Origin of the sequence: Pelagibacterium sediminicola, from assembly GCF_003390885.1 — a bacterium.
In the GTDB taxonomy this organism is placed as follows: domain Bacteria; phylum Pseudomonadota; class Alphaproteobacteria; order Rhizobiales; family Devosiaceae; genus Pelagibacterium; species Pelagibacterium sediminicola.
The window spans coordinates 1-57,671 of the sequence record NZ_QMEL01000002.1; the positions used below are offsets into that span (position 1 = coordinate 1).

The 57,671-nt window shown below is 62.5% G+C and carries 40 protein-coding genes and 1 other annotated feature (1 of these 41 running past the window's edge); of the genes, 15 read left to right on the plus strand and 25 right to left on the minus strand.

What is annotated here, in order from left to right:
- Window positions 1–229 precede the first annotated feature (229 nt).
- The 3 genes from DQG18_RS03190 to DQG18_RS03200 all read left to right on the plus strand — a co-directional run bounded on the left by DQG18_RS03190 (window position 230) and on the right by DQG18_RS03200 (window position 3,113).
- Window positions 230–1,003, plus strand: a complete 774-nt coding sequence (locus DQG18_RS03190; RefSeq protein ID WP_245958355.1) for a CPBP family intramembrane glutamic endopeptidase — start codon at window positions 230–232, stop codon at window positions 1,001–1,003.
- Window positions 1,004–1,414: 411 nt separating this feature from the next.
- On the plus strand, window positions 1,415–2,209 hold the full coding sequence (locus DQG18_RS03195) for a CPBP family intramembrane glutamic endopeptidase (protein WP_116652815.1): 795 nt from the start codon (window positions 1,415–1,417) through the stop codon (window positions 2,207–2,209).
- A 253-nt stretch (window positions 2,210–2,462) separates the two neighbouring features.
- Window positions 2,463–3,113, plus strand: a complete 651-nt coding sequence (locus tag DQG18_RS03200; RefSeq protein ID WP_116653349.1) for a response regulator — start codon at window positions 2,463–2,465, stop codon at window positions 3,111–3,113.
- Window positions 3,114–3,134: 21 nt separating this feature from the next.
- Here the strand turns inward: DQG18_RS03200 and DQG18_RS03205 are convergent, their stop codons facing one another.
- Complete coding sequence (locus DQG18_RS03205) at window positions 3,135–4,559, minus strand: sensor histidine kinase (protein WP_157969979.1); 1,425 nt, start codon at window positions 4,557–4,559, stop codon at window positions 3,135–3,137.
- Window positions 4,560–4,710: 151 nt separating this feature from the next.
- Between DQG18_RS03205 and DQG18_RS16455 the strand changes: the two genes are divergently transcribed.
- From DQG18_RS16455 to DQG18_RS03270, 5 genes are all read left to right on the plus strand, one after another.
- The gene (locus DQG18_RS16455) at window positions 4,711–13,524 is read left to right on the plus strand and encodes a peroxidase family protein (RefSeq protein ID WP_281270379.1); all 8,814 of its coding nucleotides are present in this window, start codon (window positions 4,711–4,713) and stop codon (window positions 13,522–13,524) included.
- Window positions 13,525–13,582: 58 nt separating this feature from the next.
- Window positions 13,583–15,316, plus strand: a complete 1,734-nt coding sequence (locus DQG18_RS03255) for a type I secretion system permease/ATPase (RefSeq protein ID WP_116652817.1) — start codon at window positions 13,583–13,585, stop codon at window positions 15,314–15,316.
- 2 nt (window positions 15,317–15,318) lie between these two features.
- Window positions 15,319–17,322, plus strand: coding sequence for a cadherin-like domain-containing protein (locus tag DQG18_RS16615; protein ID WP_198669642.1), 2,004 nt, complete (start codon window positions 15,319–15,321; stop codon window positions 17,320–17,322).
- 25 nt (window positions 17,323–17,347) lie between these two features.
- A complete protein-coding gene (locus DQG18_RS03265; protein WP_116652819.1) occupies window positions 17,348–18,682 on the plus strand; it encodes an HlyD family type I secretion periplasmic adaptor subunit in 1,335 nt (444 codons plus the stop codon).
- Between the two features lie 97 nt (window positions 18,683–18,779).
- Window positions 18,780–18,835: a sequence feature (sul1 is cis-regulatory element that is thought to sense ions involved in sulfur or methionine metabolism; They are found in Alphaproteobacteria), on the plus strand.
- A 67-nt stretch (window positions 18,836–18,902) separates the two neighbouring features.
- Window positions 18,903–20,387 (plus strand): SulP family inorganic anion transporter, encoded by a 1,485-nt coding sequence (locus DQG18_RS03270; protein WP_116652820.1) that lies wholly within the window; start codon window positions 18,903–18,905, stop codon window positions 20,385–20,387.
- 7 nt (window positions 20,388–20,394) lie between these two features.
- Here the strand turns inward: DQG18_RS03270 and DQG18_RS03275 are convergent, their stop codons facing one another.
- From DQG18_RS03275 to ectA, 5 genes are all read right to left on the minus strand, one after another.
- Window positions 20,395–21,837 (minus strand): aspartate kinase, encoded by a 1,443-nt coding sequence (locus tag DQG18_RS03275; protein WP_116652821.1) that lies wholly within the window; start codon window positions 21,835–21,837, stop codon window positions 20,395–20,397.
- A gap of 44 nt (window positions 21,838–21,881) precedes the next feature.
- Window positions 21,882–22,808, minus strand: coding sequence for an ectoine hydroxylase (gene thpD, locus DQG18_RS03280; protein WP_116652822.1), 927 nt, complete (start codon window positions 22,806–22,808; stop codon window positions 21,882–21,884).
- A gap of 38 nt (window positions 22,809–22,846) precedes the next feature.
- Window positions 22,847–23,248 (minus strand): ectoine synthase, encoded by a 402-nt coding sequence (locus DQG18_RS03285; protein ID WP_116652823.1) that lies wholly within the window; start codon window positions 23,246–23,248, stop codon window positions 22,847–22,849.
- 16 nt (window positions 23,249–23,264) lie between these two features.
- The gene (ectB, locus tag DQG18_RS03290) at window positions 23,265–24,548 is read right to left on the minus strand and encodes a diaminobutyrate--2-oxoglutarate transaminase (RefSeq protein ID WP_116652824.1); all 1,284 of its coding nucleotides are present in this window, start codon (window positions 24,546–24,548) and stop codon (window positions 23,265–23,267) included.
- A gap of 67 nt (window positions 24,549–24,615) precedes the next feature.
- Entirely contained in the window at window positions 24,616–25,176 is a 561-nt protein-coding gene (gene ectA, locus DQG18_RS03295) for a diaminobutyrate acetyltransferase (RefSeq protein ID WP_116652825.1), read from the minus strand.
- A gap of 248 nt (window positions 25,177–25,424) precedes the next feature.
- Between ectA and DQG18_RS03300 the strand changes: the two genes are divergently transcribed.
- Complete coding sequence (locus DQG18_RS03300) at window positions 25,425–25,949, plus strand: MarR family winged helix-turn-helix transcriptional regulator (protein WP_116652826.1); 525 nt, start codon at window positions 25,425–25,427, stop codon at window positions 25,947–25,949.
- Window positions 25,950–26,075: 126 nt separating this feature from the next.
- The gene (locus DQG18_RS03305; protein ID WP_116652827.1) at window positions 26,076–26,309 is read left to right on the plus strand and encodes a hypothetical protein; all 234 of its coding nucleotides are present in this window, start codon (window positions 26,076–26,078) and stop codon (window positions 26,307–26,309) included.
- Window positions 26,310–26,362: 53 nt separating this feature from the next.
- Here DQG18_RS03305 and proX read toward each other — a convergent pair whose 3' ends face one another.
- The 5 genes from proX to DQG18_RS03330 all read right to left on the minus strand — a co-directional run bounded on the left by proX (window position 26,363) and on the right by DQG18_RS03330 (window position 31,671).
- Entirely contained in the window at window positions 26,363–27,385 is a 1,023-nt protein-coding gene (proX, locus tag DQG18_RS03310) for a glycine betaine/L-proline ABC transporter substrate-binding protein ProX (protein WP_116653350.1), read from the minus strand.
- A 128-nt stretch (window positions 27,386–27,513) separates the two neighbouring features.
- Complete coding sequence (locus DQG18_RS03315) at window positions 27,514–28,449, minus strand: ABC transporter permease (protein WP_116652828.1); 936 nt, start codon at window positions 28,447–28,449, stop codon at window positions 27,514–27,516.
- Entirely contained in the window at window positions 28,442–29,713 is a 1,272-nt protein-coding gene (locus DQG18_RS03320; RefSeq protein ID WP_116652829.1) for a quaternary amine ABC transporter ATP-binding protein, read from the minus strand. The genes DQG18_RS03315 and DQG18_RS03320 overlap by 8 nt, the downstream gene beginning before the upstream one ends.
- A 495-nt stretch (window positions 29,714–30,208) precedes the next feature.
- Complete coding sequence (cfa, locus tag DQG18_RS03325) at window positions 30,209–31,324, minus strand: cyclopropane fatty acyl phospholipid synthase (protein ID WP_116652830.1); 1,116 nt, start codon at window positions 31,322–31,324, stop codon at window positions 30,209–30,211.
- A gap of 86 nt (window positions 31,325–31,410) precedes the next feature.
- Window positions 31,411–31,671, minus strand: coding sequence for a hypothetical protein (locus tag DQG18_RS03330; protein WP_116652831.1), 261 nt, complete (start codon window positions 31,669–31,671; stop codon window positions 31,411–31,413).
- Between the two features lie 183 nt (window positions 31,672–31,854).
- On the opposite strand from DQG18_RS03330, the gene DQG18_RS03335 reads away from it, so the two are divergent.
- The 3 genes from DQG18_RS03335 to DQG18_RS03345 are packed head-to-tail and all read left to right on the plus strand — an operon-like array spanning window position 31,855 to window position 34,091.
- A complete protein-coding gene (locus DQG18_RS03335) occupies window positions 31,855–32,229 on the plus strand; it encodes a YciI family protein (protein WP_116652832.1) in 375 nt (124 codons plus the stop codon).
- A 20-nt stretch (window positions 32,230–32,249) separates the two neighbouring features.
- Window positions 32,250–33,488 carry an RNA polymerase sigma factor gene (locus tag DQG18_RS03340; protein ID WP_116653351.1) on the plus strand — a complete coding sequence of 413 codons (1,239 nt, stop codon included), beginning with the start codon at window positions 32,250–32,252 and terminating at the stop codon, window positions 33,486–33,488.
- 18 nt (window positions 33,489–33,506) lie between these two features.
- Complete coding sequence (locus DQG18_RS03345) at window positions 33,507–34,091, plus strand: dihydrofolate reductase family protein (protein ID WP_116652833.1); 585 nt, start codon at window positions 33,507–33,509, stop codon at window positions 34,089–34,091.
- 181 nt (window positions 34,092–34,272) lie between these two features.
- Here DQG18_RS03345 and DQG18_RS03350 read toward each other — a convergent pair whose 3' ends face one another.
- From DQG18_RS03350 to DQG18_RS03370, 5 genes are all read right to left on the minus strand, one after another.
- Window positions 34,273–35,820: a GNAT family N-acetyltransferase gene (locus DQG18_RS03350; protein WP_116652834.1), complete on the minus strand. Its 1,548-nt coding sequence runs from the start codon at window positions 35,818–35,820 to the stop codon at window positions 34,273–34,275.
- A gap of 42 nt (window positions 35,821–35,862) precedes the next feature.
- Window positions 35,863–37,371 (minus strand): sensor histidine kinase, encoded by a 1,509-nt coding sequence (locus DQG18_RS03355; RefSeq protein ID WP_157969980.1) that lies wholly within the window; start codon window positions 37,369–37,371, stop codon window positions 35,863–35,865.
- A gap of 172 nt (window positions 37,372–37,543) precedes the next feature.
- Window positions 37,544–38,569, minus strand: coding sequence for a TRAP transporter substrate-binding protein (locus DQG18_RS03360; RefSeq protein WP_116653352.1), 1,026 nt, complete (start codon window positions 38,567–38,569; stop codon window positions 37,544–37,546).
- Window positions 38,570–38,707: 138 nt separating this feature from the next.
- Window positions 38,708–39,844 carry a PQQ-dependent sugar dehydrogenase gene (locus tag DQG18_RS03365; protein ID WP_116652836.1) on the minus strand — a complete coding sequence of 379 codons (1,137 nt, stop codon included), beginning with the start codon at window positions 39,842–39,844 and terminating at the stop codon, window positions 38,708–38,710.
- A gap of 299 nt (window positions 39,845–40,143) precedes the next feature.
- Complete coding sequence (locus DQG18_RS03370; protein WP_116652837.1) at window positions 40,144–40,854, minus strand: D-lyxose/D-mannose family sugar isomerase; 711 nt, start codon at window positions 40,852–40,854, stop codon at window positions 40,144–40,146.
- Window positions 40,855–41,043: 189 nt separating this feature from the next.
- Between DQG18_RS03370 and DQG18_RS03375 the strand changes: the two genes are divergently transcribed.
- Window positions 41,044–41,412, plus strand: coding sequence for a DoxX family protein (locus tag DQG18_RS03375; RefSeq protein ID WP_116653353.1), 369 nt, complete (start codon window positions 41,044–41,046; stop codon window positions 41,410–41,412).
- A 160-nt stretch (window positions 41,413–41,572) separates the two neighbouring features.
- On the opposite strand, the gene DQG18_RS03380 is transcribed toward DQG18_RS03375, so the two are convergent.
- Together DQG18_RS03380 and DQG18_RS03385 are read right to left on the minus strand one after the other, a co-directional pair.
- Window positions 41,573–43,465, minus strand: a complete 1,893-nt coding sequence (locus DQG18_RS03380; protein ID WP_116652838.1) for an ABC transporter ATP-binding protein — start codon at window positions 43,463–43,465, stop codon at window positions 41,573–41,575.
- Between the two features lie 232 nt (window positions 43,466–43,697).
- The gene (locus tag DQG18_RS03385; RefSeq protein ID WP_116652839.1) at window positions 43,698–45,557 is read right to left on the minus strand and encodes an ABC transporter ATP-binding protein; all 1,860 of its coding nucleotides are present in this window, start codon (window positions 45,555–45,557) and stop codon (window positions 43,698–43,700) included.
- Window positions 45,558–45,938: 381 nt separating this feature from the next.
- Here DQG18_RS03385 and DQG18_RS03390 point away from each other — a divergent pair, with 381 nt between their 5' ends.
- The gene (locus DQG18_RS03390; protein WP_198669645.1) at window positions 45,939–47,594 is read left to right on the plus strand and encodes a sensor histidine kinase; all 1,656 of its coding nucleotides are present in this window, start codon (window positions 45,939–45,941) and stop codon (window positions 47,592–47,594) included.
- Between the two features lie 212 nt (window positions 47,595–47,806).
- Here DQG18_RS03390 and DQG18_RS03395 read toward each other — a convergent pair whose 3' ends face one another.
- The 7 genes from DQG18_RS03395 to DQG18_RS03425 form a co-directional block, all read right to left on the minus strand.
- Window positions 47,807–50,632: a bifunctional [glutamine synthetase] adenylyltransferase/[glutamine synthetase]-adenylyl-L-tyrosine phosphorylase gene (locus DQG18_RS03395; protein ID WP_116652841.1), complete on the minus strand. Its 2,826-nt coding sequence runs from the start codon at window positions 50,630–50,632 to the stop codon at window positions 47,807–47,809.
- 183 nt (window positions 50,633–50,815) lie between these two features.
- Entirely contained in the window at window positions 50,816–52,231 is a 1,416-nt protein-coding gene (locus tag DQG18_RS03400; RefSeq protein WP_198669646.1) for a HAMP domain-containing sensor histidine kinase, read from the minus strand.
- Window positions 52,232–52,366: 135 nt separating this feature from the next.
- A complete protein-coding gene (locus DQG18_RS03405) occupies window positions 52,367–53,065 on the minus strand; it encodes a winged helix-turn-helix domain-containing protein (protein WP_116652843.1) in 699 nt (232 codons plus the stop codon).
- Window positions 53,066–53,116: 51 nt separating this feature from the next.
- Complete coding sequence (locus DQG18_RS03410) at window positions 53,117–54,637, minus strand: Do family serine endopeptidase (protein WP_116652844.1); 1,521 nt, start codon at window positions 54,635–54,637, stop codon at window positions 53,117–53,119.
- Window positions 54,638–54,760: 123 nt separating this feature from the next.
- Window positions 54,761–55,507, minus strand: a complete 747-nt coding sequence (locus tag DQG18_RS03415) for a sulfite exporter TauE/SafE family protein (RefSeq protein WP_116652845.1) — start codon at window positions 55,505–55,507, stop codon at window positions 54,761–54,763.
- An 88-nt stretch (window positions 55,508–55,595) separates the two neighbouring features.
- Window positions 55,596–56,057 carry a cytochrome c-type biogenesis protein gene (locus DQG18_RS03420; RefSeq protein WP_198669677.1) on the minus strand — a complete coding sequence of 154 codons (462 nt, stop codon included), beginning with the start codon at window positions 56,055–56,057 and terminating at the stop codon, window positions 55,596–55,598.
- Window positions 56,057–57,671, minus strand: partial view of a heme lyase CcmF/NrfE family subunit gene (locus DQG18_RS03425; protein WP_116652847.1) — the 3' portion only. The gene runs 362 nt beyond the window's last position; only the last 1,615 of its 1,977 coding nucleotides appear in the window; its start codon lies off the right edge, out of view; it ends in the stop codon at window positions 56,057–56,059. Before DQG18_RS03425 ends, DQG18_RS03420 begins: the two co-directional genes overlap by 1 nt.

Sequence of the window (57,671 nt, forward strand, 5' to 3'; positions counted from 1 at the left end):
ACCTACGACGCCATCATCGACGCTGCCTGCCAAGCCTGGAACAACCTCATCGACCAGCCCCAAACCATCACCTCTATAGGAATGCGCGACTGGGCGCATATCGGTCAATCATGACAGCCGTTGGTATGATGGGTGTGCCACGGCATATGCCGGTGCTCGGACCTACTTTGCGAGCAGGTTGACGGTCGGTGCACCCTGCGGTCCACAAGTGCATATGGGGAAACAACCAATGATGGCGACCGCCGAAGCTGCAGATTTCCAGCGGATTCCCCTACTGGAGCGGAGACCGGATGACTTCCCGTTCTATCGCGGACGGCCAGTGGCGCTCAGTCTCGGCCAATGGCTCCTGCTTATGGTGGCAATCTGTGTTGGCCTCTACCTGCTCATCCTGCCGCCCCCCATGCTGCGCGGCGGCGGCATGTTGGCGGTCGTGCGGGGCGCATTGCTTTTCCTGGTGCCGCTTATCGCGCTGATCATTGTTGCCCCCAAGGGATGGACAGCACTCTTCAGGCACTTGCGGGGCATCGACTTTGCCTGGATGGTCTTCTTCGCCCTGTTGAACCTATTGGTGACGCTCATCATTGGCTACCTGATGGTCAACCTAATGGAGACGACCAGCAACGCTGTCGTTGCGGCCGCTGGTTCGGCCAGTACACTTGATCAAATCCTGCTATTTGTGCGTGCAATACCACAGCTCTTCGGTGAGGAACTCGTTTCCATATTGCCGTTTCTGGCACTCCTGACGTTCTTTACGTCCAGGGGGATCGGCCGGGTTGCTTCTATTTTGCTTGCAATGCTCCTTACAGGGGTCCTGTTTGCGGCAATGCATCTGCCGACCTACGGCTACAACATCATCCAGAGCCTCGGCGGCATCGGTCCGGTGCGCCTGGTGCTGCTGGTCCCTTACATCGTGACCAAGAATATCTGGGTCTCCACCGGTGCTCACATTCTGAACGACTGGCTGTTCTTTGCCGTGAATATTGCGGGTTCAGCAGACGGATAAGGGGCACTGCGCCGTGCCGACCTCCGTGACCGGCCCCAAAACACTTGCCACCAAACAGTCGAGGCAGTCGCATGGCTACCGATCTACAACGCTTCGTTCACAAAGCATTTCCGGCCGGGCACGGCGTACTTTCCTTGTCGCAATGCGTCAAAGACGTCACCTCGGCCTTCTTCAAAAGCCCCGAGGGAGTTGTCAATGCGAATTACATACTGGCACTAAATCGTTTCAGGTTCTGATGGAAACGGCATGCCGGGGCGGCTGGGGTTGGATCGCGCTGGTTTGCGGGAACGAGTCTCGGAATGACTTTGGCGGTTTTGGCCGACACCTGCCCCATTCCCGCTTTTCTCCCTGAGGTCCGGACGGAACCCGCCGCAATCGCCAGGCAAATAGAGCCGAACGGGAACATCGCAAATGAATGCGCGACTGGCAGTCAGCTTCGCCCTATATGCGCTCTGGATCGCAGTCACGCTTTTGGGCGCGACTGTTCTGTCGGATGGAAAACAGGCGCCCCTGGATGAAATGGTGAAGAACGGCATTGCCTGGCAGTTCTTGGCTGCCATTGTACTGTTGATTATCTTCATCATCGGCAACCGATGGACTGACCTCGGTTTCAATGCACCGCACGCTCTGTTTCGTACGCTGTGGTTCCCCATTTTCTGGTTGCTGCTCATAACGACGTTGCTTCTGGTCACTGGCCTGCCGCCAGCCCACATGATCGGCTTCATTGTTCTAAACACCCTGATGGTCGGCGTTTCGGAAGAGGTCATGTTTCGCGGGGTGCTCTTTCGCGCCCTTTTGTCGAACTATCGTATCTGGACAGCAATCATCGTCAGTTCGCTCCTGTTCGGAGCAGTGCACATACTCAACGTATTTGCGACTGGAAACCTTTCCGGAGCGGTACTGCAATCGATTCCAGCAGCAATGAGCGGAGTGCTTTTTGTGGCCATCGTCATTCGCACGGGATCGATCTGGCCCGCGATAGGCTATCATGCCGTCTGGGACTGCGCGCTTTTCCTGTTGGTCACGTCCAACGCGAACAGCGGCGCCGAAGCAAACCCTTCGGCCCTTGAGTCGTTGGGGATCGGCACGCTGTTACTGCCAATCGCAATGGGCGTGCCCAATTTCCTGTGCGGGCTGATCCTGTTGCGCAAAGTTCGCAACGATACCGCTGCCGAGCCGAACGCTTCTGGACCATCTGCTGGTTGAGCTTCAATACCGAGGCAACTCGGCAGGCGGTGTTTCACACGCAAATGCGACACCTTGACCGCGAAGCGGATTGACAACTTCGGAGAATCTTCAAGGACATCTATCTCCCGAAGCTCGGATGGACCGTGGATCGGGCGCCGTGACGTTTGTGCATATACTGGTCAGTAAAGTTAACCTATTATTTATATTCTTTACGCAGCGGAAAAAGATGAAGTATGATGCTCGACTCTCGGCTGGGATGTTTGGGGCCAAAATGGGCGCGTACCCAACAACTATAGCATTTGTCGACGACCACCCCATCCTCTTGCGCGGGGTAGCGGATCTTTTCGCGCAGCACCCTGATTTCGAGGTCGTGGGACTTGGAGGCACCGCTGTCGATGCGATGGCATTGATGCACGAAAAATCCCCCGAAATACTGTTCCTCGACCTTTCCATGCCCGGCGACGTGTTTGCGGCGATCACGGAGGTCGCGCATGACTTCCCTTCGACGCGGGTTGTTGTCTTTACAGCATTTTCCAGCGTGGATTCGGCGCTTCGCGCACTCGATGCGGGAGCGATGGGATTCATTCTCAAGGGCAGCACATGTGATGAGCTGTTCGAGGCTGTCGTTACCGTGATGGGCGGAGAGATGTTCGTAACCCGCCAGTATGCGACGCAGGTCCTGAGCGGATTGCAGAAGCGCAGGCGTGCCGAAGAGGTCAGGGACGCGGTCAGGCTCAGCGTGCGTGAAAAGCAGATCGTGGCGCAACTGATGCACGCCCGCACCAACCGGGAAATCGCCACGACGCTGTCGCTCAGCGAAAAGACCGTCAAGCATTATATGACGGGGCTGATGGCCAAGCTCAAAGCCCGCAATCGGCTGGAAGTGGTAATTGCCGCCCAGAAGGCCGACCATCTGAACTGAAGGTTTGCCAAAGGGTCGAAATCATCGGTCACCGACTTCGAGCGGCAGCGCGACCCTTAGCCGGGTTCCCGTGCCCGGCGCCGATTGCACTTCAAGCGTACCCTGCAAGGCGCCCACCCTGTTGCGCATGCCCGCCAATCCAAGCCTTCCGTGCCCGCCCAGCGCATTTTCCTGAGGGCGCACCCCCGGGCCGTCGTCGCTTACATCGATCGTGAGCCATTGATCGACGACTTTCGCTACAACGCGCTGGTGAGCGCCCGGGGCGTGCTTGGTGGCATTGGACAGCCCCTCCTGCACAACGCGATACGCGCAAATCTTGGTTGCGTGCGTCAGGGTATCGGGAAGATCGCCAAAATCGGTTTCGATCCTGGTGCCCGCGATGTCCTCGTGGCGGAAAACAGCCAGTTTCAGGGCCTGCCTGGGTGTGAGTTCTTCGATTTCGGGCAAGGACAGGCCCGAGGAAATGGCACGCAGTTCCGCCAGGGCGGAATTGAGGATGCCTTCAAGGGGCTTGCGCGTTTCGGTGGACTGGCCTCGGCTATCGCCCATATCGGTGAATTTGAGCATGAAAAGGCTCAGTAACTGGATGGGACCATCGTGGATGTCCGAGCCGATGCGGGCAAGCAATTGCTCATTGGCTTCGCTCGCATCGAGCCGGGCCCTGTCGGCGGCGATGCGCAGGACGGTATTCTGACGCGCCATCTCCCGCGCCTCGGCGACGTGCCGCTGGAGGTCCGACCGTTGCCGGGCGATGGTGCGGCTACCGCGTCTGACGATGGCGTAGAGCACCGCCAGCATGAAGATCGTGGTCAGGCAGACGACAAGCCAGCTCGACATCTGGCTCGTGCGGAGTTCGGCGGCGAGGGCGTCGGCATTTTCATAGATCTCACCAATGGCGACCACTTCGCCGGTCTGGAAGCTGTAAAGTGGGGCATAGACCTCGATAACCGCCATATCGAGCGTTTGCTCATAAGCGCTTTCCTGACTGACCATGTCCTCATATTCGGCCACCACTTCGCCCGCAGCGGCGCGCGCGACATCGGTGGAGACGAAATGCTGACCGATCAGTTCGCTGGTCGTTGAATAAATGACCGTGGCATCCGTTCCATCGACCGTCCAGATCTTGATCGAAACCACGGTGTCACCCAAAGCGGTCCCCACAAAGAGGGCGTCGAGCTGTTGCTGGCGCGCAAGGGGAAGGGTCCCGTCGGGGTTGATGTCCTGGACGAGAGGTTCAAGAAACCCGTTCATGAAATTGGCGCCCTGCGCACCGGAGGTCACCAGAACGTTGTGCTTGATCTGGTCGTTTACCCACGTCCCCAGGACGGCCATCGCGACGAAAAGAACAACTCCAGCCGCAATCAGGAACTGGCTGGAGAAACTGAGGCGTGACCAGAAACCGGGGCCGCCATCATCAGACCTTAGTCTGGTTCGGGATTGGACCATGGTCGGGCCTTGCATGGGGCCAAGGTCTTAAAAGTCGTTGGACCTTGTGACCTTACGGACAAGCAGTCTTCCGATCAACACTGTCAAGTACATGTCCCCCGTTTTTGTTGATGGCGGGGGATGGTTACGGCGCTGTTCCGGGGAGGGTAAAATGGCTGTCAAACTCAACCGTCACGATCTCGAGTTCATCCTGGACCAGATCAGGATCGCAGAAGCACATGTGGCAGGTACGCCGCTCGTTCAACTGATTGCACAGCCTCATCTGCCTTACGGCCTGCGCACTGTCGACGGGAGCTACAACAACCTTATCGAGGGACGCGAGCTCTGGGGCGCTGCCGATCAGGTAATGCCCCGCATGCTGAACCCGAACTATCTCAATGACGGGGATGGCGATACCCAGGACATGGGGCCGGTCGAAATGGGGGCGCCTCAACCCGTGACCAATACCGATTACGGCGTGGTGGGGGCGGAAACCAACCCGTTCGCACCCGGCGGCAATGGTGGCCATACGGGCAATGTGGCCGATGCCGACCCGCGCATCATCTCCAATCTGATCTCGGACCAGACCCTGCGCAATCCGGCTGCGATCACGGCCGCCCTCCAACACGCCGGGTATGAGGACCTCGCAAACGGCGTCATCGAGGTGCGCGCGCATTATCAGGCCTACATGGCCGCGATCCAGGGGCTCGACAGCGACGATCCGGCGGTGAGTGCGGCCAAAGCCGCGCTCGACCAGACTCTTCTCGATACCTACGGAATCGAGATGGACGGCCATAGCGTCCTCCTGCCCAACGTCGCACCCGATGAGGGGTTGTCAGCGCCGTTCAACGGCTGGATGACCTTTTTCGGGCAATTCTTCGACCATGGGCTCGACCTGATCCACAAGGGCAATAACGGCACGATCTTCGTTCCACTCGCCGCCGACGACCCCTTGCGCACGCACGGCCCCGACGGGATAGCGGACAGCGGGGACGAGGTGCCGCCTCATATGGCCTTCATGGCCCTGACGCGACTCACTCCGACCATGGGGCCGGGCGAAGACGGGATACTGGGAACCGCCGACGACACCGCCGAGGCACAGAACAAGACAACGCCTTTTGTCGACCAGAACCAGACCTATACCTCGCATCCCTCGCACCAGGTCTTCCTGCGCGAATATGAAATGGTGTTCAGCGAAGCCCATGGCCGGGAGGTTCCGCTGGCGACCGGGCATCTGCTCGATGGCTCCAATGGCGGGCTGGCAACCTGGGCGGACGTCAAGGCTCAAGCCGCCGAAAAGCTCGGGATCATCATGAGCGATATCGACGTGCTGGGCGTGCCGTTGCTGCTCACCGATCCCTATGGCGAGTTTATCAGGGGCGAAAACGGCTTTCCGCAGGTCATCGTAAATATCGGCCCCGACCTCGTTCCCAACACCGATGACGACATTGCCGTGAGCTGGGACGGCACCACGGGCAACGAAGTGGTCCTGGCCGAGCTCAATGGCGGCCTCGGCCCGGTGCGCACCTCGCATCAGTTTCTGGACGATATCGCCCATACGGCAGCGCCATTCTTCGATCCGGCAACGCCATCGGTCCTTGCCGCCGATCCCGATACGGGCACGGACGCCTACGGCAATCCGGTTCCGTTCGACCCCAATACCGGCGCAAACCTTTATTATGACAACGAACTCCTCGACCGCCATTTCATCACCGGCGACGGCCGCGGCAATGAAAATATCGGTCTTACGGCGGTTCATCACGTTTTCCATTCGGAGCACAATCGCCAGGTCGAGGCCAACAAGGCCCACATCCTCGAGATTGCCAGCAGCGGCAAGGCTGAGGACATCGCTTTTCTCAACGAATGGCTTTTGACGCCCGTAGCGGCGGGGTTCGATGAAAATGCGCTGCAATGGGACGGCGAGCGCCTGTTCCAGACGGCACGGTTTGCCACGGAGATGCAGTATCAGCACCTGGTCTTTGAAGAGTTCGGGCGCAAGGTGCAGCCCCTGATCGATCTGTTCGTGTTCAATACGATCACCGACGTCAACCCGGCGATCTTTGCCGAGTTCGCCCATACCGTCTATCGCTTCGGCCATTCCATGCTCACGGATCACCTCACGCTCCTGCCGCTCAACGCGGCGGGCCAGCCGGTGGCCTATGATGCCGAAGGAAACGAAATCGCCGTTGATATCGCCGACTGGGGCGTCGATGTGGGCCTGATCGATGCTTTCCTCAATCCGATCCTGTTTGACCGCGACCAATCGATTTCAGCCGAACAGGCAGCCGGCGCGATCATGCGCGGCATGAGCTATGTGCACGGCAACGAGATCGACGAATTCGTCGTGGATTCGCTGCGCAACAACCTGCTGGGCCTTCCGCTCGACCTGCCGGCGATCAATATCGCGCGTGGCCGCGACGCCGGTGTGCCCTCTCTCAACGAGGCCCGGGCGCAACTTCACGCGGCGTCCAATTCGAGCTGGCTCAAGCCCTATGAAAGCTGGGCCGACTTCGGCGCTAATCTCAAGACCCCGGCCTCGATCATCAACTTCATAGCCGCCTACGGCACCCATACGTCCATCGTCGACGCCGATACGCTCGTCGAGAAGCGGGATGCGGCGACGGCTCTGGTGCTGGGCGGAACCGGCGCGCCGGACGACCGGTTCGATTTCCTCAATGGCACCGGCCTGTGGGCAGCGATAGAAACCGGCCTCAACCTCATCGATTTATGGATCGGCGGCCTTGCCGAAAAAATCATGCCATTCGGCGGCATGCTGGGTTCGACCTTCAACGCCGTGTTCGAGTTGCAGATGGAGAACCTGCAGGAAGGCGACCGGTTCTATTACCTCTCGCGCACCCAGGGCCTCAATCTGCTCAACGAGCTGGAAAACAACGCGTTTTCCAAGCTTATCATGGCCAATACCGACCTCTCCCAGCCCGGACCGGACGGCATAAGGGGGACCGAGGACGATGTCATCACCCACCATATCGGGGTGGATTCGTTCGCAAAGCACGATCTCGTCCTCGAAGTGGACGAAAGCCGGCAGATCGCGCTCGATCCACAAGGCGACGACCCGGTTCTGGAAGCCATCCGCGCCAAAGTGCAACGCGACGATCCCTCCACCGCTGCGGTGGAAACCAACTATCTGCGCTTTACCGGCGGTGAACATGCCGTAATGGGCGGCACCGATCAGGACGATACGATCATCGGCGGCGATGGCGATGACGCGATCTGGGGCGGCAGCGGCAACGACCGGATAGAGGGCGGCCATGGCGTCGACCTGATCATCGGCGGCGACGGCGACGATATCATCACCGATGCGGGCGATACCGGCGACTTCATCAAGGGCGAAGGCGGCGACGACGTCATCGCCAATTCCAACGGACTGGACGTCGTCATGGGCGGCGACGGTCAGGACGTGATCATCGTGGGGGTCGATGCGACCGAAGTCTTCGCCGGCGAAGGCAACGACTTCATTCTCGGCGGCCTCGACCACGATTTCATTCTCGGCAATGAGGGCGACGACTGGATAGAGGGCGGCGACGGGTTCGACGTTCTCAATGGCGACAATTCCGAACTGTTCTTCAACTCGACCATTCTCGGCCACGACGTCATGTTCGCCGGTGAGAACGAGAACGATTTCGACGCTGAATCGGGCGACGACATCATGGTTCAGGGCGAGAGCGTCATGCGCAACGAAGGCATGTTCGGCTTCGACTGGGCGATCCACAAGGGCAGCCCGGTCGCCGCGGATTCGGACATGCGCATCCCGATCTTCACGACCGTTGCCGACGACATCCTGCGCGATCGGTTCGACCAGACGGAAGGCCTGTCTGGCTGGATCCACAACGACGTGCTGCGCGGCGACGACCGTGGGAGCACCGAGGAGATCGAGGTCGAGTTCAGTCTCGAAAACCACGGGCTGACCCAGGCCGGCATCAACCGCATCCATGGGTTGCGCGAACTGCTCGGCGATGCCGTTGCGGCGGCTCCCACCGATCCCGATGTCGATCTGGAAAGCATCGTGGCCTGGGCCGAGGGCAATATCCTGCTCGGTGGCGACGGCAACGACACCTTTGAAGGGCGCGGCGCCAATGACTTCATTCACGGCGACGCCTGGCTCAACGTCAGGATCAGCGTGCGCGAGCTCGACACCGGGGGCAACGTCACCGAGACCGAAGCGTTCACCGTCGACAGCCTCAAGCAGATGGTCACCATCGACGGCCAGACCAAGCAATTGGCGAGCTTCCTGCTCGATGGGACAGTAAAGCCCAGGCAACTCACCATCGTTCGCGAGATTCTTTACGCCGAGGATGTCAGCGACGACACCGATACGGCCATATTCGCCGGCAACCGCGACTGGTACGAAATCACCCATGTGGGCGACCGCACCTATGTCGCCCGCCGCGAGAGCGAGGATATCGACCCGCAGGTCGACGAGGGCACCGACACTCTGATCGGGATCGAACGCATTCAGTTCGCCGACAGCATGTACACCATCCGTCAGACGGGAAATTTCGATCCGACCGGACGACTGGTGATCACCGGCTTGCCGGCGCAGGAAGATCAGACCCTGACGGTTCATGCCGCCAATATCGGCGATCTCAACAATCCTGACGGCAAGGTCGCCGAAAATGCCATCACCTATCGTTGGCAGATCGAACGCAATGACGGCACGGGCGACTATATCAATATCCCCGGAACCTCGGGCAACACGTTTACGCCCAGCGACGAGCATGAGGGCCTGCGTATCCGCGTGCTCGGCACCTATGTCGATGCGGCCGGAGTGACCGAGATCGTCTCTTCCCAGCCGACCGACCCGGTCCTGGGCGTGAATGACGAGCCGGTGGGCCCGCTTCCGATCAGCGACATGTCGCCGACCGAAGGCCAGCCGCTCACCGCGACGGTGGCCTTCACCGACCCCGACGGCATGACCGATGCATTCGAGGAATTTCTACTCACTTATCAATGGCAGTCCTCGGCCAATGGCGTGGACGGCTGGGTAGATGTTCCGGCGGAAGCGGGGGGCAACCAGCGCACCTTCGTGCCCGGCCCTGAAGTTGTCGAGCGCCATTTGCGCATGGTCGTCGTCTATCAGGACGACTCGCTTAACACCCATACGGTCATTTCCGAAGTGACCGAGGTGGTCGGCAACCATATCGTGACCGACCAGGCCGTAGTCAGCATGGCCCAGGGCGGCGACGCCGAAGGCGGCACGACGGTTGGCGCCGATTGGGTCGAGGCCGGCGATGGTGACAACTCCATTTCGGGCGGCGATGGCGGTGACGTCCTCAAGGGCGGCGGCGGCAACGACACGCTCAACGGCGATGGCGGAGACGATATCATCACCGGCGGGACAGGGAACGACACGATTGCGGCCGGCACCGGCAACGACACGATCGTTTACGCCACCGAGGACGGCAACGACGCCATCGATGGCGGCGCGGGCGAGGACACGCTGCGCGTGGTCCAGAAAACCAGCGGTCCGGACATCGACGATACCCTGCAGGTCACAATGAGCGGAGGCGTGGTCAGCCAGGCCAATGGCGCCAGCCTCACATCGGTCGAAAAACTCGAGGCCGACCTGGCCGGCGGCAACGATACGCTGGTCTATGACACGGCGGAAGCGGTCTCGGTCAACCTGCTCTCGGGCGCGGCGACCGGCTTCTCGTTCACGCGCGGCATCGAAAATGTCACGTCCGGTTCGGGCGACGACACGCTCTTGGGCAACATCCGCGACAACCTCTTCGACGGTCGCGAGGGCAACGATACCCTACGCGGCGGATTCGGCGGTGACACGTTGACCGGCGGCGAGGGCAACGACCAGCTCTGGGGCGAGGAAGGCGACGATCTGCTCGAAGGTGGAGCGGGCGACGACCGGCTCGATGGTGGCGCGGGTGTCGATACGGCGAGCTTTGCCTCGGCCCCCAGTGCCGTGACCGTCTCGCTTGCGGGGCTCACCAGTTTCGAGGAGCAGGACACGATCGGGGCCGGCGTCGACCGCCTGATCTCGATCGAGAACCTGATCGGTTCCGATCACGACGATACGTTGATCGGCAGCGATGGCGACAATGTCATCGACGGCGGCACCGGCGCCGATACCATGACCGGCGGTCTGGGCGACGACACATACGTGGTCGACAATGTCGGGGACGAACCTGTCGAGGCCGCCGATGGCGGCAATGATACGGTGCAGTCCGCACTGGCGAGCTACCAACTCGATGCGAATATCGAAAATCTCGAACTGGTCGGAACCGCCTTCGAGGGTATCGGTAACGGTCTCGACAACCGCCTGACCGGCAATGAAGCGGACAATTATCTGCGCGGCGCCGGCGGGACGGATACGGTGGTTCTGGCCGGCCCCGTCACAGACCATCAATTCACGCTGGAAGGCGGGGCGTTCTTCATCGCAAGCGACGCTGGCGGCAAGGACCGGATTCAGAATATCGAGCGGGCCGATATCGAGGGACGCATCTACAACTTCGTGCGTGCCAACAACAACAATAACCCCAACCCCGCGCAGGGTGGCGCTGAAGCTGACCTCATGCTGGGCTTTGATGGCAATGACGTGCTGACCAGCAATGGCGGCGACGACATCCTGATCGGCGGCAATGGCGACGATGTCATGCGGGGCGGCGACGGCGATGACGTCTATGTCGTCACCGAGGAGGGCGATGTTGTCGACGAAACCGGCGGATCAGGGATCGACACGATCCTTTCCACGGTCACGCGCGACCTTCACCCGGCCCGCGTCGATTATATCGAGGGCGATGTCGAGAATCTGACCCTGCTCGGCACCGCCGATATCGATGGTACCGGCAACGGCCTCGACAACGTACTGATCGGCAATGCCGGCAACAACCGTCTGGGCGGCGGCAATGGCAACGACACGCTGATCGGCAATGCCGGGGACGATCGCCTGCTTGGACACTCCGGCGACGACATGCTCGAGGGTGGCGAAGGCAGCGATATCATCAATGGCGGCAACGGTACCGATACCGCAGTCTTTGCGGGCGCTGCCGGCGACTATGCGGTGGATATGCTGAGCAATGGCAACATGACCGTTACTCATCTGGCGAGCGGCGATGTCGATAGGCTGATCAATATCGAGCAAGTGAAGTTCGGCGGCGGCCAGGCTCTCGCCATCGTCACCGATCCCGCCGCAACGCCGACCGGGCCCTCGCTGATCCTGGGCACCGAGGCAGGCGAAACCATTGTCGGCAGCAACGGGGACGATATCATCATAGGCGGTCCCGGCGACGACACGCTCAACGGGTACGATCTGGGCGACGGAGACGACGACACCGTCCCGCTTCAGATGGACGACGATACCTTCATCTGGCGGCCGGGTGACGGCACCGACACCATCAACGGCGGCGGAGAGGGCATCAATGGCGACCTGTTCCAGATCATTGGCGATGCTACGGCCGAGACGTACCGCATCTATACCTATGACGAGGCGGTAGCCCGGATCGGCTTTGCAGGCAGCGACGAAAGCGAGATCGTCGTTACCCGACAGGTGGAAGGCGAAGAAGAAACCATCATCGCCGAGCTCACCGAGATCGAGGAGATCGTCGTCAATGGCGGCGGTGTGAGCGCAAGCGGCGATTTCGGCGGAGATACCGTTGAGATGTATGGCAGCTTCGATGTGTCCACCAGCTTGCGGCCCGACACGATCACGGTGATCGGATCGAAGGGAAACGACACGGTGAACATCTCGTCGCTGTTGTCCAACCACCGCATCGTCTTCCGTGGGGCTGGCGGCAACGACATCATCATCGGCGCCCTGCGGCCCCAGGACGTGATTGTCCTCGCGACCGGCAAGACCATCGCGGACTATATCGCCGTGGAACACGGGGACGGTTCGACCTCGATCACCTCGGAGGATCACACCGTGACCTTCTGGGCCACGGATGGACTGCCGCAGTTTACGACGCAGCAGCCCGATGATGAAGACGACGAAACGCCCGACACCGACGGCCAACAGCCTGATGGATGGGACGATCATCATGACGATGACGACGACGATAATCAGAATGATGATGATCAGGACGATGACGATGACGACGATGATGACGATATCGACGTTGCGCCATCGGTGTCGGGTCCGATAACCGGAACGGCGGATGACGATGTACTGCTTGGCACGTCAGCAGCCGATCTCATTCTTGGGATGGCAGGCACCGACTACATCATTTCGGGCGCTGGCGCGGACGTGATCCGGGCGGGTGAAGGCGATGATCTCGTCGATGCGGGTGCGGGCCGGGATATCGTCTTTGCCGGGGACGGTGACGACGAACTCTTCGGCGGCGCAGACGACGATGTGCTTTACGGGGAAGACGGCAACGACTGGCTTTCCGGCGGTGCCGGGAACGATCTGCTGGATGGCGGGAGCGGCGACGATACCGTGTTCGGCGGAGAGGGAGATGACATGTTCATCGGCCGCCGTGACGATGGCGACGATTCCTACGATGGCGGGGCCGGTATCGATACGCTCGATCTGGGTGCTCTCAATCAGGCCGTTGAGGTCGATCTGGGGACCGGCATCGGCGGGCGCGGCAGCGTAACGGGCGCCCAATCGGGAACCGATATGCTCTATGGCATCGAAAACGTCACCACGGGGTCGGGGAACGACACCATCATCGCCAGCAACGCCGTCAACATCATCGACGGTGGCGATGGCAACGACGTCTTTGTCTTCACCTCAAGGGCTGCGGCAGACGGCGACACCATCGTCGGCTTTGAAACCGGCGACAAGATCGATCTTTCAGGGATCGACGCCAACACCGGCGCTTCCGGAGTCCAGAGCTTCACGCTGGTTTCAGGGCAGGCCAATGCGCCCGGTCAGGTCGCTGTGTCGCACGAAAGCCGGGAGGACGGCGACTTCACCGTGGTGACGGGCAATACGAGCGGAGGGGACGAACCCGATTTCCGTATCGAGATCGCCGGTAATCACACGCTCGGCAGCAACGACTTCAATCTCTGAACAAGGTGCCTGGCCGGATTGTCCGGCCAGGCAACCGTGATCGCGTGGGGGAGAACCGATGGCCACCGCACAAGTTTCCGACAAACTCGCCGAGCACCGCCGCGATGAGTTCCTGAAGCGCAAGTTCAAGAAGATCGGTATTTTCCTGTTCTGGATTTCGGGCATCATCAACGTGCTGGCACTCACCGGCGCGTTCTATATGCTGCAGATCTACGACAGAGCGCTGACCAGCGGCTCGATACCCACGCTGGCGGCGCTGTCGGTGCTGGCAGTGGGGCTCTACATGTTCCAGGGCCTGTTCGACACGATCCGCGGTCAGCTTATGGTCCGAGTTGGTGCGCGGTTCGACAAGATCCTTGCACCCATCGCCCACCGGGTAAGCGTCGACATGCCCCGGTTCGGCTTCTCCCCCTCCGAAGCTCTCGAACGGGGGCGGGATGTCGATACGGTGCGCAACTTTCTCGGTTCACAAGGGCCGGGCGCGCTGTTCGACTTGCCCTGGGTGCCGCTCTATCTGCTGTTCGTCTATTTCCTGCACCCGGTGCTCGGCGCCGTGACGCTGGGCGGTATCGCGGTCCTTACGCTTCTCACCATCATCACCGAACTCAAATCGCGCAAGCTGGCAAAGTCCGCGCAACAGGCAGGGATCGTGCGCAACGCGATCGCCGATTCCAATGCGCGCAATGCCGAGGTCATCAGGGCCATGGGGTTTGCCGGGAGCGCGGTGGGACGATTCAACCACGCCAATGACGAACATCTGGTTCTCCAGACCCGCACCAACGACATTATCGGCACGTTCAGCGCCTTTTCACGCGTACTGCGGATGTTGCTGCAATCGTCGCTGCTGGGCCTGGGCGCCTATTTCACGATACAAGGCCAGATGTCGGCCGGCGCCATCATCGCCGTGTCGGTGGCCGCCGGACGGGCGCTGGCGCCGATCGATCTGGCTATCGGCAACTGGAAGGGCGTGGTCGCCGCGCGGCAGGCGTTCAATCGGCTGCGCGACACCATGGTGGCACTCGACAAGGGCCCACAGCCGCTGGACCTGCCGGCACCCTCACAATCCTTGAGCGTCGAAAAGATCACGGTGGCATCCCCCGGCTCCGGCCAGGTGCTGCTCTCGGAAGTGGGTCTTCACATCGCGGCGGGACAGGCGCTGGGCATCATCGGCCCGAGCGGCGGCGGCAAGACGACGTTGATCAAGGCCATAACCGGAATCTGGCCGACACTGCGCGGCTCGATCCGGGTCGACGGGGCGGAGATCAACCAATGGGAAGAAGAAAAGCTGGGGCGGCATTTCGGTTATCTTCCCCAGGAGGTCTCGCTTCTCGACGGCTCGATCATCGAAAACATCTCACGTTTTGCCCCGGACCGGGACGGAGACAAGGTGGTGGCAGCAGCCAGGGAAGCCGGCGCGCATGACCTGATCGTGCGGCTGCCGAACGGGTACGATACGCAACTGGGGCCCATGGGGACGGCACTTTCGGCCGGCCAACGCCAGCGGATCGGGCTTGCGCGGGCGCTTTACGACCAGCCATTCATCGTGGTGCTCGATGAACCCAACGCGTTTCTCGACGCCGAAGGGGAAGCCGCGCTCAACGACGCCATCCGGCGTATTCGCAAGCGCGGTGCAATTGCGCTCGTCGTGGCGCACCGTCCATCCGTTCTCGCGGAAGTGGATATGATCGCGGTCATCCAGAACGGCAAACTCACTGGCTTCGGTCCCAAGGAACAGGTTCTGGGCGGAGCGCGCAGCGTGGCGGATGAGCCCGCCCGGCGCAGGGCGGGATGACCATGACGATCGAAGTCAAATCCAGCAGACAGCCCCTTCCGGATGAGCAGCCGCGCAAGAGATTCGATTTCTTCGCGCGCGAAAAGACGACCAGTTTGCCCGTTCATATAGGATTGGCGGTCGTGGCGCTGGCCGTCTATTTCCGCCACCTGCTTTCGCACGAGGCGGCCAAAAATGGTCCGGAAGATCGCGAAGCGGGCGGGGAGCACGAGGCGGCGCCGATGTCAGCCCGCATGCGGAGGGCCGGAAAGGACGAGCGCGACGCGCACGAACCGGCAGCCGAAAGCAAAAGATCGATCGCCGAACTTGACCCTTATGATCCCAAAAGCGAGACGGACTGGTCGCCCTCGATTCTGGTTTCCGATCAGAGTGGCAAACTGCGCTTCACGCGCCCGCACGTTGAGTTCCAGCCCATCAGCGTCTTTCCGGCGGCGTATGGGGTCCAGCTTTCCAACGACAACATCCCGCGCCGCCCGACGCCCCATCCGTTCATCCCGCACCCCATAGATCCGCTGGTCAGCGAGCCGGACAGCACCGACGCCGGCCCACAAAAGCCGGAGGAGGATCAAGACGATGAAGACGACCATGACGGGGACGGCCGAGCCAATCGTGCTCCGATCACGACCGGCCCCGTGCGGCTGAACGATATTATTGCCGGGCAGGCGGTCCTTATCGGCCTCACCCATCTTCTGGCCGGGGCATACGATCCCGATGGCGATCTGCTTTTGGTTGGCGACGTCAACGCAACGGGCCTGGATGTGTTGCCGACGGCCAGTGGTTGGACCATGCGGAGCGAGCATGGGATGCTTGGGCCGGTCACGCTCTCCTACATGATAAGCGACGGACAGGCCTCGGTCTGGCAGATGGCGCATTTCGACATTGTGCGGAACACCGTCACATTGACGCCGGGCGACGACGTGTTCGTAGGCACCGCCTACGACGACGATATCGATGCGGGAGCCGGTGACGATATCGTCAACGCCATGGCTGGTCATGACCTCGTTGTGGGCGGTCCGGGCGACGATCATCTGTTTGGCGATGATGGCGATGACGTCCTGCACGGCGGGGCGGGCATGGACGTGATATTCGGCGGCAACGGCAATGACATCATCCATGGCGGCGAGGACAACGACCGGCTGTTTGGTGAAGGGGGGGCCGATACGCTGTTCGGAGATGCCGGCGACGACTGGATAGAGGGTGGCAAAGGGGACGATATTCTCGATGGGGGCAGCGGCAATGACGATCTTTTCGGCGGAGAGGGCCGGGACAGACTGAGTGGCGCCGAGGGCGACGATAATCTGTCGGGCGGCGTCGGCAACGATGCGCTCGACGGGGGCGAAGGATCGGACATCCTTTCCGGCGGCGAGGGGGACGACGTCCTCGTCGGTGGCGAAGGTGACGATGCCGTCGAGGGGGAAAGCGGCGACGACACCGTGGTGGGTGGCGGCGGCAATGACGCTTACGACGGGGGCACCGGATATGATGTTCTGGACTATAGCGCCTCGGCGGAGGGCCTGATCATCGACGACAGGACCGGCGAAGCGAGTGGCGCCCAGATTGGCGAGGATGTCTTTACCGGCTTTGAACAGATCAATGGCGGTACAGGAGACGATCTGTTCGTGATCGGAGCGTCGGCCCGGGTCATTTCGGGCGGGCGCGGGCGTGACATGTTCATTTTTGAAGTCACAGACGAAAATCCTTCGCTGAGCGAGGATATCGTTCACGACATCCTCGACTTCGTGGTGGGAGATCGTATCCGTGTGCGCGACTACGATATCAGCCGCGAAGCGCGCGCCGCCGAGCGGGATCTGTTCCGCTCCATCTACGGCGACGATAATGACGACTGGCTGCGGGCGGACATTCCGATCCTCGTCACCCATGACACCGTGGAAGGATTCGAGAAAACGATCATCCATGCCGATTTCAACGGCGACGATGTCACCGACGTAACCATCAGCATTCGTAACGTCCTGCTCGCCTGGACGAACGATCCGGTCTCGGCCTGAGTTCCGGCGTCGAAAGGAAGATGAAATGTCCAATCCAGTTTACCAGACCGGCTTCTCCCGTATGGATATCGATCCGGTCGAGAAGATGTTCTCGCTCAGGGCGCGCGTGATCTGGGGTGTGATCTTGGCCATCCTGCTGCTGGGCGGTGTTTTCGGCTGGGCGGGCATGGCAAAGCTTTCAGGCGCGGTCATCGGGGTGGGCACCGTGCTGGTGGATGACGACATCAAGGTCGTCCAGCACCCGGATGGCGGCGTGTTGCGTGAAATCCTCGTGCGTGAGGGCGATGAGGTTGCCGCGGGGCAGGTGCTGATGCGGCTCGAAGACGCCGAGATCGCGGCGGAAAAGGCAATTCTGGAAGGCCAGCTCATCGAATTGCTGGCGCGGCGCGCGCGGCTGGCAGCCGAAGCGATGGGAATAGAGGCGATAGACTTCCCAGAGGCCCTTTCACCGGGGCGGCCCGGCGTTTCGGCAATCGCTGCCGGTGAGCGGCAATTGTTCGCGGGCGACCTGGCGCGTCATCGATCGCAGCGCAACCAATTGCTGCTGCAGGTCGATCAGCTCAATGAGGAAATCAACGGCCTGGAGTTCCAGCGCACAGCGACCATCGCGGAATCCGAACTGGCGCAGAGCGAACTGGAGCGGCTGAGGCAATTGGCCCAAAGCAATCTGATCGAAGCTTCCCGGGTAACGACAGCGGAGCGGGACATTATTCGCCTCCAGGGCCAAACGGGCAATCTCGATACGGGCATCGCCCGCGCCCAGGTCCGCATATCCGATGTGGAATTGCAAGTGCTCCAACTCGATGGGACCCGGCAGACCGAGGCACAACGGCAACTGGGCGTGGTCGAGGCGCAGATCGCCGAGCTCGAGGAACGGTTGAGCGCCTCGGTGGCGCGCTACGCCCGGACCGTCATCCTGGCCCCGGTGGCCGGAACCATCAATGAACTCAATGTCACTACCGTGGGCGGCGTCATTTCCCCGGCCGAGAGGCTGGTGACGATCGTACCCGACGATGCCGACCTCGTCATCGAATTCCGCGTGGCTATCAACGATATCGATCAGGTGAATGTGGGGGGAGCCGCGATTTTGCGTTTTGTCGCCTTCAATCAACGCACGACGCCCGAAGTGAGGGGGGACATCCTTCGCGTTTCCGCAGCGTCCCAGCAGGACAGCCAGACTGGCGAGAGATTTTATCTCGCACAGGTCGAGGTCGATCACGACAGCATGGCCTTCGATCCGAGCCAACTCGTTCCAGGCATGCCGGTCGAGGTGTTTGTCGAGACCGAGCAACAAACGGCAATCGCCTATTTCATGAAGCCGTTCACCGACCAGATCGCGAGGGCGTTTCGAGAAGAATAAAAGGTCGGCGGGCAATACGAAGGCGCTTGTTTCCCATGACATGGGCCGGCGGACTTGCCAGCTTCGAGCCGATGTGGCAAAGGCCGGTGGCAATCACCCCGGACCCGGTGCAATTCCGGGTGGCTCTTCCGGCCGCCGATCCGCCGGACACTCAGGATAAAGCTCGCCTTTCAACGTTCGGTCCGCCAGGGCGACCCGGACGACAGCTTCGATTGTGTTCATGTTCTCGATCAAAACCATCCGCCGCAACTGGTTTTCCAATATCCGCGCCGACATTCTCGCCGGCATCGTCGTGGCGCTTGCCCTCATTCCCGAAGCCATCGGCTTCTCGATCATTGCGGGCGTCGATCCGCGCGTGGGGCTTTATGCCTCGGTGATCATCGCCATCGTCATCTCATTTGCCGGCGGGCGGCCCGCCATGATCTCGGCGGCGACCGCCGCAACAGCAGTACTGTTCGGCGCACTCGTGCGTGACCATGGACTGCAATACCTTCTGGCCGCCACCATTCTCGCGGGCATCATCCAGATCGTCGCGGGGTGGTTGCGCATCGGCTATGTCATGCGGTTCGTTTCCCGTTCGGTGATGACCGGTTTCGTCAACGCGCTCGCCATCCTGATCTTCATGGCGCAACTGCCCGAGTTGATCGGGGTGACGTGGGAAACCTACGCGCTGATCGCGGCGGGGCTCGCCATCATCTACCTTTTCCCAAGGATCACCACGGCGGTCCCCTCCCCGCTCGTGTGCATCCTCGTTCTCACCGCGCTTGCGCTTGCCCTGGGCATCGATATCCGCACGGTCGCCGATCTGGGAGAATTGCCCGATGCGTTGCCGATCCTGCTGTTTCCCGACATTCCACTCAATCTCGAAACGCTCTGGATCATCCTGCCGACTTCGATCGCGGTTGCCGCCGTGGGGTTACTCGAAAGCCTCCTCACCGCCTCGATCGTCGATCAGATGACCGACACGAGCAGCGACAAGAACCGGGAGAGCATCGGCCAGGGTATCGCCAATATCGCCAGCGGCCTTTTCGGCGGCATGGCCGGATGCGCGATGATCGGGCAGTCCGTCATCAACGTCAAGTCAGGCGGACGCACGCGGCTTTCGACCTTCACCGCCGGAGCGTTTCTTTTGTTCCTGCTGATGGTGCTCGGCGACCTGGTGGGCTTCATCCCGATGCCCGCGCTGGTGGCCATCATGATCATGGTGTCGATCGGCACCTTTAGCTGGACCTCGCTGGCCGATCTTCGCCACCATCCCCGCCGGTCGAGCCTTGTCATGCTCGCGACCGTTATAACGGTCGTGGGCACGCAGAACCTGGCGCTGGGGGTTGGTGTGGGCGTATTGCTCTCGGGTATCTTCTTTGCCTGGAAGGTCGCGCAGATTTTCCGCGTCACGACCACGTTGTCAGAAGACGGAAAGCATCGGCGCTACCTCGTCGAGGGCCAGATATTCTTTGCCTCGGCGGACGATTTCCTTTCGGCCTTCGATTTCGGCGAGGCGCTGGAAAGCGTCATCATCGATGTCGGCAAAGCCCATATCTGGGACCTGACGGGGGTCAACGCCATCGACAAGGCCGTGCTCAAATTCCGCAAGACGGGAACCGAGGTCGAGGTCGCGGGGCTCAACGACGCCAGCGCCACTATCATGGATCAACTCGCCATGCACGACCGGCCGAACGCGATGGAAAAGGTGCTCGGCCACTGACTGTCAATCAGGCGGCGTGCTTGACGGCGACGGGCCTGTCGTCTCTTTCTACCAGCCCTCTGTGCAGAGCGATCACGGCTGCATCGAAATCATCCTCTTCGACCACCACCTGGAGATCGACCTTGCGCACCATGTCGGTGATGCCCACCGGCTCGATCCCCGCCAGGTCGAGGGCCTCGATGGCACGCGAGAGGATGCGGACGCCGGAAAGGTCGCGGCCGATCGCCGATACTACGGCGAGCTTGCGCAGCGTGGTCGTTGCGGAGGGGAAGGACTGGGCGAGATCGGTTTCCACCCGCCGGATCGCCTTCATCGACCCTTTGAGATAATGGGTGATGGTGTTGGCGTTCGAGGTTTTTGAAATGATCGAGACCTTGTGCCGCGTCAGCGCGGCGAGAATGCCCGCGTCATAGCCCTTTACGCCCACCATGTCCTGATCGTAGAACTCGAGCGCAAAGACATTGTTGAGCCCGGTCACGATCTCCGCGCCCGGCCTTTTGGGCGCCAGATCGCTCATAATCACTGTGCCGGGGTGTTCCGGCTCGAACGCATTGGTGACGCGCAGCGGGATTCCTGCCTGCCGCAGCGATTTGGCGGCGCGGGGATGGATCGCTTCCATTCCCATGTTGGAAAGCTGGTCAGCCACATCATAGTTGGTTTCCCCAATGACCCGCACCTTGTCGGCGCCCACGAGCCGGGGGTCCGCAGAGGACAGATGGAATTCCTTGTGGATGATCGCCTCCGCCGCGCCGGTGACGACGGCGACCCGCGAAAGCGTAACCTCCGAATAGCCCCGGTCATAAGTCTCGATCAGTTGTTCGGTGCACTGCGCGTAACCGGTGACGATAGGCAATTCGCGGGACATATCTATCTGCTCGAACTGTCGGGCGATGTGCTCATCGAGCGGCAAGGCACCATCCTGGCGCCAGCCCGTCAGGTCCACGAAGCGGGCGTTGACGCCATGCTGGCTCAGCATCAGCGCGGTGTTGAATGCCGACTGCGCCTCTCCCAGCGCCGAAAGCATTTCACGCACCGTCAGGAGATGGGATTCGAGCTGGAAATGGCCGAATGAGCAGAGCCGGGACAGATCGACAAGACATGAGCGCACGCCTTCGATCCGCTCGCGGATGAAGCGGTCGGCTTCCTCGCGCCTTGCAGGATCGGGAAAGATATCGGCGTTCTTTTGCTCCATCTTCAAAGCGACCGCCGAAAGGGCCTCGCTCCATTGGGACCCGCCCTCGGCGCTCGCGAACAGCCCGTAAACACCGGCCTCGCCGGACTTCTTGTGCTCAAGGAGCAAGTCGGTCATCCCTGCATAGGCTGAAACGACAAAAATCCGGTTGTAGAGTTCTGGGCCCTTGCGCTGGCCGATGAATATGGTGTCGAGCAGTTCATGGCTGCGCGACATGGATGTCCCGCCGATCTTTTCCACGGTGTGGGGGTGTTGCATCGTCGATTTGTCTCTGGTGATTTTGGGTATCTGTGCCGAACGGCCTATTGGATGGGACCGGAAACGATCTCGATCGGTCCCTGAGGGTCACGGCTGGAAAGAAATGCCGGACGCGGCTTGTTGGCCGCATAGGGCGCTTCGAGCCGGTTGGACCAGGCATTGTAAACGAAAAAGGCATTCGAGCGCGGGAACGGAGTAATGTTGCCGTTCGAGCCGTGCATTGTGTTGCTGTCGAAAAGGATGACCGTGCCCGCCTTGCCCGAGGCGTATTCGATGCCGAATTTCTGCGCCATGTGCGTCAAAGCGTCTGGGCTCGGCACACCCACTTCCTGCTTGCGAAGCGAGGATTCGTGGTTGTTGTCCGGTGTTTCTCCGGCGCAGGAGACATAGTGCATATGCGAACCGGGCATCAGCATCAGCGGCCCGTTGAGCGCATCATTGTCGGTAAGGAGCACCGAGGCCGAAATCGCCCGCATATGCGGCATGCCATCTTCGGCGTGCCAGGTCTCGAAATCCGAATGCCAGTAGAATTCCTTGCCGGTAAAGCCGGGCTTGTAGTTCAGCCGGCTCTGATGAAGATAAAGATCGTCATCGAGAAGAAATCTGACTTTTCCGGCGATCCGCTCGTCGCGCGCCATGCGGTTGAACAGAGCGCTTTCGTCTTCAAGACGGAAAATGGTGCGCACCGCCTCGGAACCGGGTTCGGTCACGACATTATCGGCGCTGAGCTGCACGCTGCCCGACCGCAGACGGCGCGATTCTTCCTGAAGCCGGGCGACCTCACCGGGCGAAAAAACGCTCTTGAGGATGAGAAAGCCCTTTTTCTCGAACTCTTCGGTCTGGGCGCGGGTAAGCGGCGCTTCGGGGGTCCATTTGCCCCAGAACACCGGGTCCTTGCGCTCTTGCCAGGCTTCCTGGGTCTGCCGGGTGGGGTACGCGTCCGATCGGGGATGAGCTGCGGAAAGTGTCATTGCTTCCTCTAATCGTTGGTCATGGATCAGGCCGGGTCTCAGGCGTTTTGTTCAAGTTCCCCGGCTGGTGCGTAGGAGCCGTCCTCGCGGTGCACTTCGGTGCCGGTGACGGGGGGATTGAAGCAGCACGCCAGCACCAGTTCGTCGCTTGCCGAAAGCCTGTGGCGGTCGTTCCTGTCGAGGGCATACATCACGCCGGGCCGGATCTGGTAGGTCTTGCCGGTATCGAGGTCCTCGATCTCGCCATGGCCCGAAATGCAATAAACGCTCTCGAAATGGTGCTTGTAGTGGAACTCGTGGGTGGTGCCCGGCGCGATGCGGGTAATGTGGAAGGAAAAGCCCATTCCATCACCGGCCAGCAGCAGGCGGGTGGAATCCCACCCGTTGGCTGTAACGAGCCTTTCGCCCTTGCGGGCTTCCTCGAGGTCGCGAACAATCATGGTCGTCTCCTGATCCTTATTCGGCTGCGACGTGCGAAACATCGTTGGCAAGAATTGCCTCGAACGCATCTTCGATGATGTCGAGCCCCTGGTCCAGTTGCGCGATGTCGATGGTCAGCGGGCACAGCACCTTGACCACCTCGTCATGGCTCCCCGACGTCTCGATGATCAGGCCGTTGTCGAAGCATTGCTCGCAGATCGCGGCGGCGACTTCGCCGCTTTCGGCGTTGATGCCCATCATCATGCCGCGGCCGCGCAGGCTGAGATCGTGTTGGGAGGCGATGGCGCCAAGGCGCAGTTTGAGGTGCTCGCCCTTGGCCTTGACCGATTTGCTGAACGTTTCATCGCGCCAGAACTTTTCCAGCGCGATGCGCGCCGTCACAAACGCATGATTGTTGCCCCGGAAGGTGCCGTTGTGTTCGGCCGGCGTCCAGATATCGTATTCGGGCTTGATCAGCGTCAGCGCAAGGGGCAGCCCCATTCCCGACAAGGACTTGGCCTGGGTAACGATGTCGGGGGAAAGGCCGAACTCCTCGAAGGAAAAGAACGAACCCGTGCGTCCGCACCCCGCCTGGATATCGTCGATGATGAAGAGCGCGTCGTGTTTTCTGGCGATGGCCTCGATCTTTTTTAGCCATTCGGGCGACGCGGCATTGAGGCCACCCTCCCCCTGAACCGGCTCGACGAGGATCGCGGCGGGCGCATCGACGCCCCCCGAGGGGTCGCCAAGCATCCGGTCCAGCATCTCGGCGGTATCGATTTCGGGTCCGAAATAGCCATCGAACGGTGCATGGTAGACGCCGTTGAGGTCGATACCGCCGCCATTGCGCTTGCCCGCATTACCGGTCGCCGCCAGAGCGCCCAGCGTCATGCCGTGGAACCCGTTGGTGAACGCGATGATATTGGAGCGGCCCTTGACCTTGCGAGCCAGCTTGAGCGCGGCCTCGACGGCGTTGGTCCCGGTGGGACCGGTGAACATGAGCTTGTAGTCCATGCCGCGCGGCTTGAGGATGATGTCCTCATAGGCGGCAAGGAACTGCTCCTTGGCATCGGTGAACATATCGAGCCCGTGGGCGATGCCATCGGCGGTGACGTAATCGACCAGGGCCGCCTGCATGTCGGGATCGTTGTGGCCATAATTGAGCGAGGAGCAGCCGGCCAGAAAATCGATATAGGCCTTGCCATCCTCGGAAAAGATCGTTGCGCCTTTCGCCTTGTTGAACAGTTTTGGGAAGCTGCGCGAATAGGAGCGCACCTCGCTCTCCATGCGGTCGAACGTGGTGGTTTTGTCGTTTGTCATGCACTGTCTCCTTTGGGGGACGGCGGGAAGAGGGATGAGGGGAAGGCGGTTTTGCATAGTTGCGGCTTCAGGCGACTTCGCGCAGGGGAAGCGTTTCGCGCTCGAAGGGGCCGATCGTTACGAGAAATTCGGTATCGTGCTTGCCTGCGAAGTGATCGTCGCGCCGGAAATAAGGCTTGCGCACAAGATCGGCGTCGAGCGTTTCGGCAACCGATCCGAACAGCGCCCATGAGGGGCGGTTGTCGCTCGTGATTGTCGATTGTATTCGGCGGATGCCGGCACAGACACGGCGGGCGAGAACGGCGTTGATGAGCCGCTTGGCCAGCCCCCGTCCGCGCGCCTTTTCGGCGACGCAGACCTGCCAGACAAAATAGGTATCGGGATGTTCGGGCGCGATATAACCCGAGAGCCACCCCACGATCTCGCCATCGATTTCGGCGATCGCGCAGGTCGAAGCGAAATGGCTGCACTGGAGCAGATTGCAATACATCGAATTGTCGTCGAGCGAGGCCGTATCGGCCACCAGTTGCCAGACAGTCGCGCCATCTTCGCGCCTTGGGCTGCGAATCGTGATTGCCGCGAGGGGCGTTGCGGGGGTGTGGGGGGTGCTCGCTGTGGCGAGTTCCATCTGAGTCCTCCGGTTTCGGTTGCGTGATAGTTAGATCGATCTAACTAATTGTCAACGCTGAAATGACTGCGACATGGCACCCGATACGCCTGTATCGCCCGATAGATGGGCGATACAGGCGCTAAAAATAATTTATGAAGGACATGTGGACTGTCCAATCGCCACACACGATAGTTAGTATAAGCTAAATGGTTTTATACTTGTATGCGGGAGAGGGCTTGGGAACGGCGGCTGGGAAAGATAAGAGGATGAAAGACGTTTTTCTGGAGCCAGACCGCGCCGTGCAAGCCTCGACAAAGACCGCTCTCTCGGCGTTGCGCAAAATACTGCGCAAGACCGAGCTCAATTCAAAAGCCCTGATGCGCGAAACCGGTCTGACGCCGTCGCAACTGGTGTTCATGCAGCTTCTCGACGATGGCGCGGAGCATACCGCAGGCGCGGTCGCCACGCGCATGGGAATCACCCAGGCCACCACCACCGCGCTCATTCACAAGCTCGAGGCGCTGGGCATGGTGATCCGGCGCAGGGGCGAAGCCGACCGGCGGCAGGTGTGGCTCAGCCTGACCGACAAGGGCCGCGAAATGCTCGACATCGCTCCCGACGGGGCACACGCACAGTTTCACGCAGAATTTTCAAAACTCGCCGAATGGGAGCAGTTGATGCTTATCTCGGCGCTCGAGCGCGTGGCCGCGATGCTGGGCGCGGAAGATGAAGCGGCTGCGGTCCTCACATCTGACGCGGTTCTTGCCCCTCGCACCGAAAAGGACATTTGAACCCCGGCTTGACGGCGCGCTCTCTCCGATGCAGGCGGCGGCGTCGCAGGTGCAGATGCTCATCGCGCGCAAGGAAACCGACCCGGCGTCAACCACGAGATCATCCAGAACGGGGCGACCGGAGAAGTGCTGTTCGACTTTCTCGTCAGCGACCTCGGCGCCGACCCGATCGTGGTCGAGTGGAATGCCTATCGCTATATGCCGCTCTCCGAGGGTGAGGGCGTCGCCCTGTTCGCGGTCAGCCGCCGCAGCTATGGCGAGGAAGGGGCCCGCAATTTTCTCGGCGGGCTGGGCGCGGTACGCAGCGAAGCGATCGCCACCCTTGCCACGTTCGATGCTCCGATGGTCAGCATCCCCTGAGGGGGTGGAGGCCGCGGGAATTGCCTGCGGCCTCCTTGTTCAAAGCAGCCGTTTTAGCTGGCGGCGCGAGCCGTTTCGAGCCAGCCGTCGACGGCGGCGCGGTTGTCCTCGATCCACTGGGCGGCCTGCGCCTCGATGTCGTCGTCACCCTCGTTCATCGCCGCGTTCTGGGCGAAGATGTCGGTGAGCGGGATTTCGACGGCGTCGAGCAGCGCGCCGACCGCGGGGTTCTCATCAAGGAACGCCGAGTTGATCACGGGCACGATGTCGTTGGCCGGGAAGCCCAGCATGCACGGATCGTTGACGCAGCCTTCGACGCCGTCGAGCGTTGCTGCATCGGCCAGGTCCATCAGGTCCTCGGGGAGATCGACCTCGGGCACCTCGATCCACATCACGTCCTCGCCCGGGACGAGTTCGTTGACCGTCCAGTTCGGGGTCCAGGTGTAAAAGAGGATATGTTCCCCAGACTCATAGGCCGCAACGGCATCCGCCATGGAGGCGGAATAGCCGGCCTTGATGAGATTGACGTGGTCGTGCAGGTCATAGGCGTTCATGTGGTGGTCGATATTGATCTCGCACCCCCAGCCCGGCGGGCAGGCGACCATGTCGGCGAGCCCATCGCCATTGCGGTCGAAGGCGGCCTTGACGTCATCGCGCTTGAAATCTTCCAGCGAGGTGATGCCAAATTCCTCGACGGCGGCCTTGTCGACCAGATAGCCCTCAAGCGCCCCGCCGCGCGCGACCGCGCCGACGATCTCGGCGCCTTCGCCGAACACCGGTTCATAGGTATTGTGCAGAGGGAACCAGCCATCGACCCACAGCGTCACGTCGCCCTGGGCGACCGACTGGTAAAAGGGCGGATTGTCGAGCGTAATGGCCGGATCGACGTCATAGCCCAGTTCCTGAAGCAACTGACGGTAGATTTCGGTGTGGAACCAACCGGTATCCCAGGTCGGCTGCGCCATGGTGATCGAAACGCCCTCGCCCGGATTGTCCTGGGCGAGGGCAGCGACCGGCATGGTGCTCACGAGAGCGGCAGCCGACAGTGTTGCAAGGAAATTCTTGAGACGGAACATGATGTTTTTGTCTCCTCTTCTTTTGGTTTTCAGATGGACGGGACGAGGCCCCGCCATACGAAGCCGGCGCTACGAGCGCGGCAACAGAAGCGGCGGCAATGGCGCCGCCGCATCATCGAAAGGCGGGGTCAGCCCGCCTTGCGGATTTCCCCCGTGGGCCGATGACTGCCCCTGAGGCGGATGAGATTGAGGAACACGGCGCGCAGCGAGACCGTTTCGGCCTGGTTCTGCTCGCCCAGCCCCTGCGTGATGCGATCGAGCACGATGGCAAGGATCACGATGCCCACGCCCCCGGCGGTCGCCCCGCCCACATCGAGCCGGCCCAGTCCGGTATTGACCACGAGTCCCAGCCCCCCTGCCCCGATCAGGGCGGCGATCACCACCATCGAGAGCGCCAGCATCAGGGTCTGGTTGAGCCCGGCCATGATCGTGCGCATGGCAAGCGGGATCTGGAGGTCGACCAGCATCTGCCAGCCTGTGGAGCCGAACGCCTGGGCGGCCTCGATGAGGTCCCCCCGCACGTTGCGGATGCCCAGATTGGTCAGGCGCACGATAGGCGGCAGCGCAAAGATGATGGTCGCGATGATCCCCGGCGCCATGCCGACGCCGAACAACATGACGATCGGCACCAGATAAACGAAGGAAGGAATGGTCTGCATGATGTCGAGGACAGGGCGCAGCACCTTCCACACCATGTCGCTGCGCGCCGCGACGATCCCCGCCGGAATGCCGATCACGGCGCAGAACAGCACCGAGGTGATGATCATGGCGAGCGTCGTCATGGTCTGCGGCCAGAGGCCGATCATGTCGATGAAGGCGAAGCCGATAAGCGTGAAGATGGCCATCGAACGGCCTGCCCATTTCCACGCGGCCAGCGCGAAGACACCGGTGGTGAGCAGCATGGGCAGCGCGTTGAAAAAGTCATCGAGCCCGTTGAGGACCAGTGTGATGGGCACTTGCGCTGCGCGGAAGGCGGGCCGGAAATTGGGCACCAGCCAGCCACGCACGAAATCGTTGACCCAGTCGTCGAAGGGGATGACGAGAAGATCGCCGGGACTAAGCATGAGCGCGCTCCTTTCCGGGGGAATCGGCTGTTTCGGTTGGGGTCGCCGCGTCTGGCGCCTCCTCCCCAGCCTCCTCCTCATCGCCGGAAAGCTGGGCGAAGACCGCCTCGGGCTCGACCACGCCGACCAGCCGGTCGCGTTCATCAGTCACGGCGATCGGCAGACCACCGCTGGCCGCGCCATAAAGCGCGTTGAGCTGATCGTCTGCGGCCGCAGTCGGATATTCGGTGATCAACGCCTCTTCCAGCACCGGATTGGGCGCTTCCTCGTCGAGCGTGGCGGCTGCCAGATCCTGATAGGTGACGACACCGGCGATGTTGTCCTTGTCATCGACCACATAGAGCGCGTTGCGGTTGAGATCTTCCATGGTGCGCATGGCATCCTCGGCGTTGTCGGTGCCCAGCCGCACGGCGGCAGGATCGTTCGAGACGTCCTCGGCGGTGAAGACGCGACCCCGGTCGATATCGGCAACGAACGCCGCCACATAGTCGTCGGCGGGGTTGGAGACGATTTCCTGCGCGGTGCCGACCTGCACGAAGCGTCCGTCCTTCATGATGGCAATCTTGTCACCCAGCAGCAGCGCCTCGTTGAGATCGTGAGTGATGAAGATGATGGTCTTTCTGAGCGTTTTCTGCAGGGCAAGCAATTCGTCCTGCATTTCGCGGCGGATGAGCGGATCGAGCGCCCCGAAGGGCTCGTCCATGAGCAGGACTTCCGGCCCGGTGGCCAGTCCGCGCGCCAGCCCGACACGCTGTTGCATACCGCCGGAAAGCTCGGACGGCAGGCTCTCAGCCCAGGCTCTCAGCCCCACCTGATCGAGCGCCTTGAGCGCCCTTTCACGCCGTTCGGGCGCCTGGACGCCCTTGACACGCAAACCGTAGGCGGCGTTTTCCGCCACCGTCCAATGGGGGAACAGCGCAAAGTGCTGGAACACCATGGCGATCTTTTCGCGCCGGATCTCGCGCAACCGCCGCCGGCCGCAACTGGCGACGTCGTCGCCATCGATGAGGATGGAGCCCGACGTGGGCGCGATCAGGCCGTTGAGCATGCGCACCAGCGTGGACTTGCCCGACCCCGAGAGTCCCATGACGACGAAGATTTCACCTTCGCCGACATCGAAGCTCGCGTCCTGCACGCCCACCGTGGCGCCCGTTGCCTTGAGGATTTCTTCTTTCGACCGGCCCTGGGCGAGCAGTTCAAGCGCGGCATTGGTCTTCCGGCCAAAGACCTTGAAGACATTTCGTACCGATAATTTTATAGGCATAAGCCTCTTTCTTCGCAGTTCATGTCAGCACGACATGAATATTGTATTGCCACCTTCAATGCAGAACAGAGAACAAAATAAATCCCGCGCAAGCATCATGAAAGAATCCGCTCGCACATCGCAGTGATTATGGGTGACGGGCGGGGACAATAATCATGTGGTCTCGATAAATCAACAGCCGGAGGGCGATTCATTGCCGCCCATCGGTTCTGCACATCTCGAAATCCTTCGTGAAGATACGGAATACAGGGCTTACTGGATCGCTTGAGGGGTGTGGATTACGCAATGAGACTTGCGCTTGTGGGGCGCTCGTTCCCAAGGGCGTGAGGATGCCGACGCATGAATCCTTGCTTGTGGCTTCCCCCCTCCCCTGCCCTCCCCATCAAGGGGAGGTATTTCCTTTTCCTCGGCTATCTCCCTGCGCACAAGGCCAGCACCTTCCCCCTTGAGGGGAGGTTGGGGGGGGAAGATTGGCGTTAGCCGGAACCAGAGAGGCTACCGCGTGCTCCGGTAGCCGCCCTTGAGGCCATGTTTGGAGAAGACGATCTGCCACAGGTGCACCCAGCGGGCGCGGAAGATGGCGGCGCAGCTCAGGAGGTAGTAGCACCACATGCGGTAGAAACGCTCGCCGTATTTTTCCTTGAGATCGGGCCATGCGGCATGGAAATTGGCCTCCCACGCCATGAGCGTCCGATCGTAATCGGCGCCGAAATTGTGCCAGTCCTCCATGACCAGCAGACTCTCGAACGCGTCGGAGACCTGGCGGGGGGATGGCAGCATACCGTTGGGGAAGATGTATTTTTCGAGCCAGGGATCGCCGTGCGACCGGCTGAGACTGCCCCCGATGGTGTGGAGCAGGAACAGGCCGTCATCGGTCAGGAGTTCGCTGACCTTACCGAAATATTTGCGGTAGTTCTTGAAGCCCACATGCTCGAACATGCCCACCGAAACGATGCGGTCGAACTCGCCTTCGAGCGCCATATAATCGATCAGCCGGGTTTCGATAGGCAGATCGCCGCGCGTATCGTTGGCGTAGGCCGCCTGTTCTTTCGATACCGTTATGCCGACGGCGGTGACGCCATAGCGTTCGGCGGCGAACTTGATAAGCCCGCCCCAGCCCGAGCCGATATCGAGCAGGCGCATGCCTTCCTTGAGGCCGATCTTGCGGCAGATGAGGTCGAGCTTTGCTTCCTGGGCATCGGCGAGATTGTCCGCCTCGCGCCAGTAGCCGCACGAATAGATCATACGCGGGTCGAGCATGCGCTCGTAAAGATCGTTGCCGCGGTCATAGTGCTTTTCGGCGACCTCGGCGGGCGCGCTGCGCTGGCGGTTGAAGATGATACCCTTGATGGTCGAGACAGCCAGCGCGAAATCGATCCGTATCTTGCTCTGCACATCGTTGACGAGTACGCGATAAAGAAACTCGTCGAGCGCCTCGGCGTCCCACCAGCCATCCATATACGCCTCGCCCAGACCGAGCGAGCCCTGGGTCATGATACGCCGGTAAAGGCGCTTGTCATGCACCTGAATATCCCAAGGACGTGGCCCGTTGACCTCGATGCCGCACTGGGCAAGCAGATCGACGATGAATTGTTCAAAACGCTCCGACATTGCCAACCCGGACGATATTCACCCCAAATTCCGGCAACCTTGTCCCCTATTACAATTTAATTTTACCGCGTTTGTCCAGTCCGGTTTCAAGTCCAGTCCGGACTGGCCGCCCCGCTCTCTCCGGACGAGCCATCCTCGTCCTCGGCGGCTTCGAGCAGATCGACCAGTTCGGCGACGACGCCGGTCGGCATGTGGGCGCCCTCGTTGATGCGCGCCTCGTCGGAATGGAGCCAGGAGAGAGCCTGCGCCAGATCGGCTGCATCCGCGCCGGTTCTTGCGATCTCGGCGGCGAGCTGGTTGTCCACCGGCCCCAGCATCTTTTCGATGGCGCGTCGGGTCAGTGCCATTTCCAATCCTCCCCGCGAAAAAAGAAGCAGTGCGGAGGAACGTATTGCCATGCGCGTTTGTTCCGATTTTCGTGTTTCCCTCAAGGATATCCCGTTGCAGTGTGAACCGCCGCCGGAATTGTTTCCCGGCCCTGTCGGAAAGAGCGGCGGCGAAACGTCCTGGGTCATATCAAGGAGCAATGCATGCTGTACGCCATCCTGTGCTACAATGACGAAGCCGAGGTTGCCGCCTGGCCCAAGAACCATGACGACAAGGTCATGGCCGATCTGATGGCGGTGCAAAAGCCCATGGCCGAAGCGGGCAAGCTCGGGCCCGTCGCCCGGCTGCTGCCGACAACAGCGGCAACCACCGTAAGAAAGACGGCGGGCGAACCATTGGTGCTGGACGGACCGTTCGCCGAGACCAAGGAGCAGTTCCTGGGCTTTTACGTGGTCGATTGCGAAAACCTCGAAGAGGTCGTGCAGTTCGTGCGCGAGCTGTGCGCGGCAAACCCCGGTTCGGGGTCCTATGAGATCCGCCCGGTGGGCTTTGCGAGCTTCGGAGTGGAAAAAGCGTGAGCGAAGTCGACAGCGAATGGATGGGCCTGACACTGACCGGCGCGCGCCCGCGAGCCGTTGCGGCCCTCTATCGCTATTTCCGCGATATCGATCTTGCAGAGGAAGCATTTCAGGAGGCGTGCCTGCGGGCGCTCAAGTCGTGGCCGCGCAACGGCCCGCCCCGCGACCCGGCGGCCTGGCTCATTCTGGTGGGGCGCAACACCGGCATCGACACGCTGCGGCGGCGCGCCAGGCAAACCGTCCTGCCCGATGAGGACCAGCTATCGGACACCGGCGATGCCGAAACGAATATCGCCGAGCAGATCGACGATTCCCAATATCGCGACGACATATTGCGGTTGCTGTTCGTGTGCTGTCACCCCGGTCTGCCTGCCACACAACAGATCGCGCTGGCGCTGCGGATCGTTTCGGGGCTGACTGTCAGGCAGATCGCGAGGGCATTTCTCGTAGGCGAAGCAGCGATGGAGCAGCGGATTACCCGCGCCAAGCGGCGGATCGCGGAAGCCGGGGTGGCGTTCGATACGCCCGATGCCGTTGCGCGGGCCGAGCGGCTGGGCGCTGTCGCCGCTATGATCTATCTGGTTTTCAACGAGGGCTATTCGGGCGCGGGCGAAGCCCGGGACGAACGCCAGCCGCTGACGAGCGAAGCCATCCGGCTCGCCCGGCTGCTGCTCGGGCTGTTCCCAGCCGAGCCCGAGATCATGGGGCTTCTGGCGCTTATGCTCTTGCAGGAATCGCGGGCGGCGGCGCGGTTCGATAGTGAAGGCAGCGTCGTGCTCCTGGACGATCAGGACCGCACGCTCTGGGACCGGACAAAGATCGCCGAGGGGCTGGCCCTGCTCGACAAGGCCATCCGCCACAGTCGTCCCGGCGCCTATCAGGTGCAGGCGGCAATCGCTGCGACCCACGCCCGCGCCGAGCGTCCCGAGGACACCGACTGGCGCGGGATCGAGTTGCTCTATCGTACGCTGGAACAGATGCAGCCCTCCCCTGTCGTAACACTCAACCGCGCCGTCGCGGTGAGCCGGACCGATGGCCCCGAGGCGGGGCTGGCGCTCGTCGATACGCTCGGCGCGCAGCTCGACAGCTATTTCCATTTCCACGGATTTCGGGGCTGGCTGCTGATGGAACTGGGGCGCGACGGGGAAGCGCGCAAGGCATTCGACCGCGCCATCGCGCTGGCCAACACGGCGGCGGAGGCAGCGCATATCAGGCAGCACCTCGATACGATCGCGGGACGCACAACCAGGGCTTCTTAGTGGAAAGGACGACGACCGATGCGCAAGATCATCTATTCCATGCAGATGTCGCTCGATGGCTATATCGAGGATGCGGCGGGGAGCATCGGCTTCACCCACCCGACCGCCGAACTTCACGCCTATTTCAACGCCCGCGAAGCCGGCATCGATACGCACATCTATGGGCGGCGGCTCTATGAGATCATGAACGATTACTGGCCCGACGCCGCCAGCGATCCTAAGGGCACGCCGGAAACGATCGCCTATGCGGGGATTTGGAACGATCTCGACAAGCTGGTCTTTTCGCGCACGCTCACAGCGGTCGCGGGCAAGGCACGGCTGGCGAGGCGAGACATCGCAAGCGAGGTCGCGGATTTGCGAGCGCGACCGGGCAAGGACATCAGCCTGGGCGGGGCGACACTGGCGCGGGACTTCATCGCTCTGGGACTGGTCGATGAATTCGAGGTGACCATCGCCCCAGTGCTGCTTGGCCGGGGCAAACGCTTGTTCGGGGATTTCGAGGGCGTGACGGGGTTAAGGCTCGTGGAGCACCGGGTGTTTGACGGCGGGTTTGTGGTTTTGCGGTATGAGCGGGATGGGGCTGACCGGGCGTTCGGTGCTTGATGCAGCATCGCAGCACCCCTCATCCGACCTCCGCTTCGCTCCGGCCACCTTCTCCCGCAAGGGGAGAAGGGGAATCGGGGCTCCTCGGCTCTTGAGCCCCCCTCTCCCCTTGCGGGAGAGGGGTTGGGGGTGAGGGGTGCAGCGATGCTGCCATGAACGGAGAAGGCGGAGGTTGCCCAGCCTACCCCCCATCCTTCCAGCGCACCCTGTAGAGATCGAACCGCCGGTCGCGTAAATTGCGCACCGCCCCTTGTGAGCGGGCCCATTGGAGGGTTGAGACGTTGAGGTCGGCGACCACCACCATCTCCACGTTCTCGCTCGCTTCCGCCGCAATGCCGTCGCGGGCGAATGGCATGTCCGAGGGAGTGAGGATGGCCGAGTGGGCGTAGTTGATGTCGAGGTTGTCGACATTGGCGAGGTTGCCGGTGATGCCCGACGTCACGACATAGCACTGGTTTTCGATGGTGCGGGCGTGGGCGCAGTAGCGCACGCGCAGATGCCCCTGCCGCGTGTCGGTGCAATAGGGTACGAACATGATGCGCGCGCCCTGATCGGCGAGCCGCCGGGCGACTTCGGGGAATTCGGCATCGTAGCAGATCATCACGCCGATGGGACCGCAGTCGGTGTCAATCACGTCCACCGCATCGCCGCCAACGATGCCCCAATAGTCGCGCTCGTCGGGGGTGGGGTGGATCTTTTCCTGGGCGTGGATGGTGCCGTCGCGCAAGAAGACGTAGCACACGTTCTGGATGTCCTCGTCATCGGTGACGGTGGGGTGGGAGCCGCCCACGATGTTGATGTTCCAGCCCAGCGCCATCTTCTGCATGCGGTCGAGGAATTCGGGCGTGAATTCGGTGAGCCGCACCACCGCTTCATGGGGCGGGCGCTCGGGCTCGCTCGAGAGCAGCATGAGGGTGAACAGTTCGGGGAAGACGATGAAATCCGAGCCGTAATCGGCGGCCACCTCGACGAAATATTGCACATACTCGAAAAATTCGTCGGCGTTGGCGACCTTGCGGGCCTCCATCTGGACGGTCGTGACGCGCACGGTTTCCTTGGAACGCTGGTGGACGGGACGGTCCTTGTCCTCCGGGTCGTAGCGCGGGTTGCGCCAGACCATGAGCGCGGCGTGCCCGCCCGAGGCCTTGTCATCAGGATGATAGTTGCGCAGCAGCATTTCGGGCTCGTAACCGAGCTTCATCTGGAAGGTGGCGACGGGATCGCGCACCTCGCGCTCCTTGACGGCGTTGAAATACTGGTGGGCGCGGGGATAGTCCTTCTTGTTGCGGCGATAGCCGGGGAGACGCCCGCCAAAGGCGATGCCCTTGAGCCACATCTCGTCGCACAGCCGCGTGCGCGCCTCATAGAGCCGCTTGCCGATGCGGGCGCGCTGGCGGCCCGGATCGACGCAAACCTCGACGCCATAGAGCCATTCCCCCTTGGCGTTGTGCATGGTTCCGTATCCGGCGCCCGTGATGTCTTCCCACGTGTGCTGGCGGAAAATCGTCTTTTCGGCGAGCTGGAGCGTTGCGGCGTAGCCCACGATCTCCCCGTCATAGACCGCGACAAACTGGCCTTCCGGGAAGGCGTTGATCTGGCCCCGGATCATGCCCGGCTCATAGGGACCTTCCTCGGGATAGACGCGCTGGGTCAGCCGGATGATCGCGGGGATATCGCGGATGCGGGCGTTGCGGATTTCAAGGACGGGCTTGGTTGAAAGCTGATGCACGTGGTTCTCTGGCAGGCTTGGGGGAAAACGAGCGCGCTTGCGCTAGCGGGGGGTGAACGGAATTCTTGCAGCCATTGTATAACCGCTCGCGCGGTCGATCCCAATATCGCCCTTCCATTTACGCACGATCAGCCCATCGAGCAGCCGCGACCCGAAACCTTCCCGCGGCGTTTTGGGATCGGGTTCGAGGTTGACCGGATCGTGCCAGACGAGGACGAGAATGTGCCGCCCTTCCTTATCCCGCTCGATGGTCCATGACAGCTCGGCCTGCGTGCCGCCCGTTCCGAGCGAGCCATGGCGGGCGGAGTTGGTCGTTAGTTCATGGACGACGAGCGCGAGGTCGAAGCAGAGTTCTGGGGGCAGCAGCACGTCCCGGCCCGAAAGGATCACCCTGCCCTTGAAGGGCGCAAGGGTTTCAGCCAGCAGGAGCTGGAGCCGGGTCGAGGTCCAGCCGCCCTGGGCGACGAGGTAGTTGGCGCGAGAGAGCGCCCCCAGCCGCTCAGCAAAGGCGCGCAAGGCAGTTTCGCGATTCATCGTCCCGGCAAAGGTCTGGCTGGCGATAGTGCTGACGAGTTGCATCATATTGCCCGCGCGGTGCGCCATTTCGCGCACCAGCAGCAGGCGGTGATCGGCGGCCTCGACGTGGCGGGCGCTGTTGGCAACCACTGTGGCAAGGGAACTGACAAACTCCGCATCGGCGTCGGTGAAGGTGCGCAGGCGCGTGCTATGGACGGTAAAAACGCCGAAGGGCCGCGAGGTCGAACCGGGAATGACGACGCTTATGCCCGAACGCACATTGTGTTCATGAAGCAATGGCGCGCCGGTGAACCGGGTTTCGGCCAGAAGGTCCGCAACGATGACCGGTTCGCGCGCGACCAGCGTATAGCCGGCCTGGGACTGTAGTTCGGAGGATACGGCTTGGCTCCCCACAAGGCCGTCCCTCCAGCCAACCCCCGCCGCCACCACGAGATGATCGGCAAGGCCGGAAAAGCGCAGAATCTTGGTCAATGGAACGTCGAGCACGTCAGCCGCGATCTCGCAGGCGCGCTGCATGACCGCACCGAGGCTGGTTTCCCCGAAGGCAAAGACGCCAAATTCGGCGAGCGCCTTTTGCTGGCGCAGGCGGCGCTCAAGTTCGCGTTGGGCGAGGACGCGGTCGGTGACGTCGGTGCAGGTGCCGGTGAGATACCGCGTGCCGTCCGGCGCATCGACGACACGGCCCCGCGCCTCTATCCAGAGCGGGTCGTTGTCCGCGTCGCTTCTCGTTCGGTAGGTGGTGCGGTAAGGATCGCCGGTCGCAAGCGAATGCTGGATGCAGGCCCAGACCCCCTTGGCGTCGTCGGGGTCGATGTCATGCTGGAAACTGGTGATGGTTCCGTCGAAAGTGTCCTCGGGCAGTCCGTGGATGTCCTGGAGATTGGAACTCCAGTCGAGCCGGCTGGTGTCGAGTGTCCAGCGCCATACGCCGATCCCACCGGCTTCGAGCCCTTCGAGCAGACGGACACCGTCAGAGAGATATTTCCGGTCCGCAGCACGGGTCGTGCGATGCATATTTCCCCCCTTTTCGATCGCCTGCCGGCCCCGCACTCCCGGATGACATCTGGGCACAACGCATGGCGGGCGTTTTCGATCCCGGCACGCAAATTTTTATCCGGAGGCCCGATCGGCTTCGCCATGCCGGGACAGCGAAGCCGAATATTTCGGTGTGAAATGCCGGACCGGCCTAGAGGCCGCTTTCCTCTTCCACCAGTTCGAGCGCGCGGGCGTGGAGCGCCCTGCCGTCGAACCCCGCCGCCTCGGCTTCGGCGAACCAGTCGTCGATGGTCACCTGCGCGGCGGCGCGCCAGCGGACGGTTTCGGCGGCATCGAGGGTCAGGATGGAATTGCCCCGCTCCGCTGCAAGCTCGCGGGCGACGAGGTCGTCCGCATCGTTTGCAGCCCCGAACCGGCTGGCCCATTCGATGCCGGTATTGGCGTCGATGACGGCCTTGAGGTCGTCGGGCATGCGCTCATAGACATCCTTGTTCATCACGAAGGCGAAGGTCTGGGTATAAAGGCCGTGATCGCCCGCAAAGCCGGTGTGGTTGGTGACGATCTCGCTGGTGCGCAGCGCAAGGGTCACCTGCCAGGGAATCGTCGTGCCGTCGATGACGCCGGTTACCAGGCTCTGGGGCACTTCGGGGACCGGCATGCCGATGGGTTCGGCGCCCAGATCGGCGAGCATGGCGTTGATGACGCGCGAGCCGCCGCGCACCTTCATGCCGTTGAGGTCTTCGAGCGCAGTGATCGGCGCGCGGGTGTGGAACAGGCCCGGCCCGTGGGTGTGGACCGCGATGAGCTTGACGTCCGCGAACTCGTCCATGGCGTTTTCCTCGACGAAACGCTGGAAGGCGCGCGAGGTCGCTTCCGCCGTCGTCACCATGAACGGCATCTCGAACACTTCGGATTTGGGGAAGCGCCCCGGCGTATAGCCGAGCACCGTCCAGATGAGGTCGGCAACCCCTTCACGCGCCTGATCGAACAGGGTCGGCGGCGTGCCGCCGAGCTGCATGTTGGGATAGTATTCTATCCCGATGCGGCCGCCGGACTGCTCCTCAATGGCCTCGCCCCAGGGGATGAGGCCCTCGCGCGGCACGCTGTCGGTCATGGGCAGGAACTGGTGGAGACGCAGGGTGAATTCCTGCGCCGTGGCATGGGTAAGGGTTGCGGCGCTCAACAGCGCAGCGAGCAGTAGAGATTGGCTCCTCATGATTGTCCCCATATGCGCGGGACCAGCAAGGGTGCCTCTCACCCTGTGCAGGTTCGATCCCGCTACGGGCCAAGGGTTGGAGACCCACGATCGGCCCGGGCGCCGGTTCCCCCGACGCACGGGCCTTTTATCGCGAGATTATTCGGCGCTCAACCTCAGAATCTGCCCCTCGGCATCGTCGGTCAACAGGTAAAGCGCCCCGTCGGGGCCCTGGACGACATCGCGGATGCGATAGGGCAGGTCATCGAACAGGAATTCATCGCCCACCACGGTTTCACCATCCATGTCGATGCGGATGAGATTGGTGCCGGCCAGCGCACCCATGAACGCATCGCCCTGCCACTCGGGGAACATGTCGCCGGTGTAAAATTCGAGGCCCGACGGCGCGGGGGACGGCACCCAGACGCGCTCGGCTTCGATCAGGTCGGCGGGCAAATCAGCGGGCGGATCGATCGGATCGCCCGAATATTCGGTGCCCTCGGTCAGCAGCGGCCAGCCGAAATTGCCGCCGGGGACGATCTTGTTGAGCTCATCCCCGCCGCGCGGGCCGTGCTCTGCCACCCAGAGCTGGCCGGTGTCAGGATGGAGCGCGGCGCCCTGCATGTTGCGGTGGCCATAGCTCCAGATCTCGGGCAGCGCGCCCTCGGTATCGACGAACGGATTGTCGTCGGGCACCGTGCCATCGGGCAGGATGCGGATGACCTTGCCCAAATGGGAATCGAGGTCCTGCGCCTGCACGCGGAATTCGGCATCGGAGCGCTCGCCGGTGGTGATGAAGAGATAGCCATCATTGTCGAAGGTGAGGCGCGAACCGTAATGGAGCGTGGCGGGGAGCTTGGGCTGCTGGGAGAAGATCACTTCCACATCGGCCAGTTCGGTCATGTCTTCGCTCAGGACGCCGCGCACCACGGCGGTGGAATTGGTCTCGTCCTCGCCGGGCTCGGAAAAGCTGAGATAGACATAACGGTTGGTTTCAAAATCGGGGTCGAGCGCCACATCGAGCAAGCCGCCCTGTCCGCGACTGTCGACATCGGGCGTACCCGCGATGGGTTCGGAAATGGCGCCATCGGCGGTGATATGGCGCAACGCGCCCTCCCGCTCGGTCACCAGCACGCTGCCATCGGGAAGGAAAACCAGCCCCCACGGAAATTGCAGCCCCTCGACATAGGGATCGAGGGAGACGTTTGCGAGTTCGGTTTCATAAGTTTGCGCGAAGGCTGGGGCGGCGAGCATGGTCGTCGCGAGAGCGGCGGCGGCAAGAGCGGTACGGTGCATGAGAGGTCCTCCTGTCTTCGGTGTGGTGGGGCAATGGTCCGGGGCGGAGGAGGGTTCCGCAACAATCGGGACGGAGTGAGGAGAGGGTGATCACGATTGGGTCAGGGCTTGTGGCCGGCATCGCTGCCCCCCTCACCCCTAACCTCAAGGGGAGGGTGTTTCCTTTTCCTTGTTGTCTCCCGACGCACAAGGCCAGCACCTCCCCCCTTGTGGGGGAGGATGGGAGGGGGATTCGGCGTAAGCCGAAGCATATGCGATAACCCTGCGTGGGAGAGGGGATGAGGGGGCAGCGATGCCGCCTAATACCCCGAACCGCCCTCTGCCCCGAACCACTTCGGATAGTCCGACACCAGCAGATGCACGGGGTCCGTGTCTTCCTCGATTTCGGAGAACCGTCCGATGGGATCGAGGAAGGTGTTGTCCGTGCGGTCGTCGTTCACCGTGGAGACCTCGCCGATCAGCACGTCGCCGCCCTCGCCCCAGAATTTGTGCCAGTTGCCCGGCAGGAGCGTGACGCTTTCGCCGGGATCAAGTTCCAGGATGCCGCCGGCGGGGAGGACGCGGCGGAGGCCGTCGGTAAAGACTTCGACATCGCCTTCGGTGTCGATGCCCGTGCCGGTGCCGTCATCGTTATAAAGCTGGAGGGCAAGCCTGGCGCCGCCGCGATTGATGATGTCCTCGGCCTTGATGGTGTGCCGGTGCATGGGCGAAATCTGTTCGTGCCGCGAGATCATGATCTTTTCCGCATAGAGCATGCCCCTGCCCTTTTCGAGATCGGCGGCATCGCCGTTGCGGACGGTGAAAAGGAACAGGCCCAGCGCCTCGAAATTGCCCTGCCCGTAATCGGTCACGTCCCAGCCGAGGCCGGACTTCACGATGTTGCCGATGTCGGCCTGGCGGTCCTTGAACTCGCCTGGCGACCAGTAGGCAAAAGGCGGCAGGACATAGCCGAAGGATCGGATGAAGGCATCGGCTTCGAGGATGATTTCGTTAACGCGGGAGCGTTTCATGGCTGCGCCCTTTTGCAAAAGAGATTCAACAGGTCCGGGCCAGAAGCTAAGGCTTGCCTTCTGCCTCGGCAATAGGGTGAAACAGTTATCGTAGAAGTATCCCGCGCTATCCACATGGGTGTCGGTTGCGGAGGCCGGGGCGCGTCGTAATGTGATGGGCGCATGGGGCGCAGGGATTGGAGAGAAAAGATGATTATCGCGGGTTGGATCATGTCGGGGCTTCTGGCCCTTTTCATTCTCGGGGCGTCGGCAGCGCCCAAACTCATAGGCTCCGAGCTTGCCATCGCGCCGATGGAGGTGGTGGGCTGGCCGGTCAAATACATGGTGCTGATCGGGCTGATCGAGGCGGGCACCATCGTGCTGTTCCTCATCCCGCGCACGGCCCTCTTCGGCGCGGCGCTGTTCACCGCGCTGCTGGGCGGAGCGCTGGCGGCGAATTTGCGGGTGGACAACCCGCTGTTCAGCCACACGCTGTTCAGCCTCTATCTGGGGATTTTCGCGTGGGCGGCATTGTGGCTGCGGGAGCCGAAGATCCGGGGGGTATTTCCGGTCACCTGAGTTCCTGGCTGGCGTCGCTGGCCCCCTCATCCGCCCTTCGGGCCCCTTCTCCCACGAGGGGAGAAGGGGAATCGGGGCTCCTCGGCTTTTGAGCCCCCCTCTCCCCTTGTGGGAGAGGGGTTGGGGGTGAGGGGGCAGCAGTGCTTCGGCAGCACGCAGATCAAACCGCCGCCTCCTCAACCTCCGCGCCGATAAAGCCGCCCGATTGCCGGGCCCAGAGTTGGGCGTAGTGGCCCTGGGTGGCCAGCAGTTCGGCGTGGGTGCCTTGTTCGGCGATGCGGCCGCGGTCGAGGACGACGAGGCGGTCCATGGCGGCGATGGTGGAGAGGCGGTGGGCGATGGCGATGACGGTCTTGCCCTCCATGAGCTTTTCGAGCTGGCTCTGGATCGCCGCCTCGACCTCGCTGTCGAGGGCGGAGGTGGCTTCGTCGAGCACGAGGATGGGCGCATTCTTGAGGATGGCGCGGGCGATCGCGATACGCTGGCGCTGGCCGCCCGAGAGTTTCACCCCACGCTCGCCGACCTGCGCCCGATAGCCCCTGCGGCCGCGATGGTCCGAAAGGTCCATGATGAATTCATGCGCCTCGGCCTTTATCGCGGCGGCGATCATTTCATCCTCGGTCGCGTCAGGCTTGCCGAACAGGATGTTGTCGGCAATCGTGCGGTTGAGGAGCGCGGTGTCCTGCGTCACGATGCCGACGTTGGCGCGCAGCGATTCCTGGGTGACCTTGGCGATGTCCTGGTCATCGATGAGGATGCGCCCGCCTTCCAGATCGTAAAAGCGCAGCAGCAGGTTGATGAGGGTCGACTTGCCCGCGCCCGACTGCCCGATAAGGCCGATCTTTTCGCCCGGCGCGATATCGAGATCGACGTTCTCGATGATCGAGCGCGAGCGGCCATAGTGGAAGCGGACGTTCTCGAATTTGATGGCGGCGTCGGTCACCTCGAGGGGCTTTGCATCCGGCGCGTCGGTGATGTCGATGGGCTGGGCGACGGTTTCCATGGCGTTCTGGATGACGCCGAAATGGCGCATCAGCCCGTTGAGCTGACCCATCAGGCGCCCGAGCATCATATTGAGGCGCAGGATGAGACTGAGCGCGAAGGCGACGGCGCCCACGCTGATCGCGCCGCTGGTCCACAGATGGATCGAGAGCACGCCGAAACCGGTGACCATCACCGCCGAGAGCAGGCCCAGCGAGGCCCGCGCGCCAGTGACCATGCGCGACAGGCGCGTCGAGGAGAAAAGATAGCGCTCGAACCCGTCGCGGACATAGCTGTCATTGTCGTCGGCGGTGCCGAACAGGCGGATGGTCTGGATGTTGGAAAAGCTGTCGGTGACGCGCCCGTTGAGGGTGGAGGCGGCCTCGGCGTTGTCGGCGGCGCGCTCACGCATGCGGGGCACGAAATACCAGGCGAGCAGCGCAAAGACCGCGATCCATACGACAATCAGCACCACCATGCGCCAATCGAGCTGGGCGAAAAGCAAGATGGTCGTGCCCGTATAGATCAGCATGAACCACACCACCTGCAGCACGCCGGCGACGAAGTCGTTGAGCGAGCCGGAGACCTGGCTGACCTTGGTGACCAGCCGCCCGGAAAAATCATCGGCGAAAAAGCGCATGGATTGCTGGGAGACATGGGCGTAGGTCTGCCAGCGCACCAGCGAGACGAAGCCGCGCCCGATGGTCTGCTCCTCAATCAGCGCGTTGAGCGAGGGCGCGATGAAACGGCCAAGGAAAACCACGGCGACCATCAGCGCCAGTTCCGGCCCGTGCTGGGCGATGAGCCCCTGCCAGCCGCCAGAACTGGCGCCTGCGTCGAGAATATCGACCAACCGGCCCATGTAATAAAAGAAAAGCGCTTCAAAGAGCGCGACAAGCCCGCCGGTCACCATCACGAAAAGATAAGGGCCCTTCGCCTGGCCGACATAGTGCCAGAGAAAGGCCCAGACGCTCGCGGGGGGCTGGAGGTTGTCACGGGGGCGGAAGGGGTCGATCCAGGTCTCGAACAGACGGGATATCCAGACGGCGGGATTTCGGGATTGCGTGCTCATGGACCTTAAAATGGTTCTTTCCCGGGAAGAGTTCAAGATATATCTTGATATATTCTTTTCTAGCGATGGGGTACTCCGGTAAGCACCGCTGGCCCCCTCACCCCCAACCCCTCTCCCACGAGGGGAGAGGGGGGCTCGTGTGGTTGCCTCACGCTTCCCCTTCTCCCCTCGTGGGAGAAGGTGGGCTTTCGCAAAGCGAAAGGTCGGATGAGGGGGCCAGCGATGTCCCCTACTACTCCGCCGCCGCCTCTTCCACATCGATGAACCCGCCCGACTGGCGGGCCCAGAGGCGGGCGTAGGTGCCGGCGTGGTCGACCAGTTGGGCGTGGGTGCCCTGTTCGACCACTCTGCCCTCTTCGAGAACGATCAGCCGGTCCATCGCAGCGATGGTCGAGAGCCGGTGGGCGATGGCGATCACCGTCTTGCCTTCCATGAGCCTGTCGAGCTGGCTCTGGATAGCGGCTTCCACTTCCGAATCCAGCGCGGAGGTCGCTTCATCGAGGACGAGGATGGGGGCGTCCTTCAACAGCACACGGGCGATGGCGATGCGCTGGCGCTGGCCGCCCGAAAGCTTGACGCCGCGCTCGCCCACATGGGCGTCGTACCCCTTGCGGCCTTTCGCATCGGACAGCCCCAGGATGAAATCGTGGGCTTCGGCCTGCTTTGCCGCCGCGATCATCTCCTCGTCGGTCGCATCGGGGCGCCCATATTTGATGTTTTCGCGCACCGAGCGGTGCAGGAGCGAGGTGTCCTGCGTCACCACCCCGATATTGGCGCGCAGGGAATCCTGGGCGACCGATGCCACGTCTATCCCGTCGACGAGGATCTGCCCGCTCTGGCGGTCGTAAAAGCGCAGGAGCAGGTTGACGATGGTGGATTTGCCCGCGCCCGAACGGCCCACGAGGCCGATCTTCTCGCCCGGACGGATCGAGAGGTTCAGCCCCTCGATGACGCGGGTGGTCGTATCGTCGCCCTTCTTGCCGTAGTTGAAGGCCACGTCCCTGAACTCGATGGCCCCGATTACCCGGCCGAGGCGCGGGGCGTCGGGCTCGTCGGCGACGATACGCGGGAGCGAGAGCGAATTGATGCCGTCGCGGACCGTGCCGATGTTCTCGAACAGCGCCGACATCTCCCACATGATCCACTGGCTCATGCCCTGGAAGCGCAGAACGATGGCAGCCGCTGCGGCCACCGCACCGGCGGTGACGAGGCTGTCGAGCCAGAGCCAGATGCCGATGAAGCCCACCGCGAACAGCAGGAGCGAGTTGAGCACCGTGATGCCCTGATTGAGAATGGTGATCAGCCGCATCTGCCTATGGACGGTATCGAGGAACTGGTCCATCGAGTCACGCGCATAGGACTCCTCCCGGCTTGAATGGGAGAAGAGCTTGACCGTTGCGATATTGGTGTAGCTGTCGACGATCCGCCCGGTCATCATCGAGCGGGCGTCGGCCTGAGCCTCCGAGATCCGGCCCAGCCTGGGCACGTAGTACCAGAGCATGGCGATATAGATCGCCACCCAGACGATGAACGGAATGGCCAGCCGCCAGTCGTTCATCGCCGCCAGCACCACCGCGCCGACGAAATAGACGATGACGTAATTAAGCACGTCGAGCAGCTTCATCACCGCCTCGCGCACCGCAAGCGCGGTCTGCATGACCTTGGTGGCGATGCGCCCGGCGAACTCGTCCTGAAAGTAGGTCATCGACTGGCGGATGAGATAGCGGTGCGCCATCCACCTGATGCGCTGGGGGAAATTGCCCAGCAAGGTCTGGTGGATGACCAGGTTGGAAAACAGAGTAAGCAGCGGCAGCAACACCACCACGAACACGCTCATCCAGAACAGGCGCGCACCTTCCTCGGCAAGAAACGTCTCCCGGTTCGCTCCCGAAAGCCAGTCGATGATATTGCCCAGAAACGCAAAAAGCACGATCTCGGCCAGCGCGATGGCCGTGGTCAGGACGGCCATCACGGCAAGGGGCAGCTTCACCCCCTCCATATAATGGAGACAGAAGGCCAGCAGCCCCTTGGGCGGCTGGGCCGGCTCATTGGGGGGATAGGCTTCCAGTCGATCTTCAAACCAGCGGAACATCACAACATCACCAACGGGAGAAACAGGCAGGCTGCAGCGAAGACGTTTGCGCGCCGGAAATCCCGACGGCGGAGGCAGAATCATCATGCAGCCGATCAGAATATCACCCTTGCCGGTCACGTTGATGTAACCGGCCCGCTACAGTTCACGATTTATTCCGCGCCGAAACGAATCACTCCGGCAGGGACTGGCCCGATCCCTGCTCCGACACGCCCTGTGGAAAGATTTTTCACGCCGGTTAAGTGATTCTCGCGACTCGCGATTTCGTCCCCGGGAACGGGGCGGCCAAATTTGCCTATGGACAAGAGTCCTCGTGCTGATTCAATGTCCTGGCATCACAACAAGGGACACGGGAGCACCTGCGCGAGCGGGTGTGGCGGCATGGGATCGGCGGAGCTATCCGGCGTCAGCGATGGGGGATTCGGTCGCGGCATTTCGCCGGCCTCGCTCGCCATCGCGCTTTCCGCCTTTGCCGGGTTACTCCTCTTCTCACTTTACGACATTCACCGCACCTTTGGCGAAACCCGCGTACGCGTCGAGATGGCGGCGCGGCTCGCGGCATCCGAGATCGCGCCGCGCGAGGTGGACGCGCCGCGTTCCACCGGTTTCACCATGCCCGACGACCTCAAGGATATCGCCCATTATGCGATCATCGCCGGGGACGGCGAGGTGCTGGCCGGCACGTTTCCCGCCGAAACGATGATGACGGACCCTCGCGCGCCCGATCACCACATAATAGCGGCGGCGCCGATCGCCGGGGAGCTTGGCGAGGTGCTGATCGGGGTGCCGCTGATAGAAGTGGTTCCCGAACTGGCCTTCCGCAACGGGGGCCTGCTGGGCGCGGTGCTGATCCTCGCCTTCGTCACCATCCGGCGCGAGCGCCCGCAGCGGCGCGCTACCGGCAGCAACCTAGAACCGGCCATCAATGCGGTGCCTTACGGGCTGGCGCGATGGACCGCCAGGGGCAGGCTCGTTGCCGCCAATCCGGCCTTCCGGTCCCTCCTCCGGGTCGAGGAGCGCCACGCGCGGCGGGGAGCATCCTACGGGACGGTCTGGGAGAAGATCACGGGCCGGATCGAGTCCCGTCCGGTGCTGGACGACACGTGCCAGCGCATGGTGGAGATCGAACGCGAGGACGGCACTTTCCTGCTGATCGACGAGCGGCCCATGCCCGATGGCGGGTTCGTCACCATCGTCACCGATATCACCGATCGCCGCGCCGCCGACCGGATGCTGGCGGCGATCCGGGACGACCAGCGCCAGCTTGCCCGCCAGTACCACGAGGAAAAAATCCGCGCCGAGGCTGCGAGCCGCGCCAAGACCGCGTTCCTTGCCCACCTCTCCCACGACATCCGCACCCCGCTCAATCACATCATCGGGTTTGCCGATCTCATCGGCATGGAGACTTACGGGCCCTTGGGCGACAAGCGTTATGGCACTTATCTCTCCGACATCAGGCAAGCGGGCGAGCGGCTGCTCGGGTGCTTTGCCGACATTCTCGAATTCGCCGAACTCGAAGGTGGCCGCCGGGTGCTCAAATGCGAGCCGATCGCGTTGTGCGACCTGATCGAAGAGGCAGCCGCCCGCTTTTCGAGCCCGGCAGCGCGGGCGGGGCTGCATCTGGATGCCCGCCTGCACGCAGCGGGCTATATCGCGGGCGACCGGCAGGGGCTGAGCCGGATGCTGGGCAACATCGTCGAGAACGCCATCCGCCATACCCCGCGCGGCGGCGAGATCAGGCTGGCGGCCTGGGCGGCGGAGGATGGCGTGGTGCTGGAAGTGTCCGATACCGGGCTGGGGATGAACGAAGACCAACTATCCCGCCTCAGCCAGCCTTTTGCACTCTCGGACGCCGGATGCGCAAAAAGCCACGACGGGGTGGGGTTGGGCATCGCCATCTCCCGCGCCATCGCCGAAGCGAGCGGCGGGCGGCTGGTGATCGATTCGCTGCCCGAAGCAGGCACGACGGTGGCGATATCGCTACCCATGGCGGAGGGATTGCCGGTGGTTGGGGATGTGGCGGCGCGGGCGGCTTAGAGAGCGGGCTTCATACCCGGCGCGCCCAGCAGCATCGCTGCACCCCTCACCCCCAGCCCCTCTCCCACAAGGGGAGAGGGGGGCTCGTAAGCCGAAACACCCATGGAATACCCTTCTCCCCTTGCGGGAGAAGGTGGTCCGGCGAAGCCGGGTCGGATGAGGGGTGCAGCGATGCCAGCGGGAAGGCTACGGGCCAGCTATAGCGAAAGAACCTACCCCCGCATCTTCCCGTAAAACGCCTCTGCCGCCGCGCTGACCTCCGCGCGCATGGCCGCCACATCGGCTTCGAGCAGGTCAAACGAGGGATAGCTGGTTCTCCGGCGCAGGAGATCGCGGAAGGCCGGCGTCCAGCTTTCGTCGTTGAGCGGGTCGATAAGGCAGGCGCTCATCAATTCGAGGATGAAGACATAAGCGCCGTGGATTTCGGCCAGCCTTTCGCCTTGCGGCAGGATGCCTGTTTCGCTCAAACGCGCGAGCACCTGCGCCGGAGGCGCTTGCGGGATGCCGAGGGTTTTGCCTTCGAGCAGTTGGGCGGTCTGAGCGATGAATTCGAGATCGACCAGACCACCCTCGTGAAGCTTGAGATCGAACGGGTGGCGCGGCGGGCGTTCGCGGGCCATGAGGGCGCGCATTTCGAGGATATCGGTGACGATCTTCTGCCGGTCGCGCGGTAGAGCCATGACACTGGCTATTTCGGCGTCGATGGCCTGTCCGAAACCCTCATCGGCCAGCACCACGCGGGCGCGGGTAAGCGCGAGGTGTTCCCAGGTCCATGCTTCGTCGTGCTGGTAGGCGCGGAAGCGATTGAGGCTGGTGGCGAGCGGGCCGGCATTGCCCGAAGGGCGCAGGCGCATATCGACCTCGTAGAGCACGCCTTCAGCCGTGGGCGCGGACAGCGCGGTAAGAAAGCGCTGGGTGAGTCTCGTGAAATAGGTGGCGGGATCGAGCGGGCGATCGCCATCCGAGCCGGAAGTGCCTTCGGGTATGTCATAGAGCAGGATGAAATCGAGATCGGAGGTGGCGGTCATCTCGCGGCTGGCCATCTTGCCGAAGCCCAGAATGGCGACGCGGGCGCCGGGGACGTGGCCGTGCCGTTCCGCAAAGGTTTCGCGCACCGAGGCAAAGAGGCGCGCCATCAGGGCTTCGGCCAGCGCGCTGAACTGGCGGCCCGCCTGCCCCGGCCCGAGCGCGCCGCCGACGAGGCCCGCCGCGAGCAGAAATCTTTGTTCCGAACCCACGATGCGCGCACGGTCGATAAGGTCCTCATAGCCCCGGGCATCGGCGAGAAAGGCGTCGACGCTGGCGACCAGCCGTTCGTGGACGCCGATCTCCCCCGCAAAGGCGGGATCGATCAGCCCGTCAACCACATGGGCGCGATGGATGACCGCTTCGGCCAGCCGGGGGGCCGAGGCCATGAAATCAATCAAGAGATTGCGCAGTTCGTCATGGGTGCGCAGCAGCGCGAAAAGCTGGACGCCCGCCGGAAGCCGCGAGAGGAAATTGTCGAACCGGGCAAAGGCCGCATCGGCGTTGCCGGTGGCGGCGATTGATTTGAGGAGTGCGGGCATCAGCTCGGTCAGGTGCTCGCGGGCCTTGGCGGTGCGGGTGGCGTTATAACCGCCATAATGCCATTTGCGGATGGTGGCCGAGATGGCGGCGGGATCGGAAAAGCCCAGACCGGCAAGCGTTTCGAGCGTGCCGGGGTCGTCGTCGGTTCCGGTGAAAACGAGGTTGCCCAGATCACCGGCCAGCGACTCGCCTTCGGAGAACAGCCCGGCATAGCTGTCGGCGACGCTGGCCAGCGTCTTGCGGTAGTCGCGCTCAAATCCGGCCGCATCGTCATAGCCCATCAAGAGGGCGATTTCGGCAATTGCCTCGGGCGTTTCGGGCAGGGTATGGGTCTGTTCGTCGCGGAGCATCTGGAGGCGGTTTTCGACGGCGCGGAGGAACCAGTAGTTTGCGGCGAGCCGGTGCGCGGTATCGCTGTCGATCCAGCGCCCCTCGATAAGCGCATCGAGAGCGTCGCTGGTCGAGCGCACGCGCAGGTGAGGGTCGCGGCCACCGGCGATCAATTGCTGGGTCTGGACAAAGAACTCGATCTCGCGGATGCCGCCCCGCCCGAGCTTGACGTTGTGCCCGGCGACCCTGATGCCCCCGACATTCCTATGCACGTTGATCTGGCGTTTCATGGCCTGAATGTCGGCGATGGTCGCGAAATCGAGGTGCTTGCGCCAGATGAAGGGCGCAAGCTCCTTGAGAAACTGCCGGCCCACGCCGATATCCCCGGCGCAGGGCCGCGCCTTGATCCAGGCGGCGCGTTCCCAGTTCTGGCCCCGGCTTTCGTAATAGGCCATGGCCGCATCGACCGATATGGCGACAGGCGTCGAGCCGGGATCCGGGCGCAGCCGCACGTCGGTGCGGAACACGTAGCCGTCCCCCGTGCGGTCCTGCATGATCGAGACAAGGCGGCGGACGAGCCGGACATAGAACCGGTTGCGGTCGGCGCCTTCAGGCAGGACAGCGAGGTAGGGATCGTAAAAAACGACGATATCGATATCGGACGAATAGTTGAGCTCCTGCCCGCCATGCTTGCCCAGCGCGAAGAGGGCAAGGCCGGAAGTGGCGGCGCAGGCGCGCTCGGCGGGCATGGCGAGGTCGCCGCGCCCGGCGGCCTCGCGCATCAGGAAATCGAGTGCGGATTCGAGCGCTGCATCGGCGATATCGGACATGAACCGGGTGGTCTCGCGCGCCGACCAGACTGTGCCGATCTCGGCCACCGCCGCCAGCAGCGCTCCACGCGCCTTGCCTGTGCGCAGGCGGGCCATGAGTGATGCTTCATCGGCGCTTTCGACGCCTGCTGATTTCATATCCGCGAGGATGGCGGCCATCATGTCATCAGGATCGGCATCGAGGGCGGCGGCGCTGAACCATTCGGCGTGGCGATGGGCGAGATCGCGGAGATAGGGGGCGATCGTGAAGATGGGGTCGAGGGTTTCGCCGCCGGGGAGGGGTTTTAGGCTCTGAGCGAGAGGCGTCATCGCTGGCACCCCTCATGATTTCGGCTTCGCCGAATCCCCCCTCCCAACCTCCCCCATAAGGGGGGAGGTGCTGGCCTTGTGCGTTTGGAGACAACAAGGAAAAGGAAACACCCTCCCCTTGATGGGGAGGGCTGGGGAGGGGTGAAGCCACACGCACAGAATGTCGCGTTATCGTGGGCCGCCCTACCGCCCCGAAAACCTGATAACCGCCCTCGCCCCCGGCCCGTTATCCTCGAAATGCACCGTGCCGCCGTGGAGCCGCACCACCGCCGAGACGAGGGAAAGGCCCAGCCCTGCGCCGGGTTCGGTGCGGCTGGATTCCAGCCGCGCGAAGCGCTCGAAGACGCGCTGGCGGTCGGTTTGCAGGATGCCAGGGCCGTTGTCGGCAATCTCGATGACAATGTCTTGCGCCTCCCGCCTGAGCGACAGGGTAATCGTCCCCGCCTCGTCCTTGCCGCCGTATTTTATGGCGTTTTCGACAAGGTTCACAAGGGCTTGCCCGATAAGCTCGCGGCTGGCCTGCATGGCGATGCCGGGCGCGATATCGGCAGTGAGGGTCAGCCCGGCATCCTCGGCCACCGGGCCGTAAAGATCGGCCACATCGGCCACCACCGCGCTGATATCGGTTTCGGTGAGCGCGCCGCTGGGGGTGCCGGCCTCGGCGCGGGCGATGAGCAGGAGGGCGTTGAAGGTGCGGATGAGCTGGTCGCTTTCGGCGATCGTGGTTTCCAGCGCGAGGCGTTGGGCCTCGGGGTCCGCGTTCTCGCGCAGCGCCGCCTCGGCCTTGTTGCGCAGGCGGGTCAGCGGAGTCTTGAGATCGTGAGCGACGTTGTCGGTGACTTCCTTGAGCCCCGTCATCAACTGCTCGATGCGGTCGAGCATGGCGTTGAGGTGGGTGGCCATGGAATCGAATTCGTCGTTACGATGGGTCACGGGGATGCGCTCGGAGAGATCGCCCGACATGATCTTGCGCGAGGTGCCGGTGATCGCGTCGATGCGGCGCAGCACGTAGCGCGCGGTGATCCCGCCCGCAAGGATCGAAAGAAGGACGATGGCCACAGCGCCCCAGAGGAAAGTGGTGAAGATGATGCCGGTAAAGCTGCGCCGCTCACCCACATCTCGCCCCACGACCAGTTGCAACCCGTTAGGGAGCGTCAGCGAATCCACGATTGCCGTGCCCGAGGTGGGTAGCGATTCGTCGGGCTCGCCGTAAATCTCGAGGCCGCGTTCGTAGGTGAGTTCATATCTTCCCGGTTCGACAAGAAGCGCGGCGGGCAGGTCCGAGACGTTGCCGGCCAGCATCGTGCCGGCCTGGTCGCCGAGGTAATAGATGCCCGGGCCGGGCCGGTCGGCGAGCCGCTGGATGGCGAAAGCAACGGCGCGGATATTGGCCTGCCGGGAGAGCAGCTCGATCTGGGCGACCTCGCGCTCGATGGCCGTCACCTGCTGGCGCTGGATCTGGATGGAAGTCTGGAAGGCGAGATAGCCCAGAAGGACGATGGCAAAGCCGACGAAGATGGCGATGAACAGCACGGTCAGCCGCACCGTGGTCGTGCGCCACAGGCTGCCGATGCCGGGTTTGGGATGGGCGTATGTCATTGCCGCCCCCCTTTCGCTTCTCCGGCGAAAGCCGGAGTCCATGTCGCCACAGCGGCGAGTCCGGATAGTGAGCAATGGGTCCCGGCTTTCGCCGGGACAGCGAAGGGAGAGGAAAATGCCGAGACACCTGCAGTACTAGTCACGGATCATGTACCCCGCGCCGCGCACGGTTTGCAGGAGCTGGTCGGCGTGACCCTTGTCCACCTTGGCGCGCAGGCGGGACATGTGGACGTCGATGACGTTGGTCTGGGGGTCGAAGTGATAATCCCAGACGTTTTCGAGCAGCATGGTTCGGGTGACGACGCGCCCGGCGTTTTTCATCAGGTATTCGAGGAGACGGAATTCGCGCGGCTGGAGAAGGATGGTCTCCCCTCCCCGCTCGACCTTGCGTGAAAGCCGGTCGAGGACGAGATCGCCCACCTGATATTGCGTCTGGGCCTCGCTGGGGGCTGCACGGCGCGCCAGAACCTCAATGCGGGCGAGAAGCTCGGAAAAGGCATAGGGTTTGACGAGGTAGTCGTCGCCACCAGCCCTGAGGCCCTTGACGCGGTCGTCCACTTCCCCGAGGGCGGAGAGGATGAGGGCGGGGGTCTGATCGCTTTCTGCGCGCAGGGATTCGATGATGGACAGGCCGTCGCGGCGGGGCAGCATGCGGTCGACGATCAGGACGTCGTAATCCATGCTCGAAGCCATCGCGTAACCGGTTTCGCCGTCCGCGGCATGGTGGGTCACATGGCCGCTTTCATCGAGGGCCTGGATGAGATAACCGGCGGCTTCCCGATCGTCTTCGATCAAAAGGATTTTCAACGTCGTGCCCCCCAGAAAACTGGCCATGCCGTAAAACCGGCCCCGCCGGAGCGGGGCCGAATTCTTGCATGCCCGGGCCTATTCTTCGAGAGGGATCCCGAGGAACCGGACCACGCCATCGCGGGTGACCTTGAGCGGCACGGCGGTGCGTCCGCTGTCGCGGACGGCGTCGACCGCGCTGTTGAAGCTGGAGACCGAATTCACGGTTTCGCCATCGATCTCGAGAATGATGTCGCCTGCACCAAGGCCACGGGCGGCGGCAACGCTGTCGCTCACCACGTCCTCGACAAGCACACCGTCGCCATCAGGGTTCGGCCCGATAATGACACCGATGCTTGTCTCGCTCGAACCTGCTTCCGGCTCCTCGATGGGCGCCTGCGGGGTCGGGGCGGCCTGCTCGTCTTCGGGCAGGCGGTCCAGCGTTACGGCGATGTCGAGTTCCGCGCTATCGCGGATGATGCCGAGTTCGACCGAAGTGCCGGGCGAGCGCTGGGAGATGAGTCGCGACAGCTCGCGGCTGGTGCGCACGGCCTGTCCGTCGACGGTAACGATCACGTCCCCGGACTGCACACCGGCCTCACCGGCGGGAGCGCCTTCTATGGGCTCGGTGACGAGCGCGCCGTTGGTGTTGGCAAGCCCAAGCCCTTCGGCCAGATCGTCGTTGAGGTCCTGAAGCGAGACGCCGAGGAAGCCACGGGTCACCGCGCCATTGTCGATCAACTGGTCGATGACGTCCTGCACCACCGAGGTGGGGATGGCAAAGGCGATGCCGACATTGCCGCCCGAGGGCGAATAGATAGCGGTGTTGACGCCGATGACCTTGCCTTCGAGATTGAAGGAGGGGCCGCCCGAGTTGCCCCGGTTGATGGCGGCGTCGATCTGTATAAAGTCGTCATAGGCCGAGACCCGGATGTCGCGGCCGCTGGCCGAGACGATGCCGGCTGTCACCGTGCCGCCGAGGCCGAAGGGGTTGCCGACGGCCACCACCCAGTCGCCCACACGGGCTTCCGCTTCGGCGAATTCCACGAAGGGCAGGTCGTTGCGGTCTTCCTGAACCTTGAGGACCGCCAGATCGGTGCGCGGGTCCGTGCCCACAACATCGACGGCCAGTTCGGTGTCGTCATTGAGCAGCACGGTCACTTCCGAAGCGCCTTCGACGACATGGTTGTTGGTGACGATGTAGCCGTCGCCCGAGATGAGAAAGCCCGAACCCACGGCCTGCATGAACTGGCGCGGACGGTTGGGACGAGGACTGCCGGGTTCACCGAAGGGGCCCCCAGGGCCCTCGAACTGGTCAAAGAACCTGCGCAGCGGATGATTTTCGGGTAGATCGGGGAACTCGAACTCGAAATTGGGCCCGCGCCGCGTGAACTGCTGCTGGGGCACTTCGCCCCGCACACGGACCGAAACGACGGCCGGGCTCACCGCCTCGACCAGATCGGCAAAGCCGGCGGACGCCTCGACGGCGGGCACCGAAACCTGGGCATGGGCCGGCTGGATGGGAATGACGTTGGACGCGACCGCGCCACCGGCGACAACGAGCGCCAGCGTGGAGGCCGCGATCCATTTGCGGGATGGAGTAGACAGAATGGAAGACATTTTCGGTTGTCCTTTCCGGTCACGGGATGAACCATTCAGATGAGGTCTAGATAAGCACCGCCGCCTTTCCGTACAGTGTCGTCCGGATTAAAACTTGGTAATGGTGTTGGCCGAAACCGGGCACTACCAGATGGCGCGGCGGACGATTTCCAGCGCGAGCAGGGTCAGCATGATGTTGAAACCGGCCCGGAACCGGCTTTCCGGCATGGTATCGAGAAAGCGCGATCCGGTAAGCGTGCCCAGAAAGCCGGTCACCATCATCGCGCCGACCAGCGGCAGATATTCGGCCAGTGCAAAACCCAAAAGGGTAAAGGCAACGACCCGAAAGACATGGCTGAAGGTCATCAGTGCGGCGTGCGTACCAACCAGACTCCGCCGGTCGGGCAGCCATTTCACGAAAATTGCAACGAGTGGACCGGTCGCGCCCACCAGCATGCCGATGGCGGACGTGACGAGACCGCCCAGAAAATTGGCCAGCGGCCCTTTTGTCTTTACCCCGGGCTGCGGAACCCACGTCGCATAGAGAATGAAAACAGCGATCAGGACAGCAAACAGCCGCTCCGGCAGAGCCAGCGCGACATATCCTCCGAGCAGCGAACCCGGCACCGCACCGAGGGCAAACCACAATATGGTCGGCCAGTGGAGATGGGCCCGCAAAACGATGGCCCGCCCCAGATTGGAGCCGAACTGGACGAGCCCATGCACCGGCAGCAGGACGGCGGGTGGAAATACGAGACCCAGCCCCGCAAGCATGATGATGCCCCCGCCTATCCCGAACGACGCGGTGATCGCGGACGTAACGAAGCTGAAAGCAACGAGGCCCAAAGCGAGCAGCGGCCCGATATCGGCAGGAAGAAGTCCAGAAAGCATACGCAAACCCGAAAGATAATCACTCCTTCGAGTATCGATCCGGCCAAGGTTCGGCAATTGCCCTATGGCGATGCCGGGTCTGCCGGCATCAGTCTCCGGCGAGCCGTTCGAGCGCCTTTTTCTCCTCGGCGGTCAGGGCGGGCGCGGTCTGCTGCGCCCTTTTCCGGCGCGCGCCGAGGATGACGAAAACAAGACCGATGAGCAGGAAAACGGGCGCCGCGACCCACAGAACGATGGTATGAAGCGCCATGACCGGGCGCAGCAGCACGAACTCGCCGTAACGGGCAACGATATAATCGATGACCTCGGTGTCGGAATCACCGGCGACCAGCCGTTCACGCACCAGCAGGCGGAGATCGCGCGCCAGTTCGGCATCTGAATCATCGATCGACTGGTTCTGGCACACAAGGCAGCGCAGATTGGCCGAGATGGCGCGGGCGCGGGTTTCCAGCACGGGATTGTCGAGGATCTCGTCGGGCTGGACGGCGTATCCGGCGACGGGGGCCAGCATGAGGAGCAGCGCAAAGATTGCAAGGATGCGGCGGACGATCATTGCGCGGCCTCGGGGCGTTTGCGGCGGGCGGCCTGGGGCGCGCCGATGCGCATGCGGCGGTCGGTGAGCGAGAGGAACCCCGCCCCCGCCATGATGATGGCGCCCAGCCAGATCAGCAGCACATAGGGCTTGTGCCAGAGCCGCACGACGCGGCCATCGGCGCCGAAGCGCTCGCCGAACTGGACGTACATCTGGCTCAAACCATAGGTGTTGATGCCCGCCTCGGTGGTCGGCATGCGGCTGACGGCATAGACGCGGCGCTCGGAGGTGAGCCTGCTCGTCGTGCCCCAGGGGGCGATGATGCGGAACGTGCCTCGTTCGGCGATATAGTTGGGGCCTTCGAGCATCTGTTCGCCATCGTAATGGACGGTGTATCCCGCGATTTCGGCGCTTTCGCCCTGCCGCATGGAAGTGACGATCTCGGTCTGGAAGGCGGTGGCAAAGACGACGCCCAGGACCGTGACGCCCACCCCGAAATGGGCGATGGCCGTCGACCAGACGGTACGCGGCAGGCCCTTGAGGCGAGCGAGGCCCCGCCGGAAACCGGCACGGCGGAAGGCAGCCTTGTCAAACAGTTCGGCAATGGCGCCCAGCATTACCCAGAAGCCAAGGCCGAGGCCGAGCGGGGCGAGCGAGACCGGGAAGCCCAGCAGCGTAAAGACGATGATGGTAACGAGCACCGTGGCGATGATCGCCCCCATAAGGCGCTGGGTGACGGCGGCAAGGTCCCCGCGCTTCCAGGCAAGGAACGGCCCGAACGGGATGAGCAGCAGCAGCGGCACCATCAGCGCGCCAAAAGTGAGGTCGAAGAACGGTGCGCCGACGGTAATGCGCGCGCCGGTCAGCGCTTCGAGCACTAGCGGATAGAGCGTGCCGACCAGCACCCCCGCCGTTGCGGCGGAGAGGAACAGATTGTTGAGGATCAGCGCGCCTTCCCGGCTGATGGGCGCAAAAAGTCCGCCCGAGCGCAGCGCGGAGGCGCGTAGGGCAAAAAGCGTGAACGCCCCACCGATCAGCGCGGCGAGCATGGCGAGGATCACCGTGCCGCGCGTCGGGTCCGAGGCGAAGGAATGGACCGAAGTGAGGACACCCGAACGCACGAGGAAGGTGCCAAGCAGGGAAAGCGAAAAGGTGATGATCGCGAGAAAGATCGTCCAGACCTTGAGCGCGTTGCGCTTTTCCATGACGATGGCCGAATGGAGCAGCGCGGTGCCCGCCAGCCAGGGCATGAAGCTGGCGTTTTCGACCGGGTCCCAGAACCACCAGCCGCCCCAGCCCAGTTCGTAATAGGCCCAGTAGGAGCCCATGGCGATGCCGAGCGTCAGAAAGGCCCAGCTTGCCAGCGTCCATGGCCGGACCCAGCGGGCCCACGCTGCATCGATCCGTCCCGAGATGAGCGCGGCGGTGGCAAAGGAAAAGCACACCGAAAATCCGACATAGCCGAGATACAGCAGCGGGGGATGGAGGGCGAGGCCGATGTCCTGGAGGACGGGGTTGAGTTCGGTGCCATCGATGGGCGCCGGATCGAAGCGCCAGAAGGGGTTGGAGGTGAACAGCACGAACGCCGAGAAGGCCGCGACCATCACCCCCTGCATCGAGAGTACCAGCGTG

Coding starts and splice junctions, on each gene's coding strand:
- DQG18_RS03385 (WP_116652839.1), bottom strand. CDS start 45,557: ATGTTCCGCTGGTTTGAAGATCGACTGGAAGCCTATCCCCCCAATGAG.
- ectB (WP_116652824.1), bottom strand. CDS start 24,548: ATGACAAACGACAAAACCACCACGTTCGACCGCATGGAGAGCGAGGTG.
- DQG18_RS03300 (WP_116652826.1), top strand. CDS start 25,425: ATGAAAGACGTTTTTCTGGAGCCAGACCGCGCCGTGCAAGCCTCGACA.
- DQG18_RS03360 (WP_116653352.1), bottom strand. CDS start 38,569: ATGAGGAGCCAATCTCTACTGCTCGCTGCGCTGTTGAGCGCCGCAACC.
- DQG18_RS03405 (WP_116652843.1), bottom strand. CDS start 53,065: ATGGCCAGTTTTCTGGGGGGCACGACGTTGAAAATCCTTTTGATCGAA.
- DQG18_RS03345 (WP_116652833.1), top strand. CDS start 33,507: ATGCGCAAGATCATCTATTCCATGCAGATGTCGCTCGATGGCTATATC.
- DQG18_RS03390 (WP_198669645.1), top strand. CDS start 45,939: ATGGGATCGGCGGAGCTATCCGGCGTCAGCGATGGGGGATTCGGTCGC.
- DQG18_RS16455 (WP_281270379.1), top strand. CDS start 4,711: ATGGCTGTCAAACTCAACCGTCACGATCTCGAGTTCATCCTGGACCAG.
- DQG18_RS03265 (WP_116652819.1), top strand. CDS start 17,348: ATGTCCAATCCAGTTTACCAGACCGGCTTCTCCCGTATGGATATCGAT.
- cfa (WP_116652830.1), bottom strand. CDS start 31,324: ATGTCGGAGCGTTTTGAACAATTCATCGTCGATCTGCTTGCCCAGTGC.
- DQG18_RS03200 (WP_116653349.1), top strand. CDS start 2,463: ATGGGCGCGTACCCAACAACTATAGCATTTGTCGACGACCACCCCATC.
- proX (WP_116653350.1), bottom strand. CDS start 27,385: ATGTTCCGTCTCAAGAATTTCCTTGCAACACTGTCGGCTGCCGCTCTC.
- DQG18_RS03335 (WP_116652832.1), top strand. CDS start 31,855: ATGCTGTACGCCATCCTGTGCTACAATGACGAAGCCGAGGTTGCCGCC.
- thpD (WP_116652822.1), bottom strand. CDS start 22,808: ATGACACTTTCCGCAGCTCATCCCCGATCGGACGCGTACCCCACCCGG.
- DQG18_RS03195 (WP_116652815.1), top strand. CDS start 1,415: ATGAATGCGCGACTGGCAGTCAGCTTCGCCCTATATGCGCTCTGGATC.
- DQG18_RS16615 (WP_198669642.1), top strand. CDS start 15,319: ATGACGATCGAAGTCAAATCCAGCAGACAGCCCCTTCCGGATGAGCAG.
- DQG18_RS03320 (WP_116652829.1), bottom strand. CDS start 29,713: ATGCCTATAAAATTATCGGTACGAAATGTCTTCAAGGTCTTTGGCCGG.
- DQG18_RS03355 (WP_157969980.1), bottom strand. CDS start 37,371: ATGCATCGCACGACCCGTGCTGCGGACCGGAAATATCTCTCTGACGGT.
- DQG18_RS03285 (WP_116652823.1), bottom strand. CDS start 23,248: ATGATTGTTCGCGACCTCGAGGAAGCCCGCAAGGGCGAAAGGCTCGTT.
- DQG18_RS03415 (WP_116652845.1), bottom strand. CDS start 55,507: ATGCTTTCTGGACTTCTTCCTGCCGATATCGGGCCGCTGCTCGCTTTG.
- DQG18_RS03330 (WP_116652831.1), bottom strand. CDS start 31,671: ATGGCACTGACCCGACGCGCCATCGAAAAGATGCTGGGGCCGGTGGAC.
- ectA (WP_116652825.1), bottom strand. CDS start 25,176: ATGGAACTCGCCACAGCGAGCACCCCCCACACCCCCGCAACGCCCCTC.
- DQG18_RS03340 (WP_116653351.1), top strand. CDS start 32,250: ATGGGCCTGACACTGACCGGCGCGCGCCCGCGAGCCGTTGCGGCCCTC.
- DQG18_RS03315 (WP_116652828.1), bottom strand. CDS start 28,449: ATGCTTAGTCCCGGCGATCTTCTCGTCATCCCCTTCGACGACTGGGTC.
- DQG18_RS03275 (WP_116652821.1), bottom strand. CDS start 21,837: ATGCAACACCCCCACACCGTGGAAAAGATCGGCGGGACATCCATGTCG.
- DQG18_RS03410 (WP_116652844.1), bottom strand. CDS start 54,637: ATGTCTTCCATTCTGTCTACTCCATCCCGCAAATGGATCGCGGCCTCC.
- DQG18_RS03395 (WP_116652841.1), bottom strand. CDS start 50,632: ATGACGCCTCTCGCTCAGAGCCTAAAACCCCTCCCCGGCGGCGAAACC.
- DQG18_RS03365 (WP_116652836.1), bottom strand. CDS start 39,844: ATGCACCGTACCGCTCTTGCCGCCGCCGCTCTCGCGACGACCATGCTC.
- DQG18_RS03370 (WP_116652837.1), bottom strand. CDS start 40,854: ATGAAACGCTCCCGCGTTAACGAAATCATCCTCGAAGCCGATGCCTTC.
- DQG18_RS03400 (WP_198669646.1), bottom strand. CDS start 52,231: ATGACATACGCCCATCCCAAACCCGGCATCGGCAGCCTGTGGCGCACG.
- DQG18_RS03375 (WP_116653353.1), top strand. CDS start 41,044: ATGATTATCGCGGGTTGGATCATGTCGGGGCTTCTGGCCCTTTTCATT.
- DQG18_RS03190 (WP_245958355.1), top strand. CDS start 230: ATGATGGCGACCGCCGAAGCTGCAGATTTCCAGCGGATTCCCCTACTG.
- DQG18_RS03205 (WP_157969979.1), bottom strand. CDS start 4,559: ATGGTCCAATCCCGAACCAGACTAAGGTCTGATGATGGCGGCCCCGGT.
- DQG18_RS03270 (WP_116652820.1), top strand. CDS start 18,903: ATGTTCTCGATCAAAACCATCCGCCGCAACTGGTTTTCCAATATCCGC.
- DQG18_RS03255 (WP_116652817.1), top strand. CDS start 13,583: ATGGCCACCGCACAAGTTTCCGACAAACTCGCCGAGCACCGCCGCGAT.
- DQG18_RS03380 (WP_116652838.1), bottom strand. CDS start 43,465: ATGAGCACGCAATCCCGAAATCCCGCCGTCTGGATATCCCGTCTGTTC.